At 58.0% G+C, this 47,445-nt stretch carries 38 protein-coding genes; 26 read left to right on the top strand and 12 right to left on the bottom strand.

Features of this window, described 5'->3' with window-relative positions:
• Nucleotides 1-157 precede the first annotated feature (157 nt).
• Both AD928_RS06595 and AD928_RS06590 read right to left on the bottom strand, forming a co-directional pair.
• Entirely contained in the window at nt 158-874 is a 717-nt protein-coding gene (locus AD928_RS06595) for a DUF3034 family protein (RefSeq protein ID WP_233419986.1), read from the bottom strand.
• Between the two features lie 47 nt (nt 875-921).
• Nucleotides 922-1,284 (bottom strand): hypothetical protein, encoded by a 363-nt coding sequence (locus AD928_RS06590; RefSeq protein WP_156470129.1) that lies wholly within the window; start codon nt 1,282-1,284, stop codon nt 922-924.
• Between the two features lie 531 nt (nt 1,285-1,815).
• Between AD928_RS06590 and polA the strand changes: the two genes are divergently transcribed.
• Genes polA through AD928_RS06570 form a run of 4 tightly spaced genes read left to right on the top strand, consistent with a single transcriptional unit; the run spans nt 1,816 to nt 7,382 of the window.
• Nucleotides 1,816-4,644, top strand: coding sequence for a DNA polymerase I (gene polA / locus AD928_RS06585; RefSeq protein ID WP_062249237.1), 2,829 nt, complete (start codon nt 1,816-1,818; stop codon nt 4,642-4,644).
• 3 nt (nt 4,645-4,647) lie between these two features.
• Nucleotides 4,648-5,262, top strand: a complete 615-nt coding sequence (locus AD928_RS06580) for an SCO family protein (RefSeq protein ID WP_062249235.1) — start codon at nt 4,648-4,650, stop codon at nt 5,260-5,262.
• A 29-nt stretch (nt 5,263-5,291) separates the two neighbouring features.
• Entirely contained in the window at nt 5,292-6,236 is a 945-nt protein-coding gene (locus AD928_RS06575) for a glycosyltransferase family 2 protein (RefSeq protein ID WP_062249232.1), read from the top strand.
• 12 nt (nt 6,237-6,248) lie between these two features.
• A complete protein-coding gene (locus AD928_RS06570; protein ID WP_062249230.1) occupies nt 6,249-7,382 on the top strand; it encodes an acyl-CoA dehydrogenase family protein in 1,134 nt (377 codons plus the stop codon).
• A 115-nt stretch (nt 7,383-7,497) separates the two neighbouring features.
• Here AD928_RS06570 and AD928_RS06565 read toward each other — a convergent pair whose 3' ends face one another.
• On the bottom strand, nt 7,498-10,116 hold the full coding sequence (locus AD928_RS06565) for a TonB-dependent receptor plug domain-containing protein (RefSeq protein WP_062249228.1): 2,619 nt from the start codon (nt 10,114-10,116) through the stop codon (nt 7,498-7,500).
• Nucleotides 10,117-10,324: 208 nt separating this feature from the next.
• Here AD928_RS06565 and AD928_RS06560 point away from each other — a divergent pair, with 208 nt between their 5' ends.
• The 10 genes from AD928_RS06560 (at nt 10,325) to AD928_RS06520 (ending at nt 23,095) form a co-directional block, all read left to right on the top strand.
• Nucleotides 10,325-11,434 carry a pyridoxal phosphate-dependent aminotransferase gene (locus AD928_RS06560; protein WP_062249226.1) on the top strand — a complete coding sequence of 370 codons (1,110 nt, stop codon included), beginning with the start codon at nt 10,325-10,327 and terminating at the stop codon, nt 11,432-11,434.
• Nucleotides 11,435-11,539: 105 nt separating this feature from the next.
• Nucleotides 11,540-12,067, top strand: a complete 528-nt coding sequence (locus AD928_RS15410) for an ABC transporter substrate-binding protein (RefSeq protein ID WP_233419984.1) — start codon at nt 11,540-11,542, stop codon at nt 12,065-12,067.
• Entirely contained in the window at nt 12,028-13,260 is a 1,233-nt protein-coding gene (locus AD928_RS06555) for an ABC transporter substrate-binding protein (RefSeq protein WP_457851277.1), read from the top strand. The genes AD928_RS15410 and AD928_RS06555 overlap by 40 nt, the downstream gene beginning before the upstream one ends.
• Nucleotides 13,257-14,258, top strand: a complete 1,002-nt coding sequence (locus AD928_RS06550; protein ID WP_062249224.1) for an ABC transporter permease — start codon at nt 13,257-13,259, stop codon at nt 14,256-14,258. Before AD928_RS06555 ends, AD928_RS06550 begins: the two co-directional genes overlap by 4 nt.
• Nucleotides 14,259-14,271: 13 nt before the next feature.
• Nucleotides 14,272-15,246, top strand: a complete 975-nt coding sequence (locus AD928_RS06545) for an ABC transporter permease (RefSeq protein ID WP_082779781.1) — start codon at nt 14,272-14,274, stop codon at nt 15,244-15,246.
• Complete coding sequence (locus AD928_RS06540) at nt 15,236-16,408, top strand: ABC transporter ATP-binding protein (protein WP_062249221.1); 1,173 nt, start codon at nt 15,236-15,238, stop codon at nt 16,406-16,408. Before AD928_RS06545 ends, AD928_RS06540 begins: the two co-directional genes overlap by 11 nt.
• Entirely contained in the window at nt 16,408-17,427 is a 1,020-nt protein-coding gene (locus AD928_RS06535; protein ID WP_062249220.1) for an ABC transporter ATP-binding protein, read from the top strand. Before AD928_RS06540 ends, AD928_RS06535 begins: the two co-directional genes overlap by 1 nt.
• 68 nt (nt 17,428-17,495) lie before the next feature.
• A complete protein-coding gene (locus AD928_RS06530; protein ID WP_062249218.1) occupies nt 17,496-18,263 on the top strand; it encodes a lysophospholipid acyltransferase family protein in 768 nt (255 codons plus the stop codon).
• 111 nt (nt 18,264-18,374) lie between these two features.
• Entirely contained in the window at nt 18,375-19,793 is a 1,419-nt protein-coding gene (locus AD928_RS06525) for an FAD-binding oxidoreductase (protein ID WP_062249216.1), read from the top strand.
• Between the two features lie 272 nt (nt 19,794-20,065).
• Nucleotides 20,066-23,095: a glycosyltransferase gene (locus AD928_RS06520; protein ID WP_062249214.1), complete on the top strand. Its 3,030-nt coding sequence runs from the start codon at nt 20,066-20,068 to the stop codon at nt 23,093-23,095.
• Between the two features lie 39 nt (nt 23,096-23,134).
• On the opposite strand, the gene AD928_RS06515 is transcribed toward AD928_RS06520, so the two are convergent.
• Nucleotides 23,135-23,737, bottom strand: a complete 603-nt coding sequence (locus AD928_RS06515; RefSeq protein ID WP_062249213.1) for a histidine phosphatase family protein — start codon at nt 23,735-23,737, stop codon at nt 23,135-23,137.
• A 5-nt stretch (nt 23,738-23,742) separates the two neighbouring features.
• Nucleotides 23,743-24,675 (bottom strand): ribose-phosphate pyrophosphokinase, encoded by a 933-nt coding sequence (locus tag AD928_RS06510; RefSeq protein WP_062142141.1) that lies wholly within the window; start codon nt 24,673-24,675, stop codon nt 23,743-23,745.
• A 217-nt stretch (nt 24,676-24,892) separates the two neighbouring features.
• On the opposite strand from AD928_RS06510, the gene AD928_RS06505 reads away from it, so the two are divergent.
• The 7 genes from AD928_RS06505 to AD928_RS06475 all read left to right on the top strand — a co-directional run bounded on the left by AD928_RS06505 (nt 24,893) and on the right by AD928_RS06475 (nt 31,310).
• Nucleotides 24,893-25,759, top strand: coding sequence for an ABC transporter permease (locus AD928_RS06505; protein WP_062249250.1), 867 nt, complete (start codon nt 24,893-24,895; stop codon nt 25,757-25,759).
• Nucleotides 25,760-25,762: 3 nt separating this feature from the next.
• Nucleotides 25,763-26,587, top strand: coding sequence for an ABC transporter ATP-binding protein (locus AD928_RS06500; RefSeq protein ID WP_062249210.1), 825 nt, complete (start codon nt 25,763-25,765; stop codon nt 26,585-26,587).
• A 152-nt stretch (nt 26,588-26,739) separates the two neighbouring features.
• Nucleotides 26,740-28,236: an MATE family efflux transporter gene (locus AD928_RS06495; protein ID WP_062249208.1), complete on the top strand. Its 1,497-nt coding sequence runs from the start codon at nt 26,740-26,742 to the stop codon at nt 28,234-28,236.
• Nucleotides 28,217-28,426 (top strand): hypothetical protein, encoded by a 210-nt coding sequence (locus tag AD928_RS06490; protein WP_043551466.1) that lies wholly within the window; start codon nt 28,217-28,219, stop codon nt 28,424-28,426. The genes AD928_RS06495 and AD928_RS06490 overlap by 20 nt, the downstream gene beginning before the upstream one ends.
• A gap of 97 nt (nt 28,427-28,523) precedes the next feature.
• Nucleotides 28,524-29,102, top strand: a complete 579-nt coding sequence (locus AD928_RS06485; RefSeq protein ID WP_062142137.1) for a YqaA family protein — start codon at nt 28,524-28,526, stop codon at nt 29,100-29,102.
• 114 nt (nt 29,103-29,216) lie between these two features.
• A complete protein-coding gene (locus AD928_RS06480; RefSeq protein ID WP_062249247.1) occupies nt 29,217-30,221 on the top strand; it encodes an SDR family oxidoreductase in 1,005 nt (334 codons plus the stop codon).
• A gap of 228 nt (nt 30,222-30,449) precedes the next feature.
• Nucleotides 30,450-31,310, top strand: a complete 861-nt coding sequence (locus tag AD928_RS06475; protein ID WP_062249207.1) for a YbaY family lipoprotein — start codon at nt 30,450-30,452, stop codon at nt 31,308-31,310.
• A gap of 66 nt (nt 31,311-31,376) precedes the next feature.
• Here the strand turns inward: AD928_RS06475 and AD928_RS06470 are convergent, their stop codons facing one another.
• The 3 genes from AD928_RS06470 to AD928_RS06460 form a co-directional block, all read right to left on the bottom strand.
• Nucleotides 31,377-31,733 (bottom strand): hypothetical protein, encoded by a 357-nt coding sequence (locus AD928_RS06470; RefSeq protein ID WP_156470128.1) that lies wholly within the window; start codon nt 31,731-31,733, stop codon nt 31,377-31,379.
• A 75-nt stretch (nt 31,734-31,808) separates the two neighbouring features.
• On the bottom strand, nt 31,809-32,696 hold the full coding sequence (locus AD928_RS06465) for a 4-(cytidine 5'-diphospho)-2-C-methyl-D-erythritol kinase (protein ID WP_062249244.1): 888 nt from the start codon (nt 32,694-32,696) through the stop codon (nt 31,809-31,811).
• A gap of 11 nt (nt 32,697-32,707) precedes the next feature.
• The gene (locus tag AD928_RS06460) at nt 32,708-34,576 is read right to left on the bottom strand and encodes a tetratricopeptide repeat protein (protein ID WP_062249246.1); all 1,869 of its coding nucleotides are present in this window, start codon (nt 34,574-34,576) and stop codon (nt 32,708-32,710) included.
• 143 nt (nt 34,577-34,719) lie between these two features.
• On the opposite strand from AD928_RS06460, the gene AD928_RS06455 reads away from it, so the two are divergent.
• Complete coding sequence (locus tag AD928_RS06455) at nt 34,720-35,616, top strand: uracil-DNA glycosylase (RefSeq protein WP_233419983.1); 897 nt, start codon at nt 34,720-34,722, stop codon at nt 35,614-35,616.
• A gap of 210 nt (nt 35,617-35,826) precedes the next feature.
• Nucleotides 35,827-37,773, top strand: a complete 1,947-nt coding sequence (locus AD928_RS06450) for a lytic transglycosylase domain-containing protein (RefSeq protein ID WP_062249202.1) — start codon at nt 35,827-35,829, stop codon at nt 37,771-37,773.
• A gap of 22 nt (nt 37,774-37,795) precedes the next feature.
• On the opposite strand, the gene AD928_RS06445 is transcribed toward AD928_RS06450, so the two are convergent.
• Nucleotides 37,796-38,881, bottom strand: a complete 1,086-nt coding sequence (locus AD928_RS06445; RefSeq protein WP_062142134.1) for a zinc-binding metallopeptidase family protein — start codon at nt 38,879-38,881, stop codon at nt 37,796-37,798.
• A gap of 50 nt (nt 38,882-38,931) precedes the next feature.
• On the bottom strand, nt 38,932-39,951 hold the full coding sequence (locus tag AD928_RS06440) for a transglutaminase family protein (protein ID WP_062249201.1): 1,020 nt from the start codon (nt 39,949-39,951) through the stop codon (nt 38,932-38,934).
• A gap of 293 nt (nt 39,952-40,244) precedes the next feature.
• Here AD928_RS06440 and AD928_RS06435 point away from each other — a divergent pair, with 293 nt between their 5' ends.
• Both AD928_RS06435 and AD928_RS06430 read left to right on the top strand, forming a co-directional pair.
• Nucleotides 40,245-41,717: a circularly permuted type 2 ATP-grasp protein gene (locus tag AD928_RS06435; RefSeq protein WP_062249198.1), complete on the top strand. Its 1,473-nt coding sequence runs from the start codon at nt 40,245-40,247 to the stop codon at nt 41,715-41,717.
• 26 nt (nt 41,718-41,743) lie between these two features.
• Nucleotides 41,744-42,745 (top strand): alpha-E domain-containing protein, encoded by a 1,002-nt coding sequence (locus tag AD928_RS06430; protein WP_062142154.1) that lies wholly within the window; start codon nt 41,744-41,746, stop codon nt 42,743-42,745.
• A gap of 90 nt (nt 42,746-42,835) precedes the next feature.
• Here the strand turns inward: AD928_RS06430 and AD928_RS06425 are convergent, their stop codons facing one another.
• Nucleotides 42,836-44,134 (bottom strand): hemolysin family protein, encoded by a 1,299-nt coding sequence (locus tag AD928_RS06425; RefSeq protein WP_062142131.1) that lies wholly within the window; start codon nt 44,132-44,134, stop codon nt 42,836-42,838.
• Nucleotides 44,135-44,399: 265 nt separating this feature from the next.
• Nucleotides 44,400-45,614 carry an adenosyl-hopene transferase HpnH gene (gene hpnH / locus AD928_RS06420; RefSeq protein ID WP_062142130.1) on the bottom strand — a complete coding sequence of 405 codons (1,215 nt, stop codon included), beginning with the start codon at nt 45,612-45,614 and terminating at the stop codon, nt 44,400-44,402.
• 407 nt (nt 45,615-46,021) lie between these two features.
• Between hpnH and dxs the strand changes: the two genes are divergently transcribed.
• Nucleotides 46,022-47,445: 1-deoxy-D-xylulose-5-phosphate synthase (gene dxs, locus AD928_RS06415; protein ID WP_062249196.1), on the top strand; the 1,424-nt coding region annotated here is incomplete at its 3' end.

Below are 47,445 nucleotides of genomic sequence, written 5' to 3'. Positions count from 1 at the left end.
CTGCTTCATCTTCCACCATCCCCAATCAACGCCGAAGAAATGGAATCACACAGAACAGCTCAGTGCCAAGGGGTTTTTCGAACCCTCCACCTACGCTTTACACATGTATCAAATATTTTTTCTAAACATCGAAAAGCCTAATATATATAAACGCTTTTTAAAAACCAGTTTGAAGAGAAACATAGGCCCCGGTCTGATTTCGGTAGGTCGCAATGGTTCCAAGAGAGACATACGCTGCTGTAATGTTCAGATGCTTATTCACAAAATAGCTGGCATACACATCAAACCAGTTACTTTCAGGCGTAAAATTCTGGTTACGTGGTTTGGTCCGATATTCCACCCCAACAACCAGCCCGGGAATGAAGGACGGCAAATAACCAAGTGAGCCTTCAAACTGCGGATAGTAATTGTCGTTCCGATCACCACCAAAGCCGAGGATACCCCACTGGTTGCCTTTGGTCAGGCGCATGGTGGTATCGACCAGCAGGCCGAGTTTGGGAAACAGTTTGGTGGCAGCAATATAAACGTCTGCGCCATCGGTATGTTTGGAGCCCACGGCATGAATGACCTTTGCATCCCCATCATGCTTGTACATAGCCCCCACAGCGACCTGCGGCAAAAGGGTTTTGTCCAGCACATGGCCAAACAGGCGGACCTTGATACCCCCCGTATCCAGATCGAACTGATAACCGTGGCCAATACCCAGCTTGCGCCCTGTCGAGCCAGTGCGGAAGAAGTTATGGGCGTAGGAAATTTCCACACGGTCATAAAATCCCATAACGGCGCCAACATTCTGGTCCGTATAGTTGGTCAGGCTGACATAGCTGTAATGGAAAGCCATCCCCATGCTTTTCTTGCTGCCATAACCCCCAATCGTGGCCCAACTGGCAATACCGCCGCCGCTTGAACCTTCCAGAGAACTCAGGCCACTGGTGCCCAGCGTGCGCTGACCGTCAAAAATCTTGTCAAACGTGAGTCCGGCATCCGGTTCATCTGGGGCTTCTCCAGACGCCCCTGCACTGCACGCGCGCTGGAAGATGTCGCCTGCGCAGTTCCCGGCGCGAGTGTAACACGCGGGGTGCTGCCCGGGGCTGCGCCCGCAGACGAGGCTGCGGAAGACCGCATTTGCGCTCCGGCATTCTGGGCAGACACAACAAGTGCTGAGGCGGCTAGTGCGGGGGCAAACACCTCACGCAAGGACTTCAGTCTGAGCAGAAATGCTGCGGCTCCTTTCTGCAGGATTGGCAGGAGCTGTGTGGCTCGTTGCATACGCTGAAAACCCATGTGACCAACCCTGTTTCTCAGCATAGTGCTCCCCTGAATGCTGCTGCCCTGACATCTCTGACCATCGAGACACTCCACACTGGTCTTGAAATGCCTTATGAAAATTTCAAATTTTTGCGATGATTTTCGAAAACCTTTTTTTGGGTCTGCTATTCCGTTCTTTACCGCCCCATACAGCAACGGACATGCTGGCTATGCATTTTCTGACAAACCCTAAAATCATCCCGCCTTTACAGGACGGTATCCCTGTCTATATTCGTGCGGATATAGATATGTAAACAGAACAAGGCCGCTCTTTTCGTGCTGATTTCAGACTATAAGTTATTCATACTCTGCATATTTCAGACGGGTCAGGTCTGATGACCGAGGCGCACAAGACTCGCCGGGATCAGACTAAAGAGGTGACACAACACGCCACTCGTCTTGCAGGCCCCTTCCCCACCCCTGTATGCTAGACAGACAGAGAAGGGGCGCATATGCCCAGACCTTCCATCCGTCTCACCTTTTCCGGCCCTGTCCTGCAAGAGTTTCATGACCAACACAGATACACCCCACCTGGTACTGGTAGATGGCAGCGGTTTTATTTTCCGCGCCTTTCATGCCCTGCCTCCCATGACCAGCCCGGACGGGGTGCCCGTGAACGCGGTTTACGGGTTTACAAACATGCTGGCCCGCCTGCTGCGCGAGCATGTGGGCACACATCTGGCAGTCATTTTTGATGCAGGACGGCAAACATTCCGGACGGAAATTTACCCACAATATAAAGCGCACCGGCCCGAACCGCCGGAAGATCTGCGCCCCCAGTTTTCTCTGATCCGCGATGCCACACGGGCCTTCAACGTGCCCGCCATTGAACTGGCCGGATGGGAAGCGGATGACCTGATTGCCTCCTACGCCACCGCCGTACGGAAGACGGGGGGCACCTGCACCATTGTCTCATCCGACAAGGATCTGATGCAGCTGATTGGCCCCGGCGTATGCATGCTGGAACCCATGAAGCAGACCGCCATCAGCACGCCGGAAGTGGAAGCCAAGTTTGGCGTCACACCTGATAAGGTGGTGGACGTGCAGGCGCTGATGGGCGACCCAACGGATAACGTACCCGGTGTGCCCGGCATTGGCCCCAAAACGGCCTCCGCCCTTGTGAAGGAATACGGCACGCTGGAAGCCGTGCTGGCTGCCGCGCCTGAAATGAAAAAATCCAAGCGCCGCGATATGCTGATTGAGCATGCAGACGCCGCGCGCATTTCCCGCCAACTGGTGGAACTGGCACGGGATGTGCCGCTGCCTGTGCCGGTCGAGGAACTGGGCGTTCGGGAGCTCGACAAGCTGGTGGTGGCCGACTGGCTGGAGAGCATGGGCTTCCGCTCCGTGTTAAGCCGTCTGGGCGTTGGTCATCCCTCTGGCGCGCATGCTCATCGCACCGCGCGCGCTGCCGCGCATGCGTCCGTTGCCGGAGCCACCGCTCCCACCGGAACAGAAACGCCCACCGCTGAGGCTGGTCAGTCCGCCGAAGCCGCGGCCTCCCTCACCGCCGAATACGGCCCGTATGAAACCGTACGCACGGCGGAAGAACTTCAGAAATGGATCAGTGCTGCTCAGGAAGCGGGCATTTGCGCTGTCGATACAGAAACCGACGGGCTGGACCCGCTGCATGCCAACATGGTCGGCATCTCTCTGTCCACCGCCCCCGGCAAGGCCTGCTACATCCCCCTGCGACATGAAGGCACGCTGGAAGAACCAGCCGGTGAGCAGCTCCAGCCTGCCGCAGCACTTGATATTCTGCGCCCCCTGCTGACAGACCCGGCAGTTCTGAAAATTTTCCAGAACGCCAAGTTTGATCTGCTGGTGTTTGACCATGCCGGGCTGGATTTCTCCACCATCGCGCCGGTTGATGACACCATGCTGATTTCCTACGCGCAGTCCGCCGGGCAGCATGGGCAGGGGATGGATGAACTCTCCGCCCTGCATCTGGGCCACACCCCCATCAGTTATGACAGTGTGACCGGCACCGGGCGCAACCGCATTCCGTTCACACACGTCCCGGTCGCCCGCGCCACACCGTATGCGGCAGAAGATGCCGATGTCACGCTGCGGTTGTGGTACGTGCTGCACCCCACTCTGCGCACCAATCAGGCGCTGGCGCTGTATGAACAGCTGGAGCGCCCGCTTTCCCCGGTTCTGGCTGGTATGGAAAAGGCTGGCATCGCGGTGGATCGCGCCGAACTGGGGCGTCTTTCTGAAGATTTTGCCAGCCGCATGGCCGTCATGGAAAAAGAAATTCATGCGGCTGCCGGACGCGACTTCAATGTCGGCTCCCCGCGCCAGCTTGGGGAAATCCTGTTTGATGAAATGGGCCTGAAGGGCGGCAAGCGCGGTAAGGCAGGCGCATGGAGCACGGATTCTTCCGTGTTGCAGGATCTGGCAGATCAGGGGCATGACCTCCCGGCCCGCGTGCTGGCATGGCGGCAGCTGGCCAAGCTGAAAAGTACCTACACGGATGCCCTGCTGCGTCAGGCCACGGTGGATGACCGGGTGCATACATCCTTCCAGATGGCCATCACTTCAACTGGCCGCCTATCCTCTAATGACCCGAATTTGCAGAACATCCCCATCCGCACGGAAGAAGGAGGCCGTATCCGGCAGACTTTTATTGCGCCACCCGGTAAAAAGCTGATTTCTGCTGACTATTCCCAGATTGAGCTGCGCCTGCTGGCCGATGTGGCCAATATTCCGGCCCTGCGGGAAGCGTTTGCTCTGGGGCAGGATATTCATGCCCGTACTGCCTCAGAAGTGTTCAATATCCCGCTGGAAGGGATGGACAGCCTGACCCGTCGCCGGGCCAAAGCCATCAACTTCGGGATTATTTACGGTATTTCCGCTTTTGGGCTGGGGCGACAGCTTGGCATTCCCGCAGGGGAAGCACGGGCTTATATCGACGCCTATTTTGCCCGCTACCCCGGTATCCGCGACTACATGGAGCGCATGCGTGAGCAGGCCAAAGCCAACGGCTATGTGCTCACGCCCTTCGGGCGGCGCTGCTATGTGCCGGGTATTCATGAAAAGAGCGCGGCGCGCAGACAGTATGCGGAACGGCAGGCCATTAACGCTCCCTTGCAGGGTGGGGCGGCTGACATCATCAAACGCGCCATGGTCAAGTTGCCACGCGCCCTGAAAGATGCGGGGCTTTCCGCCCGCATGCTGCTACAGGTGCATGATGAATTGCTGTTTGAAGCCGACGCTGCAGAGGCCGAGGCTGTCGCCGCTCTGGCGCGCAAGGTGATGGAAGCCGCGGCAACACTGTCCGTGCCGCTGGTGGTTGAGACAGGCATTGGCGGAAACTGGGCAGAGGCACATTAAGTCATGACACCAAGTGAAAAACGATTTGCATTGATTGCGGCTGGCGTTCTGGTTGTTGCCAGCGTGACCGGCTATGTGGGCACACGCGTTGCCCTGCGCTATGGTCCGACGCTGGATACGTATGGCAATGAGGTTGGCGGGTCCTTCCGCCTGATGGACGCAACCACCGGCACCATGACGGACCAGACCTTCCGGGGCCGCTGGATGATGGTGCTGTTTGGCGCGACCCATTGTGCTGACGATGCCTGCACTCCGGCACTGACCAACATGTCCGCAGCGCTGGACAAGACTGACCCCGGCAAGCGGAAGGCCGTGATTATTTTTGTCAGCCTTGACCCGGACCGTGATGATGCCGAACGCCTGCGCCTGTATGGTCAAAGCATCAGCCCGCGTGTGGTGGCTGGGACCGCCGCCCCGGGCCCGCTGGCGGATCTGGCCAAGGAATACCACACCACAGTTGAAAAACTGCCCGACCCGGAATGGACGTATGCCATGCGCATGTCCCCGCGCTTTGTGGTGATGGACCCCAACGCCCGCTATGTTGGCACGGTTGACGCCAATCTGAGCGCTGACGCCATGACGGATGCTGTGAAGAAACTCATGAACCCGGGCCAGTAATCTCCCCTCCCCCAAGAAAGACTGACACCATGAGTGACCATCCAGTTCTGACCGGCCTTCCTGATGACATGAGCGAACAGGCCGCTACAGCGTTCAACACCCTGCGGGGCGGTCCGGACTGGCAGATTTCCTCACACGTTACCGTACCAGCCCTGAGCAAGGCAGCACTTTTCATTCTGGTTAAAGACGAAGCCGATATGATCGGCCTGAATTTACGCCACCATTACCAGTTGGGTTTTCGCCGCTTTTTTATTCTCGACAATAACAGCACAGACGGCACAACAGACATCATCATACAGTTCCGGCAGGATCACCCGGATGCTGGTGTCTTCTGCGCGCTTGATTATCAGGTCGCCTATTATCAGGCATCAAAAATGAAGGCTCTGGAGCAGTTTATGCTGCTCTACCTTGAACATGATGAAATACCTGTTGAGTGGGTATTTTTTGTTGATGCGGATGAATTAATAACCTGCTGCACCCGGAATGCAGACCAGAGCGCTGAAACATTCAACGCCATGCTGGAAGACCCTACGATTTCCATGCTTGTTTTCCATTGGGCGCAGGCTGCGCTTGTGTCCCCAGCGGGCCAGCCTGTTCCGTTTGGTCCCACACTGAATGATACGCAGATCGCGGTTTGGCCGACAATGAAAGTGCGGGTCACCAAAGTTGCTTACCGGTTACGGCAAGGGTTAAGTCCGGTTACTGGCAACCACTTTGTGGAACAGTTCAATCAGCCTGCCTCTGCAATCCGCATCATGGTTGAAGCTGGCTTTTGTATTCTGCATTTTCCTATGCGGTCCAAAGAACAGATTCAGAAAAAAATTGTAAATGGCTTTAATGCTTTACAAGCCAGTAAACAGCCTGATTACGTTGGAGAACACTGGCGCACCTACCACTCCTGGTACAAGCAAGGCGGAGATAATGTCTTGATGGGCCTTCTCCGTGATCATATCCGATCCTGCATCCGCCCTTGAAACAGAGACAGCATGCCACAGTCCCTTTCCATCTTATCTGACCTTGTAAGTCGTTTTGCCAGTCGGGCTGCCGCCTCTGACCAATCTGGCGAGATTGCTACGGATAATCTGGCAGACTTACACAAAGCCGGGCTACTGGCACTGACAGTTTCCCCCCGTTATGGCGGCGGAGGGAAAGGACTGGGAGACATACTGCCCCTTATCGGCACACTGGCGCAGGGAGACCCATCCACCACCCTTATTCTGGCCATGCAGTGCCTGCACCATGCCAGCATTGCGGCAGACCCGCACTGGCCGGAAGAGGTGCGCCGCATGGTCTCGGAAGCTGCTGTGCAAGACGGCGCTCTTCTCAACGCCCTGCGCGTGGAGCCGGACCTTGGCACACCCTCGCGCGGCGGGATTCCGGCCACACGCGTCAGCCAGAAAGACGGGCAGTGGGTGCTGAATGGCTGTAAGATCTACTCCACAGGCTCCACGGCTCTGCGCTGGGGTATTGTGTGGGCCGCGACCGATGAGGAAACCCCGCGCACAGGCCATGTTCTGGTGCCACTGGATGCTCCGGGAGTGCGGATAGAGCGCACATGGGACCAGCTCGGCATGCGGGCTACGGGCAGCCACACCATTCATTTTGAGAATGTGGTGCTGCCGGAAGCGTTTCTTGTCGATTTACGGCAGCCGGAAGACTGGCGTGGTGCCGGACAGGACCTGACGCTCTGGCATGCGCTGCTGATTGCCGCCCTGTATGATGGTGTGGCGCGATCTGCACGGGACTGGCTTGTCACCTTCCTGCATGCTCGTGTACCAGCCAATCTGGGTAAGCCCCTTGCCTCCCTGCCCCGTTTTCAAATTCTGATGGGTGAGATTGAAGCCTTGCTGTTGTCCAACCGGGCTCTCCTGGCAGACGGGCTGGCACGGTATGAGCAGGGACAATGCAGCGCGACAGACGCCAATCTGATCAAACATGTGGTGACAGACAACGCCATTCGCAGTGTGGAAAAAGGCGTGGCTGCTATCGGTAATCCAGCTCTGAGCCGTTCCAATCCGCTGGAACGGCACTTACGCGATGTTCTCTGCGCCCGCATTCACACACCACAGGCTGATACCGCCTTGACTGCTGCCGGGCGAGCAAGGCTGGAACAGCCGTAAAAAGACTACGAACTCTGAAAAGACCGCAGGACCATCTCAAACAAAAACCTGCCATAGACAGATCGTTTATGGCAGGTTTTTTGAACTCTTTCTAATATGAATAAATCACTTCACCTTAGAAGTGCGCGTCAATACGTCCGTAATAATATCCGCCTGTCATTGGCACCTGAGCCGAGTTCGCATCATAGATACGCGCGCCATAGTTGTTGTTCAGCGGGTTTACCTTGCGGGGACGCACGTTGAAAATATTGTTAGCACCCACCGCAAAGTGCCAGTGCGGATTGACACTATATCCCACTTCAAGATCAGTCAGCCAACGCGGCGTATTTTTGAACTGAGCAAAGCAACTGTTGGAATAGCGAAGGGCTTTTCCATTATTTTGGCAAATTGCATTACCGGGCGTCCAGTCCTGATAGCCCAGCATGGTCGTGGTTTCACCATAACGCGTCTGACGCAGGTTTACGTCCCATTTTCCAACGGTCCAGAATGCATTCAGGATCAGTTTGCTGCGCGGATACGCCGTAGTGATGTAACTGGCAGTTGCCGCCGTGAGCAGAGACGTCGGAACACCGTTAACCATGGTCGAGGCCACATGGCTCAAACGCGTGCGGTTCAGGTCCAGCGACGCAGAGAGATTAAGATTGCCGTAGCGATTCATCCTCACCAGATAATCCGCTTTCAGGTCAAAACCCTGCGTACGGGTGCTGGCCCCATTGGCAAAATAGTAGGTGCTGACAGCATTAGGGTCCAGACCGGAAGGCAGCACAAAGCCAAGCTGTTGCAGTGCTGCAATCGCTGTTGTGCCATTGGTAGAGCCACCGGCAATAATACGGTCACGAATATTAATCTGATAGACATCTGCCTCAACATGCAGACCTTTCAAAGGTTCTACAACCAGACCACCACTGGCATTGGTGGAACGTTCCGGCTTAAGGGGCGCCGCCCCGAGCAGGCGGGCCGCGGAAGAACTGACAGGCAACAAACCCGCCACCGTCGTCGCCCCCACGTTAATCGAACTAAAATGCTGTTCTGCAAGCGTTGGTGCACGGAAACCGTTGCTGATGGTACCCCGGATTGCAATGCGTGGCGTAATTTCATACCGAGTGGAGACTTTTCCGTTTTCAGTGTTTCCAACGTCCGTATAATGCTCGAACCGGCCAGCAAAATCGACATCCCAGTTCTTCAGAGGATGGAAATCGCCATCCAGATATCCGGCCCAGATATCGCGGCTCCAGTTGCCGGCATTCTGTGGGCTAAGACCAACATAACCAGCCATACCCCCTGCCTCATAAGACGGTGGCGTGCCGGCCTTGATCTGATACGTTTCCAGACGATGCTCGGCTCCAAAGGCAATCGTGGTAGGCGTTGTAAACCCTGTCTTGAAATTCCTTCTGAAATCAATCGTGTTTGTCCACTGCGCCATACGATAGCTTTCCGCACGAGTGGTGGTAGGAGACCAGCCACATCCGTCTGTCGAGACATAAGCGCTGGTACTGGTGGGATTAGTGCTGCGCGGAATACATTTGCTGCTTAGCATACCGGCGTTAACACTGTTCTTATCCCCAATCGCATCTTCATCCGCGCCGTAGGTCGTGCTGAGATCCCACGCAAACCCAAAGAAATTATCCCCTTTCAGGCCCAGCGTTGCGGCATAGTCATTTTCCTCAATCGTTTCGAGCGGCGAAAATCCGGACGGATAAATCGTTGGCATCGTATTAGGGGTGCGATAGTTCTGATACGATTCCGCATGCCGGTGGACATAGGTAATCAATCCGTATCCCTGCACACCTTCTGTTAGCGTTTTACCAAAGGCAATGCTCAGGTTTTCACGGGTTTCTTCTGGCGTACTCATCACTTTATTGGAATTTTTTGGAACAGAAACCGGCCCGGTATAAAGCGCCGTCCCAGCCCCAGCGGGAGCAGACCCCATCAGACGGTGGTCTTCCGTATAGGGCACCATGTGGTCTGTGTGGTAAACCTGCCCGCTCAGGTGCAGATAACCATCACCGCCCAGAGACAGACCGCCATCGATGCTGGTCTGATACTGCCATCCATCGCCATTATACGCATTAGCTCCGGTCTGCGCACTCATGTTCAGACCATGGTTGGTTTTGCGCGTGATAATATTAACCACACCTGCAATCGCATCAGAACCGTAAAGAGCTGCGGCACCATCTTCCAGCACTTCAATATGGTCGATAGACGCAGCAGGAATCATGTTCAGATCTACTGGCGTGGCACCAAATGACGGACCGGCATCCGCATAAATATTGGCGGTCGTATGCCGACGCTTCCCATCTACCAGAACCAGAACCTGATTGGGATTGAGGCCACGCATGCGGATTGCCGAGGTCAGAGCTCCAGCATCATTCCCCATGGCGCTGACATTGATAGACGCATAGGTGCGTGTCAGCGCATCTGCCAGATTCATTTGCCCGGACCTGCGCAACGTTGCAGCGGACAGCACGCTGACGGGAGAGGTGCTCTGCCGTGCCTTCCGGTTGACCGCATGCGTCCCGGTTACAATCAGAGTTTCTCCGCTATTGGCCCCGGAAGCCTTTTCAGATGCTTGATGTTTCGCCGCTTTGGGTCGCTTTGCTGCAACTTTTTTCGCATGCTCGCTGCCCACTGGTTTCTGCTTATCAGCAGCCGTCGCGGCGTTGGAAACTGGCTCCTCAGCCATCAGACCAAACGTCAGAATAGTTGAAACCAGAAACGCTTTTCTGAGTGTCATGCGTGTATCCAGAACATTATCAAAATGGAAAAATCACGCGTCTGTTATCAAGAGCACCCACTCGAAAAAAGTGAAACTATTATGACATCATCAAACTTATATATTTTCTCTACTCATTTTAATTTATAGATATAAAAATATACGCTAAGAAATCTTACAAACAGCAAAACATTAAATGTAAATCATAATTCATTATTAAACGGTAACCATGTTCCATCTTCACAGACGCTCTCTGATACAGGCTGGCAGCCTTCTGGCACCAGCTCTCTGGGCTGGGCGCGCAAGTCCGCTTCTGGCTGCACAAACAGCCCCGGTAACCCGTGCGCGCCTGAACGTGACAGAAAACCCGTTTGGTCCCTCTCCTGCTGCGCGCAAAGCCATTATGGCCTGCGTACCAGAGGCTCCTTATTATGTGGAAGATGAACACACTCTCCGTGATAAAATTGGTCAGAATGAAAATCTTGAGAGGGAAAAAGTCGCTCTATCAAATGGCTCTCTGGATGCGCTCTCCCTTCTTTCCAGCGACATTGGCCGCAAAGGACACCTTCTGGCGCCGCAGCCAACCTATGCCACACATCTGAATTACGCTCAGCGCCGGGGTGTGACTGTGCGATATGTGCCTCTCGTCAATCATGCGATTGATCTGGACGCCCTCCGGCAGGCTATCACGCCCGAGACGGCAATGGTTTACCTGTGCAACCCCAACAATCCAACCGGGAACATGCTAGACCATGATAAACTTCTTTCATTTTGCAAAGATGTTTCCAAAAAAGTTCCAGTTGTTGTGGATGAGGCCTATTTTGAACTTTTGCCGTCTGCGGAGCTAATGACCGCCTCATCTCTGGTGCATTCGGGGCATGATGTGATTGTTGCCCGCACATTTTCCAAAGTTTATGGGCTGGCCGGGCTCAGAATTGGCTATATTCTGGCGCAACCCAACCGTGTGAAACAGCTTTACAGCCTTACGACAACGTCTCGTAATCAGGCTGGCTATGCCGCAGCCATGGCATCTCTCGGAGATAAGGCCTATCTGAACGGGGCCATCGCCTACCTCAAATCCTGCCGCAACATGATTTATGATATCTGCCAGAAAAATAGCTTATCTTTCCTGCAAAGTCATGGAACTTTTGTTTACGTCAATACACAGAGACCAGCAGAAAAAATGAAAACAGCTCTGGCACAACGAGGCGTCGATATCCGTGTGTTTGATGCCCCAGCCTATCAGACATGGATCCGTGTTGGGACGGCGACACCTGCAGAGCTGGAGCTGTTCGGACGTGCGCTACCAGCCGCCTTGCAGGATGTTTCCAAAGCCTGAGCGAACGGGCTGGTATAAATCAGCTTTTATAAGCCATTCGGCTTTCTGCATTGTGTGACACATCTCACCCTTTTAAGGTCTCTCCCCAGTGCGTGGGGGTGAAACATGGTGCAGAAGCGGTCCTTTTATACGGTGTGCGTGCTAGCTGCTCTGTGCGCAGCTTCTGGTTCGCCCTCATTTGCACAAGTCGCCCCCACCACAGCGCCGGAGCCGCACTCAGCCGCCCCACCCTCTAATGCCCACACAGGCGGCACCTTGCGGCTGGCGGCACAAAATTCCGGGGGCACGCTGGACCCGCAGGTCTCTTATATTTCTCTCATCAAGGAGCTCGAAACACCTGTTTATGATGGGCTTCTGACATTTCCAAAATTTGCAGGCTCCACAGCGCAACCCGTCATCGCCAATCTGGCAGAAGCGGTTCCACAGCCAGAAGATGGAGGGCGAACCTATCGGTTTACGCTTCGTCCCAATCTGCATTTTTCCAATGGGCAGGTTGTGAATGTGGAGGATGTTGCAGCGTCTTTCCGGCGTCTCTTCAAAGTCGGCAGCCCGACTGCCGGACCGTATTACAGTCATATCGTTGGGGCGGAGGCCTGCATGACCCCGCGCACTGCACACTGGCTGGCGGCATAGAGACTGATCCGGCGACGCGCACCATCATCTTCCATCTGACGCAACCGGATGCCGAATTTCTGGACCGTCTGGCCTGGTTTCATGCTGCCATTCTTCCGGCCAGCACACCGCCGCATGATACGGGGAACACAGCCCCTCCGGGCACCGGACCGTATCGGGTGACACGCTATGATCCTGCCACCGGCATGGTGCTGGAACGCAACCCGTATTTCCGGGAATGGGCGCATGATGCGCAGCCCGCTGGATATGTGGACGCCATACAGGTCACGTTCGGGCTGGACCCGGAAGGCGAAGTGACCGCCATTGAAAATGGCCAGTATGACTGGATGTATGAAGATGTGCCGCTGGACCGGCTGGGTGAAGTCGGTAGCCGCTATGCCGGACAAGTGCAGATTTATACGCTGCTGCTCTACTATTACGCCGCCCTGAATGTGCGGATACCGCCTTTCAATTCGCTCAAGGCACGGCAGGCGCTGAACTATGCTATCAACCGGCATGCCATGGTGATCTATCATGGGGGTGCTGCCGTTGCGACGCCCCTCTGCCAGCTTCTGCCACAAGGTGCGCCGGGTTATGAGCCGAGTTGCGCCTACACCAAAGGGGCCTCACCTGCGCATCCGCTCCCACAGTGGCAGGCACCCGACCTCGAGGAAGCCCGCAAACTGGTGCGTGAAAGCGGCACAGCCGGGCAGAAAGTCACGATCATCGCCCCACTGGAGGGACGTTATGCTGCCATGGCCATGGAACTACGCAGCACACTGGCCAGTCTGGGTTATGAGGCCTCTGTGCGCAGCATGACGCAGACTGTGCAATTTCCTTACGTGCAGAACAGTGACAACCATGTACAGCTTGCCCTGACAGGATGGAATGCAGATTACCCCTCCGCCTCCACGTTCCTGCAAACCCTGTTTGCGTGTGCCAGTTTCCGCCCGCATTCCGACAACTCCCCCAACATGTCGGCCTTTTGTAACCCGGACATAGATGCGCTGATGAACAAGGCTTCCGCCGCTGCCCTGACCAGCCCGACTGAGAGCATGCAGCGCTGGACTGAGGCTGACCGCGCCCTGATGGCACAGGCTCCCGCCGTGCCACTGGTGCAGATCAAACGCGTCAGCCTGTTGTCAAAACGCACGCGTAACGCCATCGTAACACTTAATGATGAAATCCTGCTTTCCCAGCTTCAGGTCCGATGACAGCTGAAGCGCCTCCCCCACCCGGCCCATGGCGGCAGGCGATGCGTGGCCTTGCACGCAACCGCGCGGCCATGGCGGCCCTTGCCGTTCTGGTGCTCATCACCCTGAGTTGCGTGCTGGCTCCCCTTTATGCGCGGGATATTGCTGGGACTGACCCATTCACCTCCAACGTCGCCGGCAGCATCACGCTGGACGGGCACGAGGTGGATATCATGCAGCCGAACGATAACCCGCTGCATCTCGGCCTCAGCCCCATCGGCCCGACCGGCCATGCAGCCTATCTGCTGGGTGCGGACAGTCAGGGGCGGGATGTTGCGGCCCGCATGCTGTATGGCGGGCGGAACTCGCTGCTGATTTCCTCCTGCGCCGCCGTGCTGTGCCTGATACTGGCCGCTGCCACTGGCATTGCTGCCGGTTTTTTTGGTGGGCTGGTGGATGCTGTTCTGTCCCGCCTGATGGATATCATGTGGGCCGTGCCGGTCTATCTGTTTGCAATCTCGCTCTCCATTGTCACGGTCAGTCAGGGGTTAAAGCTGGGGCCGTTTGTCGTGGAAGCGGATAGTCTGCTGATCCCGATTGTCATTATTGCGCTGGTTTATGTGCCGTATGCAGCACGGCCCATCCGGGGGCGGGTTCTGGCCTTGCGGCAGGCGGAGTTTGTTACCGCGGCCCGATGCCTTGGCGTGCCGCGCTGGCGCATTGTGCTGTTTGATATTCTGCCGAACGTAACCACCACGCTCGTGGTGCTGGGGCCGTTGCTCATGGCGCTTTCCCTGCTGGCGGAAAGTGCACTTTCTTTCCTCTCTATCGGCGTGCAGGCTCCGGCGGCATCATGGGGCACCATTATTCAGGATGGCGAGGGGCTGATTTACACGCGCCCCATGGTCGCCATTGCTCCCGGCCTCGCCATTGTGCTGGTCGTGCTGGCGCTGAACATTCTGGGCGACGGCCTGCGGGATGCGCTTGATGTGCGGGATGCCGCACGGCGGTCTTCATGAGGAGGGCTGACGCATGATGATGGCGCTCCTCCGCCGACTTGGGCAGACTGTGTTTGTTCTGTTCGGAATTTCTGCGCTGGTGTTTCTGGTGTTTTTCGCCACACCAGGGGCAGACCCCACAGCCCGTATTGCCGGACGCAACGCCTCCCCGCAAACCATGGAAAAAGTGCGGCAGGAATACGGGTTCGACCGCCCTCTGCCTGTGCAATACGCCACTATGATGAAGAAGCTGTTCATCACGCAGGACCTCGCCTCTTATGTGGACCGGGGTGAGCTTGTGGTGCCGGAAATTGCCCGTGCGGCTCCGGTTACGGTTTCTCTGGTATGTGGAGCGGCTCTTATCTGGGTGGTGCTGTCCATTGCCATGGGCACCATCGCTGCGGCCCTAAAAGGCACATGGATTGATCGTGGGCTGATGATGCTGGGGCTGATCGGTATTTCCATGCCGGTGTTCTGGCTGGGGCAGGTGGCCAATCTCATCACGCAAAGCCGGTATCATGACACATGGCTGTTCTCGTGGGTGCCGGGGCTGGGCTATGTGCCGCTGACGGAAAACCCGTGGGGATGGTTCAAGGCACTGGTCATTCCGTGGATTGTTCTGGCCGTCATGTTCATCGGCATTTACAGCCGCGTCTTAAGAGCGGATCTGGTGGCACTCTCCGGCGAGGACTTCATGCGCACGGCACGGGCCAAAGGGCTTTCCCCTACCCGTATTCTGCTGCGCCACGGCCTGCGCACCTCTATGGTGACCTTTGTCTCCCTGTTCGGGCTGGATTTTGCGCAGCTTGTGGGCGGCGGCGCTTTGCTGACGGAAGTGGTGTTCGGGCTGCCCGGTGTGGGGCGGCTAACCTATCAGGCGCTCACCAATCTGGACCTGCCGCTGATTATGGCCACCGTGATGTATTCCGCCGTATTTGTGGTGCTGGCCAATGCGGTGGTGGACATCCTCTACCTTTTTCTGGACCCGAGGGTGCGTGATGCCCGCTGAGATCGCCCCTCCTATGACCGCTCCGCTACTGGATGTGCGAGACCTGTGCGTCAGCTTTCCCTCCCGTGGGCGGATGATCCCGATTGTGGAGCATGTGTCCTTCACGCTGGGTGAGCGGGATATTCTCGGGCTGGTGGGGGAATCCGGCTCAGGCAAATCCGTCACCGCCATGGCGCTGATGGGGTTGATTGACAGTCCCGGCGTGCAGATTACCGGGTCTGCGCTGTTCCGGGGGCAGGAACTGGTCGGGATGCCGCAAAAACAGCTCCGTCGCCTGCGCGGGCGCGAGATTGCCATGATCTTTCAGGACCCGATGACGGCCTTTACGCCGGTTTACACAATCGGCTGGCAGATTGATGAGCAGATCCGCGCGCATGAGCGCCTCTCCCGCAAACAGGCCCGCGCCCGGACGGTTGAACTGTTGGCTGAGATGGGCGTGCCTGACCCGGCCCGCACGGCCGACCGCTACCCGCATCAGCTTTCCGGGGGCCTGCGGCAACGCGCCATGATTGCCATGGCGCTCTCCTGCAACCCGTCCCTGCTGATTGCCGATGAACCCACCACAGCGCTGGACGTAACGGTGCAGGCGCAAATTCTGGACCTGATCCGCTCCCTGCGCAGCACCTACGGTTCCTCCGTGCTGCTGATTACGCATGACATGGGCGTTGTGGCCGAAACCTGTGACACGACACTGGTGCTGTATTCAGGTCGGGTGGCGGAAACCGGCCCGACAGAGGTCCTGTTTGCCCACCCCGGCCATCCTTATACGGCTGCTCTTCTGGCCTCTATTCCACCACTGGATGGCCCGCGTCCGCACCGCCTGCCCGCCATTGCCGGAGCACCGCCAGCACCGCTGGAGCGCCCGGCTGGCTGTGCCTTCGCGCCGCGCTGCACCTATGTGCATGACACTTGCCTGCCCGCTCCACCGCCACCGCTGGTGCCGACGGGGTATGATCCCCTCGCTGCTCCGCAGGACGACGCAACCGCACAGGTCTCTGCGGCCGCCCCATCGACCCAACCTGTCCAGTTTGCCGCCTGTGTTCTCCCGGCAGAAGGCACACCTTTGCCTCCACGACTAACGTACAGCGAGCTTTCGGCAGGCGATGAGGCTGATGCGACAGGTTTTCCCCCTTCCTCATTTGCTGCCGGGGAACCTCATTAATGACCACGTCAGCCACTTTCTCCGCGACTAGCGCGCCCTCCAGCGCGAGTGCCAGACCGCTGCTGGAGGTCCGGGACGTGCGCAAGACCTATCACCTGCCGCGCGGGCAAACCCTGAAGGCTGTTGATGGAATTTCGCTCTCTGTCATGCCGGGAGAAGTGTTGGGGCTGGTTGGAGAATCCGGCTGTGGCAAGTCCACGCTGGGCCGGTGCCTGCTGCGTCTGACGGATGTTTCGTCCGGGCAGATCCTGTTTGAAGGACAGGATATCACCCATCTGAGTGAACGTGCTTTGCGCCCGGTCCGCCAGCGGATGCAGATGGTGTTTCAGGATTCCTATGCTTCGCTCAACCCGCGCCGTCGTATTGGGGATCTTCTGGCCGAACCGCTGAAGGTTCATCCCGGCCCGGACGGTCGGAAACGCTCGCGCGCGACCATCGCAGCCCGTCTGCACGAACTGATGGATCTGGTCAGTCTGCCCGCTGCGGCACTGGACCGTTATGCGCACGAATTTTCCGGCGGCCAGAGGCAGCGTATAAATATTGCCCGTGCGCTGGCGCTCTCGCCTCGGCTGGTGGTGGCGGATGAGCCCGTGTCCGCGCTGGATGTGTCCGTGCAGGCGCAGATTGTTAATCTGTTTGCAGACCTTCAGGCCCGGCTGGGGCTGACCTACGTGTTTGTGGCGCATGATCTCGCGGTGGTGCGACAGATTTCCACCCGCGTGGCCGTCATGTATCTTGGCGCCGTAGTGGAACTGGGCGAGACAGATGCCGTACTGCACCGCCCCGCGCACCCTTATTCTGCCGCGCTGACGGCTGCGGTGCCCCGCCCTGTGGTGGGCGCCATCCGGGCTGCGCCGCTGGGTGGCGATATTCCCAGCCCGGTGGCACGGCCTGCAGGCTGCCGCTTTCATACCCGCTGCCCGTTTGTGCAGGGCCGCTGCCGGGCGGAAGAGCCTGCCCTGCGCAGGATCGGGCCGAGCCATTCTGTCGCGTGTCATTTTCCACTGGCAGAAGGGTGAGCTGGCCAGTATGCAGAAAAGCCCTCACCTTGCAGGGCATCACTCTGACGGATAAAGCCTGAGCCCGCATGTTCCGCCTCTCTGCTTTAAGCGCCTGCGTGCGTTTTTATGCCTCCCTTTTGGGAATTGCCGTGATTTTTCTGGCACTGGATGCCGGAGCTTTTGTGCTGCGAAACCTGCTGCCAGAAGGACCTCGGCGGCGCAAACTGGGCCGCTTCTGGCTCTATCATGTCGCCCGTTTTTCCGTGCGCTTTCTCCACGCCATGGGCATTCTGGACTGTGACCTGCGTGAGCTTGCTGCCATCCGGCAGAAAAGCGGGCTGGTGCTGGTTGCCAACCACCCCTCCCGTCTGGACAGCCTCATTCTGGCTGCGGCCCTGCCCCGGCTGGTATGTGTGACCAAAGCGTCCATCTGGGAACGCCCCACCCTCGGTAGCACCCTCCGCACGGCAGGCTATATCCGGCATGATAGCTTGTTAAAGCTCATTGCCCCTGCAACGGACAGCCTGAAAGAAGGCTGTCAGCTTCTGCTATTTCCCGAAGGAACACGCTCCCGTGCAGGCGCAGAGCCGGGAGCGTTTCAGCCGGGCTTTGCCGCCATTGCGCAACGCACCCGCTCCGCGGTGCAACCCATTCTGATTGAAACGGACTCCCCCTATCTGTCTCAGGGCTGGCCCTTCCTGCGCCGGCCACCACTCCCCATGCGCTACAAGATCCGTCTTGCCCCACGCCTCCCCGCACCTGCCCGCGACGAAGCCAGTGGGCGCATACTAGTGGAAACAACAGAAACCCTGCTGAAACAGGGGCTAACGCAAACAACGTTACGAGAGACGTAACGACTTGCAGATCGAAAATCAGAGCACAGAAGCAGAAAATTTTACCAAACCACCTTTCTGCTTTATGAAAGTGGCCTCTGATAGCCTATTTTTCTTTCTGGATATTTCGTGATGCCTGAAAACGCCGCCTCCGCCGCAGAGCGCCTGCACGCTGTTCTGACCACACTGCGGACCACCATGGATACGCAGATCAGCACTGCGCCTTCCGTGCGGGAAGAGCATAGCCATGGCGAGGCGATGAATGCCTCCTGCCTGCCAGCAGCGGTGGTTTTTGCAGAAAGCACGGAGGATGTTTCCGCTGTTCTCCGTGCCTGCCACGCCCAGCGCGTGCCGGTGGTAGCGTTTGGGGCTGACACATCGGTTGAAGGACACGTAGTGCCGCCGGAACATGCGATCAGTCTCGACCTCTCCCGCATGACGGGCATTCTTGCAGTTAATGCGGAAGATCTGGATTGCCGCGTGCAGGCTGGCCTGACACGCCAGAGCCTGAACGCGCAGATCCGCGACACCGGATTGTTCTTTCCGGTAGACCCCGGTGGCGAGGCCACGTTGGGCGGTATGTGCGCAACCCGTGCTTCTGGCACCGCCGCCGTGCGTTACGGCACCATGAAGGAAAACGTGCTGGGTCTGACGGTCGTTCTGGCAACGGGTGAGATTATCCAGACAGGTGGACGTGTACGAAAATCTTCGACAGGGTATGACCTGACCTCTCTGTTTGTTGGGTCAGAGGGCACACTAGGCATTATCACGGAAGTCCAGCTGAAATTGCACGGACGCCCTGAAACATTATCAGCTGCAGTATGCCAGTTTGAAAATCTGCATGATGCTGTGCAGACCGCCATGGAAATCATTCAGTGCGGTATTCCCATCAACCGCGTGGAACTGATGGACCCTGTGCAGATGCAGGCCTCCATTCAATTTTCCAAGCTGGAAGGGTATCGTCCTCTCACCACGCTGTTTTTTGAATTTGCCGGTGCTCCCGCCGCAGTAGAAGAACAGGTGAGCGCAACGGAAGCCCTTGTGGAAGCCAATAATGGCCTGGGGTTTGCATGGGCTGAAAGTGCGGAAGATCGCTCCCGCCTCTGGAAAGCCCGGCATGATGCATTCTGGGCTGCCAAAGCGCTGGACCCGCAGGCACGCGTCATTTCTACCGACTGCATTGTGCCCATCTCCCGCCTCGGCACTCTGATTGATGGCGTGTATGAGGATATCAAAGCCTCTGGCCTGCGTGCCCCGTTGCTGGGGCATGTGGGGGATGGAAATTTCCATACCCTGATTATTACGGAAGACACGCCGGAAGGGCACGCTCAGGCATGGGAACTGGACAAAAAGATTGTTGCCCGTGCGCTGGCTTTGGAAGGCTCCTGCAGTGGGGAACATGGCGTTGGCATGGGCAAGCTCGATTTTCTGGAAACCGAGCATGGTGCCGGCGCACTAAGCGTAATGCGTGCTCTAAAAAACACTATGGATCCGCACCACATTCTCAATCCGGGCAAGCTCCTGCCCACAGGCCCAGTCTATCAGGGATAAGACGGTTCGCGGCCCGCATGGAGAGGAGTTGGAGTCACATAACGCCTCCCTTCTCTTCTCTGAGACCCGGCGAAATGCGTTCAAAATGGGACGATATTGCTCCATGCTTTAATCTGAGGAAGAGCCTATCCCCTGCGTTAACAAATGCAATTCCTGCAAAATATACGGAAAAATCTATTTTCATATAATTGGAAAAGTTCTACAAATCAGCACATATTAAGATCATATGTTCCTTTTACGATTTTGAAGATATTGAAAAATAAGGACGCCTAATGATTACAGAAAATACGATTTTTCGTAAATTCTTGATCAAAATCCTTTTGACTATCGAATATTCTCTCAAAAAAGAAAAATTCCCTTCTTTCGATTTTGCGTCTCTTCCGAAGCTTCTGGAAGACTGGGAATATTTACAAAGAGTTCAGCCAGATAATGGGCTGATTACAATAGGAATCGGGATCATACGCCTGCTTCTTGGCATTCCAACAGCCTCTGAACCCTTTGAATTCATCAAATCAAAATCACAGTCCCGGATCTGCCGTATTTTACTCATTGCAACCCCCCTGCGGTTTTCTCACTACCCTCTGGCCTATGAGGACTTTCAGTCTCTCCTCACCAGCTATACAGACCTTGATCTCCCCGCTTTTCAAGTGCTGGCCGATGCGGTGTGTTTTGCCACGAACAAGGCGGGATGGTGCACATTTTCAGGGTCAGGCAAGATCCATCTGACTTTTCGCAGGTCTGTTGATCTGGAAGATATCAGTGTTGTGATGGATGGCGTCAGTTATCCTGCCTCCTCCTTTGAAATTCTCTCAAATGATAAAAGAATTTCTATTCTTCTACTGGAAGACTGGAAGCTTTTAAAACAAATCCATGTCACTATTCGGCAAGATACCTTGTTGGGCGGTCTGTTTGAAATCCCACATTTTCTCAAAACAGAAGGATTTGTTTCCGCTGGTCCAGAGGGTCTTTCTGGCTGGGCCCGTTACCCAGCCAACCCGGAGGCGGCGGTAAAACTGGTCCTTACGCCCCATGACCCCATTCAGAAGCCCATCCACCTTTTTACCGATACGGTAAAATTCTTTACCCCAGCGAACATTGCCGGAGATGCAATCAAACATGCTTTTTCGATAAAAAAAGAAAAACTTGCATCAAAAGCAACTTTGGTCAGTGTTTGCTCTGAGCATGGGAAACCTTTGTATGGAAGCCCCCTCGCTCTTGATCCCTTTGCAGAAAGCGCCAGACAGTATGCGCTGGATATCTCTCGCCGCTTCCCGGCTACCTCCTTAGAAGAAGGCACCTTTCCTCCGATATCTTTATCAGAAAAACCAACAAAAAAACAAAAATTCCCTTCTGTTGCGATCATTATTCCGGTTTACGATGGTTTTCTAGCCACCAAAAATTGTATTACTCTGTGCCTGAAACACAAAGCACCTCATGCCCGGCTTATTATCGTGAATGATGCCTCTCCAAACCCAGATATTCTAAAATACCTTTCTCACATTAAGAATAAACCTGACGTTTTTATCCTCAACAATGAGAAAAACCTTGGCTTTCCAAAATCTGTTAACCGGGGGCTGCGTCAGAGAAGACCGTATGAAGATGTTGTTTTGCTCAACAGTGATACACTTGTATGTCGTAACTGGCTGACACAACTCCAGAGGGCTGCCTATGCGCAGACCGACATTGGCACAGCAACGCCTCTTTCAAATAACGCCACTATTTTCAGCTATCCTTCCGCAACCGGGGTCAATCCCATTCCTGACGCCAGAGCCTGTCAGGACCTTAGCGCGATTATGAGCAGGATGTGGCACGGAGAAACAGTTGATGTTCCGACAGCTCACGGATTTTGCATGTATGTCAAATCTGCCTGCCTGGAACAAACAGGTTTGCTACGAGAAGATATTTTTGCGCAAGGGTATGGGGAGGAAAATGATTTTTCTTGCCGCGCCACAGCATTAGGGTGGCGTCACGTCGCCTGTCTGGGAACGTTTGTGGGGCACGCAGAAAGCCAGTCTTTCAGTCCCGTCAAGTCGGATCTGATTGCCAGAAACCTCGACATTATGAATGGACTGCATCCGGGTTACGACCAGATTATAGCACGCTGGCAGGACCGAGACCCGCTCGCCCCTTACAAAAAGAAACTGGACCTCGCCCGGCTGCACCACAGCAGACCATTTTTGAAATCTGTTATCCTTATCATGCATGATCGGGAAGGCGGCATTCTGCGCCATGTCGGGCACCGTGCATCGTTTTATGAACAGGCCGGTATTGCTGCATTCGTCATGGTGCCTGAAATTCATCGTTCCGGCCGCCCGCTCTGGAGACTGAAATCCCTCCGGGACAAGGATTATCCAAACCTGACCATTCCCCGCAATGCCTTTAGTTTCAGAGCACTTTATAAAGACCTCAACTGTGAAAAATTTGAAATCCACAGCTATATTGGCAGCTCAATTGAAAAGATTTTCAGTCTTTCAGAGCTTGGCTTGCCGTATGACATTTATATTCATGATTATTCCTGGTTTTGCCCGCGTATCACGCTGGTGGCTGACGAAAACCATTATTGCGGCGAGCCCGACCTTCAAACCTGCCAGAACTGCGTAAATACCTTTGGTAGCCGGACTGACGATCCTGCGCCTTTACAAAAACTCCGATACTGGAGCCGAAGCCTTCTGGACAATGCACAGCACGTCATCTGCCCTTCCCAGGATGCGGCCAATCGTATCCAACGACAGTTCCCCACCATTCAGGCTGACGTTACGCCGTGGGAGCATATTCTGAATGTTGATACGCTTTTCTTTCCTCAAAAAGCACCCCATGAAAAACGCATTATCGGGATTCTGGGCGCAATCAGTATTGAAAAAGGCTATGATATTGTTCTTGATTTAGCGCAGTTCATCAAAACACATCATATTCCCATTCAGCTGGTTATTATTGGCTATAGCTGCAATGACGTGCCACTTCTGGAAACCGGCGTTGTCACCATGACCGGCCGTTATCAGGAATATGAAATACAGCCCCTGACCGAAAAATATGCGATCGACTGGTTTTTTCTACCGTCGCTCTGGCCCGAAACATGGTCGTATGTGTTGACGCATATCTGGACGAGTAACAGAGCCGCTATTGTGTATGATATTGGAGCACCGGCAGAAAGAATAAAGCAATCCGGGGGTGGGCTGGTGATCCCACTGCACACCTCCCTGCCTTCTCTTATTGCCATTCTCATGGCCCCATATGCCTATCTTGGTGCGTTCAGGACACAGGGAGATGCGCTTGCCGGCCTGTCGGATCCGATAGCTGGATGACTTCATAAAGCCGAATAAAACGATAGTGTGGAGAGGGACTCAGTCCGCCATCACGGTCAGTTGCCAGGCCGGGCTGATCTGTTCTTCCGGGGGCTGAATCCATAGCGGGGTGGCGTTAGGCAGCCGGACATTGGCTGGCAGGCTCATAGCGGAGCGGAGCGCCCGGAACAGCGCGCCGTGTGCGACAATCAGAGGGATACCACCAGCTTCGGTCGCCCGGTTGACCGCTGCCACAGCCCGCGCCCGCAGGTCTGCAAACGGTTCGGCACCTTTGGGGGTGTAATCTCCGGCAATCCAGCTATCGTACCAGTCGCCCATTGGCTGGCCTTCCTGCTCACCAAAGCAGACTTCTTCCAGCCCGATATCGGTCGTCAACGGCAGTGGGGCACATCCCTCCGCCACCAGTCCCTGTTGCACAATGGTGGCCGTTTTCAACGCCCGGTCGAGCGGGGAGCTGACAATGTGCGTGATGGGCGCATGGGTTTGAATACCATCCTGAAACAGCTTCGCCGCCGCATCGGCCTGCGCAATCCCCGTCGCGTTCAGGGGCACGTTGGTGCGCCCCTGAGACAGACCTTCACGGTTCCAGTCGGTCTGGCCGTGACGAAGATACCAGTAAGAGCGGGGGTGAAGCTGTGTCATGGATCTCAATCAAACAGGGAGGAGACGGAACTCTCATCAGCAACGGCCCGCATGGCCTGCGCCAGCAGGTTGGAAATGGTCACCTGCCGGATGTTGTGCGCTGCTGTCACACTTTCAGTGGCCATGATGCTATCCGTCAAGGTCAGCATTTCAATCGGGGAGTTCGCAACGCGTTCCACAGCCTGCCCGGTCAGCACACCATGCGTCACGTAAGCTCCGACAGACGCTGCACCGTTATTGGCAATGGCCCGTGCTGCGTTGCACAGAGAGCCACCACTATCGACAATATCGTCCACCAGCAGGCAATGACGGCCACGCACGTCACCAATCACGTTCATCACTTCAGACACACCAGCGCGTTCACGCCGTTTGTCGATGATGGCGAGGTCGGTATTCAGGCGCTGCGCCAGCTGACGCGCACGCACCACACCGCCCACGTCCGGGGAGACAATCATCAGGTCACGATCGCCGTAGCGGCTGAGGATGTCACGGGTAAACAGCGGGGCGGCATACAGGTTATCCACCGGAATGTCGAAGAAGCCCTGAATCTGCATGGCATGCAGGTCCAGCGTCAGCACGCGATTGGCGCCAGCTTCCACCAGCAGGTTGGCAACCAGCTTGGCGCTGATAGGCGTGCGGGGGCCGGATTTACGATCCTGCCGCGCATAACCAAAATACGGGATGACCGCGGTGATTCGCCGGGCTGACCCACGCCGCAGCGCGTCCAGCATAATCAGCAGTTCCATCAGGTTATCATTTGTCGGGGTGCAGGTGCTCTGGATGACGAACACATCCTCACCACGCACATTTTCATGAATTTCGACAAAGACTTCCATATCCGCAAAGCGGCGGACAGTCACATTACACAGAGGCAGGGACAGTTCCGCGGCAACGGCCTTGGCCAGCGGCAGATTGCTGTTACAGGCGACAATCTTCATGATAAGGAGGGTTCCCGGCTTTTCTACGTTAAGGTGAGACGGCTACAGCGGGGCCGGGTTTAGCAACCACAACGGCTGTTGTCATCCATGAGAGACGCTCGACAGGGCAGACACACACGCAGCGTGGCAAAAAAGCACAATCCAAACGCGCCCCTCTCACCCGTGCTCTTGCACACAGGCACTCTGTTCTCTATCGCCATGGAGTATCATGGACAGCATGCAGATCACCCCCGCAACCGGATATACGCCCGCCCCCAACACGCCGGAGCGGGTGCTTACTCTTCTGCCGGAAAAAGGCACGTCCTACCTTGGCCATGCCTGGCAGGATCTCCTCTCCGGCATGAAACTGGCGCGGCTGGGGGCTACGCTGGGCTGGCTGGATATCAAGCTGCGCTACCGTGGCTCCATCCTCGGTCCGTTCTGGCTGACAGCCTCAACCGCCGTCATGGTGGCGGCCATGGGGGTGCTGTATGCCTATCTGATGAACATGGATGTGCATAAATACCTGCCCTTCCTGACCCTCTCCCTTGTGCTCTGGGGGTTTGTGGGCAGCACCCTGCAGGATGGCTGCACCACGTTCACCTCTGCTGCGGGGCTGATCCATTCTGCCCGGATGCCCTACAGCCTGCATGTACTGCGCGCCACGGTGCGCAACCTGCTGACGCTGGCGCACAATATCCCCGTGGTTGTGGTGGTTTTCCTGTGGTTCCGGGTAGCCCCATCGTGGTCCTGGACCATGGGGGCTGCGTGTGCGCTGTGGATTTTTGACAGCTTCATGGCCACGCTGTTGCTTGGTATTCTGGGCGCGCGCTTCCGCGATGTGCCGCCGATTGTGGCGAGTACCCTGCAGATCCTGTTTTTTGTAACCCCTATTCTATGGGCCCCGGAGCTAATGAAAACCGGGCAGGACTGGCTACTGCTGGACCCGTTTTTTCCGCTGATGGAAATTGTGCGGACACCGTTTACCGGGGACATTGTCAACACGGCCATCTGGCCCGCAGCCCTTGCGTGGTCGGCGGGACTGACGGTGTTCACCTTCGCACTGTTTGCCCGCATGCGGGCCCGTCTGGCTTATTGGGTGTAACGCATGGTCGGTATTACGGTCCGGGATCTGGAAATCTCCTTTCCGCTTTATCACGGCAACGCCCGCAGCCTGAAAAAGACCATCCGCAACTCTCTGAGTGGCCGGTTTACGCATGATGAGCGCGACCGTGTGGTGGTGCAGGCCCTGCGGGATGTCAGCTTCACACTCAACCCTGGTGACAGGCTGGGGCTGGTTGGCGGCAATGGCGCCGGCAAGACCACGCTTTTGCGCGCACTGGCAGGCATTTATGAGCCTGTAAATGGCAGCGTGACCGTCAGCGGGCATATTGGCACGCTGCTGGACCCCTCACTGGGGATGAACATGGAACTGACGGGACGCGAGAATATCCGCCTGCGCGGCATGTTCGCGGGACTCTCCCCGTCAGACATCCGGGCGGTGGAAGAGGACGTGGAAGCCTTTGCCGGGCTTGGCTCCTTTCTGGACCTGCCGGTACAGACCTATAGCTCCGGTATGACCGTGCGGCTCTCCTTCGGTCTTGCCACCGCCATCATGCCCGATGTGCTGCTGATGGATGAATGGTTTATGGCGGGGGATGCCTCCTTCCGCCAGCGCGCCCGCAAGCGGCTGGAAACGCTGGTGTCCAAAGCGGATATTCTGGTGCTGTCCAGCCATATGGCGGACGTCATGGCCGACTGGTGCAACAGGCTGATCTGGATGGAGGAAGGCCGTGTCCGTATGGATGGCCCGACCCGCGAGGTTCTGGAAGCCTATCTGGGGCACCCGCTGGAAGATCTGGAGGAAAAGGAGGCGGTTCCTGACCCCATTCTTCCCGCAGAAAATGCTGCCGAGCCCCTCATCATCCCCTGAACCTCATACCCTCCTGCTTTCTGCCGTGGGCTCCCGGCAGACAGGACATTCAGCTTTCCCCATTCGCGCCGGGTAGCAGGCATGACATACTTCCCCGCATTGCGCCGGATTGACACGATACGGCACCCGCACGGTACCAGAACGGAGCATATATGACCCGGCAACCTCCGCCCGGCAGACAGAAGGCCTGTTTTACAACCGGCAGCATCATGCGGCACGTGATTGTCATGGCAGGCACCGGGGCCATTGGCCTGATGGCCGTTTTTGCGGTGGACATGCTCAACATGGTCTATATCGGCCATCTGAATGACCCGGCCCTGACAGCGGCCATCGGGTTTGCCGGTGCCGTGCTTGGCCTGCAGATTGCCGTCTCTATTGGCATGACCATTGGCCTGAGTGCCGCCACCGCGCGGGAGATTGGCGCGGGACGACATGAAGAAGCCCGGCATATTGCTTCTTCCTCCCTGATTGTCACGCTGGTCGTCGCGTTGCTGCTCGGGCTTATCACCTCGCTTGCTGCGCATCCTGTGCTGCATCTGTTTGGTGCACAGGGCGATGCACTGGAACATGCCACGGCCTATCTGCACGTTGTCAGCCCTTTTCTGCCGCTGATCTGCGTCGGCATGGCGGCATCCTCTCTGATGAGGGTCGTAGGCGACGCCAAAGGCTCCATGCACATTACGCTGCTGGGGGCCGTGGTTGCCGCGGTGCTGGACCCGCTGATGATTTTCGGGCTGCATGAAGGGCTGACCGGGGCAGCTATCAGCACCGTGCTGTCCCGCCTTGTGGTGGCGGCTGCCGGTCTGCGCGGGGCCTTGCGGCATGACATGATTGCCCGCCCTGACCTCTCCCGCATTCTGCCGGATGCCCGGCATGTGGCCGGTGTAGCAATGCCTGCCATTCTGACCAATCTGGCCACACCGGTTGCCGGAGCGTATGTGACCGGAGCCATGGCAAGCTTCGGGCTGGAAGCCGTGGGCGGACAGGCCTCCATCGAACGTATGGTGCCGGTGCTGTTCTCTCTGGTCTTTGCCCTGACAGGCTCGGTCGGCCCTATCATGGCGCAGAATCTGGGGGCCGGGCAGTATGACCGGGTGCGCGAGACGCTGACGGCAGCCCTCAAGCTCGTCATGCTCAGCGTTGGCTCTACATGGGTCCTGCTGGCGGCCTTGCAGGATTACGTGGTGGCCGGGTTCCATGCACAGGGCAATGCTGCTCTGCTCATTCATCTGTTCTGCTCATGGACTATTGGTGCCTTCCTGTTTGTCGGCATGTTGTTTGTAGCCAACGCGGCGTTCAATAATCTGGGCTTTCCGCTCTATTCCACCGCCTTCAACTGGGGGCGAGCTACACTGGGCACCGTTCCTTTTGTCTGGTTTGGCAGCCGTTTCGGTCCGGCCGGGGTACAGCTGGGGCACGCGGCAGGCGGTATTGTTTTTGGATCTCTTGCCGTGATTACCGCGTTCAGAGTCACGCGCACACTCAGCAGCCCATGCCCCGCCCATGTTCCGGCGGGACCGGGAGAAGTGCCGGTTTCAGACGTCCCGACCGTGAGTGCGGAAGCCGCCATGGCGGAACTGGACGAACTGGAAGCCCCGGCCTTTCGTGAGACGGACAGGAGTGAAGACCATGTCAAAACTGACCACTGAAGAACGTAATGCACTGCCGGACGATGCCTTTGCCCTCCCCGGCCGCCGCTACCCGATTCCAGATGCCACGCACGCGCGGGATGCGCTGGCACGCGCCAGCGAAATGCTGCACCGGGGCAGCCTGACGCAGGATGAATACGACACCATCCACACCAAAGCCGAAGAAGTTCTGCGCCGCGAGCGCATGTAGCTGCCACCTGGAGGCCAGAGATAGCCTCTGGCCTGAGACCCAAACGCATGGCATCAAGGCCGGATGACTTTCATTTTAGCATCCGGCCCGTCTTTTCATGCTTAATCGCCTGTATGCCCGCGTGTTACGGCACGCAGCCAGCCCTAATGCCCCCTGGTGGCTGGTGGCTCTGGCCTTTGCGGAAGCCAGCTTTTTCCCGCTCCCCCCGGAAACGCTTCTGGTACCCATGGTTCTTTCCCGCAGGGATAAGGCATGGGTTTATGCCGCCCTCTGCACGGTTGCGAGTGTGATCGGCGGCATTCTGGGCTGGGCAATCGGTGCTTTTCTGCTGGAGCATCTGGCTCTGCCGATTGTGCATTTTTACCATGCAGAACATACGCTGACAGCCTTGCAAGACAAATTCCGCCAGTGGGGTGTGTGGATTATCCTGCTCAAGGGGCTAACGCCTATTCCTTACAAATTTGTCACCATTGCCAGCGGCATGGCTCATTTTGCCCTGCTGCCTTTTATTGTGGCCAGTCTGGTGACGCGTGGCGTGCGGTTTTTTCTGGTCGCCGGACTTTTGTGGAAATTTGGCGCACCGATTCAGGATTTTCTGGAACGCCGCCTGCCTCTGGTAATGGGCGTTTTTGCCGTCCTGCTGGTAGGCGGACTGCTCGCGCTGCGGTATCTGTGACGCCAGATCTCTGCACGGCTGCCGCGCTGCCTCCTGCCTTGCAGGGCAGGCGGTTCCGGCGCAAGACAGCATAAAGAGCAACCTCTACAAACAGATTGCAGGGAGACGATGAGCATGCCAACGCAGATCGCTGTCATTACCGGTGCCGGAGCAGGCATTGGCCGGGCTGCCGCCCGTGCGCTGGGCCGTGCAGGCTTTGACATCGCCCTGCTGGGCCGGAATGAAGACCGGCTGAAAGACGCAGCGGAAGAACTGGCCGCCCATTCCATTCGCACGCTGGTGATCCCGGTAGATGTGGCGGACGCCGACGCAGTTGAGCAGGCCGCTATTCAGATTGAAGCTGAACTTGGTCCCATTACCGTCTGGGCCAACTGCGCCGGCGCAACGGTGGTTGGGCAAGTTGCCGTGCTGTCCGCCAAGGACATTCAGCGCGCAACGGAAGTCACCTATCTGGGCAGCGTAAACGGCACGCTGGCGGCTTTGAAGCACATGCGTCGCCGTGGGCATGGGGCCATTATCAATCTGGATCTGGCACCTTCTCTGCGGGGCCTGCCTTTGCAGGCCGCTGAGAATGGGGCCCGATCCGCCCTGCGTGGTTTTTGTGAAAGCCTGCGCCCGGAACTGCTGCATGATGCAGACCGGATTCGAGTTGTGATGGTGGACCTGCCCGCCATCAACACCCCCCGCTATGGCTGGACTCGTAACCTGACTGGCAAGCGCCTGAAGCCCGTTGGCCCGGTTTATGAACCGGAAGTCGCAGCAGAAGCCATTTGCCGGGCGGCTTTTACCACCAGCCGCTCCATCTCCATTGGCCCCAGCACAACACTGGCCGCTATCTGGCGCATCCTGGGTCCGGGCTGCCGGGAAGCCCGCATGGCGGAGCATGGCTATAAGGCCCAGCTAGAAAAAACCTGTGCGGACAAGAACGCTGCGGATGATCTGTTCAAATCCGCCCCCGGCGCATTTGCCGCGCATGGTGCGTTTGATGAAAAAGCGCGGCGCGTGGACAGCCCCCTGTCCTTCTTTGTGACGTCCAGCGTGCGAGCGGGCCTGTTTGGCGCGGCATTGGCTGCGGGGCTCACAGGCCTGATCACCCACATCCGTAACGGTCGCCGTTAAGGCGACCACGGAGCGCGAGACCTTAAAGGCACCGCGCTCCTGCGTCCTGCGAAGCTCCATAATGGCGCTCTCTCGCGCCAGCCATGCTGGTGCCACAAAATGCAGGACAATTCTTACTCGTAAAACGTGCAACCAGCTTTTCGGAGGCCCTGCTTCCAATCAATCTGGAGCCCGAAGGCTGGTTTTCGCATGACTCTTTTCTGGCCTTAAAACAGGAGGCTCCCTAGCGTGATCCCGTCTTTTCTGCGTCGCTCCCTGCTTGTTGCGACCATTTGCGGCGTAAGTGCTGCCGTTCTCTCACCGCTGTCCGCTGAGGCTGCGACCACCACTCTTCGGGGCAACGTGACGTATCGGGAACGGATGGCCCTTCCCCCGTCTGTTGTGGAAGTCCGCCTGCTGGATATTTCTTTAGCGGATGCGAAAGCCCCCGTTCTGGCCAGAACATCCCTGCGCGCCACGCAGCAGGTGCCTATTCCCTTCACGCTGAAGTTCAACCGCGCCCTGCTGAAAGCCGGCCACAGCTACGCGCTGGAAGCCACCATTTTTGTGGAAGGCCGACCGTGGTTTATCACCACCACACAAAATCCGGTGCGGGCAGGAAACACGTCTAACATCACGCTGGTTCTCAGCCGGGCATCCGCCAGTGCAACAGCCAGCCCGATCGGCGCATGGAAAGCCGAACGGCTGGGCGATGCGCCGGTGACGGAAAGCAGCAAAGCGCCCACGGTGAGCATTGCGGAAGACGGCACGGTATCGGGCTTTAGCGGCTGCAACCGGGTGCGCAGCAAAGCCACGCTGGATGGCGCAAATATCACCTTTGGCCCGATGCTGACAACGCGCATGGCGTGTCTGCCTCAAGCCATGGCGACGGAGCAACTTTTCCTGAAGAATATGGACGCCACGCGCGGCTGGCATCTGGCCCCAACCGGCGATGTGCTGGCGCTGGTCGATGCGCAGGACAAACCTACTATTGTATTCCGCCGCCAGTCTGATGACACAAGCGAGGGTGCCTCTAACACGGCAGCGCCGACTTCCGGCACTCCTGCGACCGACACACACCCTGCACAGGTCACCCCAACACCGCGCTAACGGCTGTTATCTGGCGTGGGCCAAAGCAGCCCACGCCAGACAGGCCGGTGAAAGTCTCAGATCATTTTAGTTGAGTTTGCCGCGGCTGGCCTTCTGGTCACGCCGCATCTGCTCATGCAGTTGCAGAGCTTTCCCCAGACGGTCCGCATCCTGCGGCGCCAGCACCAGCCCAACCGGACCGTACGCCGGATGCTGGAAAGCCCAGCGGGTGCGGGTTACGGGTGTAAAGGTTGCCCCTTCAATCGGCGGGATTTCATGGTCCGCCATCATGGTCTGACGCAACCGCCCCAGCACCGTAATCAGGCTGGTCACTTCATCCAGTGAAAGTGGCACTTCAACCGTCGGCTCGTCACCCTGCCCCGGCAGAGTCATCTGAACAGTGGTGTTGTCTTCAGAGAGAGTCAGGTCAATTTTAGAAGACATAAGGCCCCCCTTTATTATGGACTTCACTTTATCAGAGTTCTGAGCAAAGCGCTTACGGTTCTTTTTTGGCCAGATTTAGACCAGGCCACCACCCCAGACCCACCAGCCGGGTTCCGCCTGCGCCAGACGCGCTGCTGCTGCCTGTGCATTCTGCACGGAGGGGAACAGGCCAAAGCAGGTCGCGCCCGATCCACTCATGCGGGACAGCAGGCACTCAGGCAGTCCCTCAATAGCCGACAAAACGGTTTTGACTGGCGGACACACCACGCAGGCCGGGGCTTCAAGACTGTTATCCAGCCGGGTCAGATCCGCCACCATACTCGCGGCATCCGTCCAGCGGGCGGGCAACGGCGCACGCGGTAAGAACGCGCCATCACGCTTGCGGAACACATCCGGGGTGGAGACAGCCTGACCACAATTCACCAGCACCATGCCGCAGGCCGGCAGAACCGGGGCAGCACTCAATTCCTCGCCAATGCCTTCCATACGGGCACTCTGGCTGGCCAGACAGACCGGCACATCCGCGCCCAGCTTTTCCGCCAGCCGCAGCAGCGTGGCGTGATCCACCTGCGCATTCCATGCACGGTTCAGAAGGCGCAGTGCAGCAGCGGCATCCGCCGAACCACCGCCAATGCCGGACGCCACGGGCAGGTCTTTCTCCAGCACCAGACGACCGCCGCGCACCTGCGCATCAGGGCCGCACGCAGCTTCCAGCGCAGCAGCGGCTTTCATCACCAGATTATCCGGTCCTGCCGCATCGCTCAGTGCTGTCCCAAAGCGCCCCGCCAGCACAAGATGCAGGGCTTCCGGCCCCGGCTCATACCGCAGGCGGTCCCCGGCTCCGGCAAACACCACCAGACTGTCCAGCAGATGGTAGCCGTCAGACCGTTTGCCAGTGACATGTAGATAAAGGTTGATCTTGGCCGGCGCGGCTTCGGTCAGGGTTTTGGTGGTGGGGTCCATCGTGGCTGACGTCACGGCGTGTGCTTTCCTCCGCTTGTGGCAGGGCCGCTCTCTGCCGGAGGGGCGCTCTGCTGCTGTGTGGCTTTATTAATCCCGGCTGCCGAGGCACGTGCCAGTGCGGCCCGGATCAGGGCTTCATCCGTTGGTTCGGGGTGCAGACCAAGAGCGACGTTCCACTGGTCCACTGCCTCGCTTTGCCGCCCGGCGCGCCAGTAGGCCTCCCCCAGATGGTAATTAACCTCCGGGTCTTCCGGCGTCTGCTCGGCAGCGCGTTCCAGCAGAGCGGTGCCGCCCGCCAGATCCCCCTGCTCTACCTTAACCCACCCCAGACTGTCCCGAATGGCGGCATCCTGCGGGTCGAGATCAGCGGCCTTGCGCAGCAGGGCTTCGGCCTCACCCAGATTCTCTTTGCGCTCCACCATCGAATAGCCGAGGAAATTGAGCAGCAGCGGTTCATCCGGGGCCATTTTCAGGGCCTGTTGCAGGTCTGCCTTCGCGCGGGGCCAGTCACCTGCTTCATGATACGCTACGGCCCGCAGGAACAGGAGCGACCAGTCCAGCGTCTTGCTGGCTGTCGCCTGCGTCACGGCCTGATTATAGGCCGTAATGGCGCCCTTCCAGTCCTTCTGAGCAGACAAGGTATTGCCTAAGGCCCGCACGGCCAGTCCTTGCCCGCCCGTATCCTGCGCAAGGTGCGTCAGAATCGTGCGCGCTTCATCCAGATGCCCGGTCGAGCCATCCACCAGCGCCAGACGGAAAGCGGCAACGGGGTAGAGCGGGTCTGTTTGCGGGATACGCAGCAAGGTCTCACGCGCGGCAGTCTGATGGCCTTCATCATCCTGAATTTCCGCCAGCATCAGCCGGGCTTCCGCCAGATGTGGGTCCAGCCCCAACGCAAAACCCAGCATCAGGCGAGAGGCTTCATCAAACTGATGATCACTCGGACCGGGATGCTGGCTCCGCCCCTGCTGGCGGCCCTGCTGACGCAGGAGAAACGCCGTCAGAACATAAGCGCGGGCAATACCGCTCTGCGCGGACGTGACTGGGAAATGGCTGATAGTCGACTGCAACTGGGCTCCGGCCAGCGCCAGCACCGGGTCCGCCTCAATCATGCCCCGCATGAGCGTCCGCGCCTTGTCCTGCTGCCCCTGCGACCAGAGCCATGCGGCCTGAGACCGCGTGAGCAGAAGGTCATAACCCGGCATCATTTTGGCAGCCTGCGCAAACAGGTCTCCCGCACGGGCGGTCTGGCCAGCCGTCTGCGCGATCATAGCGGCGTGCAGCGTATAAAACGGCACCAGCACAGAACCCTGAATGTGAGTGAGAGACGCAATCGCCTCATCCGCATGATGCTGCGCCTGCTGACACCATGCCTGAAGCAGCGGCATAATAAGGTGCGCCATAGGGTCTGCGCCAGCCTGCTGGTAGAAACGGGCTGCTTCCGTCCAGTCACCCCGTGCTGTGGCATCGTTCCCCAGCACCAGCGAGGAAATGATGCTCTGCCCTTCCGGAAGCTTCGCTGTCACGCGCGCCAGCGGCACGGCCTCAGGGTCTCCGGCCAGCACGCTGCGGATAAAGGCCTGTTTCAGAAGGTCCTGATTGGTGGGGTCTGCGGCGGCTGCGGCCCGAAAGGCCCGGGCTGCGTCCAGATCATCCCCCTGATGCGTGGCCACCACGGCAGTGAGGAAAGCGCCCGAATCGATGTGACCGGCCGCTGGCTGGGCGTCGCTTTTGGTCTGAAGCGGTGTGCCCGGGGCTTTTTCCGGTGGGGCTGTCTGGCTGGTTTCTGCCCCTTTGGGAGCGGCAGCAGACGCGCAGGGGGTCAGAACCGAAGCCGATAGCAGCAGGAAAACCGTAGGCAGAAGGCGACAAAACAGCATAATGACCCTATCCAGGAGCGGCAGAGGCCCTAACAGGCCATTGGATACGCCCCGTTCCGTCAAAGACTGGGGAGACATGACATGAACGGCGGATACTTCTCTACCCTGCCCGCAGCCAACCGCCAAACCGGCCCCTCCTTTTTGTGGCAGTTTATCTGATGGACGCCGCTCTGTCTCTTCTGCGCCTGTACGGGGAATGGGGCGTGGATACCGTGGTGGGCGACTCCCCTGTGGACCAGCGCCTCGCCCGCTTAGGAAAAATGCGTTTCCCCGGTGAAGAGCCCGCGATGCGGCGCGCACCGGATGGTCGTCTGACCGGTGCTCCGGGTCGCGCTGCGCCGCCTGCCCCCTCCGTTTCTGGCCAGACACCCCCACCTTCCCCAGAGACCGCACGCCCTGGGGGTTCGGCGGCACAAAGTGGCCCGGCTCTGCTGGCGCAAACGCTGACGCAGGCGCGGGCTCTGGCAGCGGCAGCCACCACGCCGGAGGCCTTGCGCTCGGCTGTCGATGGCTTTTCCGCATGTGCGTTGCGCACAACTGCCATGCATACCCTCTTCCCAACCGGCCCCCTTCAGGCCCCGCTGATGATTATCGGTGAAGCCCCGGATGCGGATGAAGACCGGAGCGGTGCAGTCTTCTCCGGCCTGTGTGGTGACCTGCTGGCTCACATGCTCACCCCGCTGGGGATGGACCGCCAGACCTTGCTGCTGGCCACGGCCCTGCCCTGGCGGCCACCGGGCGGACGCGCCCCGACTGAAGCCGAACTGAAGCTGTGTCGTCCCTTCCTGGAACGGGCCATCGCCCTGTTTGCCCCCCAGCGTTTGCTCCTGTGCGGGCGGCTTCCGGCCCGGATGCTGCTGGACGCCAAAATGCCCCTGCCCCGCAAAAGCTGGGGGCCTGCGGCTATCCCCGGTCTGGCCTCGCCCCTCCCCACCCTTGTCATGCGTCACCCGCTCCAGCTGCGGGCCAGCGCCACCGCCCGCAAGGAAATCTGGCAGGACCTGATGCTTGTTGCACAAACGCTACGGAGCAACGGCTGAATCCACGCCAGAGCCTGATGAACATCCTGAAGTCATAACAATAAAGCCGACTCTATTCAGACGACAATTTCCTTATTAAACACAAGTAGTTCCTCTCCTATTCGCCAGCTATTCACACCTGCGTTTTCTCGTTTTCTCAAGCACTCCTCCTGAGTGCTTACAGAGAGTAAACTTGCTTTTTGGCGCAGAACCTCATAGACCCCGCCAGCCATGCGAGCGATAGGACAGATCCCTCATCAAATCGCGGCAAAGGCCTTTATGGCCGGAGCCGCCCTTTTGGCCGGTGCTTCCGTCGTAGCGACGAAAGCCTATGCCAAGCTCCCCGGGACGGGGCAGGACACGCACAGCGAAGAGCTTGCGATGGTCATGCCACGACAGGCGTTTCCGGAAGGGGATGACATTCCCCTGCCAAAGCCGCTCTCCCCGGAAGTCAGCACACAGATCAAGTCCATCTTCCGCCTCCAGCGACAGGGGGCCTTTGCAGAAGCCATCACCAGCACGACCCGGCTTACAGACGCCACGCTGCTGGGTGATATTGAGGCCGACCGCTATCTCAACCCCTCCTACCATCCCGGTGCGACGGAACTGCGGGCCTGGCTGAAGAAATATGTCTCCTACGCCGACGGTGCCGCCATCTGGGCCCGTCTGGCCGCCCTGCCCCAGCATGGGGGGCCGCTGCCGCCCGTGCCGGTCTCCACCCATCTGGCGCCAGACCATACCAGCATCCCCGCTGACCCGCTGACGCTGGACTTTACCCGTAACCCGCTGCTGGACCGCACCCTGCGTGAACGCACCGGCTGGGGCCTGAAGGGCGTGCACAGCGCCCTGCATCTGATTACCGCGACACCGGGCATGACGCCCGCCTACGCCGCCCAGCTTCAGGCAGAAACCGCTCAGGCGATGCTCAATGCCGGGGAAACGGATGTGGCGCTGGAGATCAGCCAGACCGCAGTTGAAGGCTCCCGGAACAAAAATGCTCTGGCAGGCTATGTGGCCGGACTGGCCCTGTGGCAGCAGGGGGATTATGAGCAGGCTGCACCTTTCTTTGAAAAAGCCTCTCACGCCGCAACCGCTACACCGGAAATGCGCGCCGCGTGTGCCTTCTGGGCCGCTCGCACGCACGAAAAGCTCGGGCAGGACCATGCCCGCCATACCTGGCTCCAGCATGCAGAAGCCTTTCCCACAACTTTCTACGGGCTTCTGGCTACCCGTATTCTGCATCATGCAAGCGCAAGCCATGAGCATGAGCACGACCATGTGCGGAAAGTCAGCTTCTCCCCGCTGGAACCCTCAGGCAAAGCACCCTCGGCACAGGTTCTGACGGAAATTGATATTGAAGCGGTGGGGGCGACCGATATCGGGCGGCGGGTGTTTGCTCTGCTGCAGGTCGGGGAGCAGGAACGGGCGGAAAACACCATCCGCCGGGCCTGGCCGGACCTGCATGACGTCACCCTTGCCCGGTCCTTCCAGCTGGTGGCGGATGCCGCAGGCCTGCATGACCTCTCTGCGGAGATGTCAGACGCCCTGCAGGCCCACTCCTCGGCGCAGGGGCCGGAGCAACAAAATCTGCCGCTCCCCCTGCTCAAGCCACGCCACGGCTTTATTATGGACCCGGCGCTGGTCTATGCGCTGACCCGGCTGGAATCGAACTTTGACCCGCAGGCCGTCTCCGGTGCCGGGGCGCATGGCCTGATGCAGATCCGCCCGTTGACGGCTGATTTTGTGACAAGCCCGCCCAATACACTGAACCACCGGTTTGAAAACGCGACCAGCGACCTGCATGACCCCAGCCTGAATCTGGAAATCGGGCAGCGTTATGTGCAGTATCTGGCGGACCTGACGCGCCATAACGCCCACACGCCTTTGCGTGGTGGCGATATGATCCGCCTTCTGGCCAGCTATAATGCTGGCCCCACGGCGCTGGCCCGGTGGGAAAAAGCGGCCTCCTCCTCAGATGATCCGCTGCTGTTCATGGAACTGATCCCCAACACGGAAACGCGGGACTACGTCCATCGGGCGCTCTCATACCTGTGGATCTATGCTGCCAAGCTGAAACTGCCGACGCCGTCCCTCACCGCACTGGCACGGAATGAATGGCCGGATTTTGCGGACGAGCAGGCTCTGGCCCACACCATTAATACGCGGGTTCTGCATTAGTCAGACAATGCAGGACTGGGGTTTAGCAGGACCGTAAAGCCTGTGTTTCCCGAATGAGGGTGTGGATAAATGAGAGTTTGTTCACCACACCCTGCGTCAGCACAAACGGGTAAAAATCAGGCAACCCCATGGAGCGGTTCAGGCTGTTGACGGCATAAGTCAGCGGCAGCCATGCCTGCATGATCTCATCAAAAGAGGCCTCGGTATAAGGGTCTCCATGCTGCGGAGACGATGAGGGCTGCGCCCCGGCCAGAGCCGGATTGATCGAGACTCCATAGGCCCATGCTGTCTCAAGAGTTGAGACAATATGCAAATAATGTGCCCATGTTTCCGCAAAATCTTCCCACGGGTGAGACGTAGCGTAAATGCTGACGTGATGCGTCTGCCAGTCCGTCGGGCGCGGGCTGTCATAATAGGTTTGCAAGGCCTGCTGATAATCAGCCCGGTCATCCCCAAACACCGCACGGCAGGCGTCCAGCCGCCCGGCGTCCCGCACCAGCACATTCCAGTAATAATGCCCGACTTCATGCCGGAAATGCCCCAGAAGCGTGCGGTAATATTCTCCCATTTCCACCCGCATTCGCTCACGGCAGGCGTCATCCGCCTCACGCAGAGCGATGGTGATCACACCGTTATTATGGCCGGTCATCACCGCAGAAGAGCCGTCTGGCGGGTCATCCAGAAAGTCAAACACCAGACCCCCCAATGGGTCTTCCAGCCGGGTTTTCATGGGCAGTTTCAGGCGCAACAGCGTGTAGAACAAACGATGCTTTGCGACTTCCAGCTTATGCCAGCGTTCCAGATTTTCCGGCTTATCCAGATTGGGGATGATGCGATTAAACCGGCAGGCAAAACAGAAAGACGGATGCCCGGATTCATTAGGCATCGTCATCCAGTTGCACACGTCATGCGCATGGTTGGCACAATAGGCCAGTTCCGCCTGACGGATGCGCGGCTCTAAGGGCCGCCACAGGCCGCCCTCAACAGGCTCCAGTGCAGACAACACGGAAAGTCCCGGCAGATACCCGAGCTGATGTTTGCAATGCTCACAGACTGTATTTTCAAAAAACAGAATCTGCTCACAGGACTGACAGGTAAAAAGCCTCATGCTGATCACTCTCTTGCGTCCCGGATCGTAACGCAAGGAAAACCAGTCAATCAGACGCTGTCTGGCATCACCAGACGATCAGTTTGCATGGAGACATCAAACGTGGCTTTACACTGGTCCAGCAGGCCCGTAACCGGAGCCGCCTGCTCCGGGGCGGGTGTGGCAGCCAGCGGCAGGTGGCCCTGTGCTGTCAGCAGGCCGGAAGTGGTATCAAACCCCACCCAGCCCGCACCGGGCAGAAAGGCTTCAGCCCATGCGTGCAGGTCACAGGTCAGGGCCTCTTCGCCCTCCGCCGTCTGGCTGGACTGAATCAGATACCCCGAGACAAACCGGGCGGCAAAGCCGAGATGCCGCAACAGGGCAATCATCAGCCAGGCACTGTCCCGGCAGGAGCCAACCCCACGGGCCAGCGTTTCTTCCGGGCTCCATACGCCAGGTTCAAGACGCAACTGATACCCAATGCGCGCGGCCAGAGCGCGATTGAGTGCCACCAGCATATCTAGCGTATCGCGCGGGGCTTTTTCCACCCAGTCCGTCAGAAACGCGTGCAGATGCGGGCCGGCGAGAGGTGTTGCGCGATACAGGGCCAGTTTGGCCTGTTCTTCCGGTGTGTAAAACTGGTGCGGGCAGGCGGGCAGATCTGTCTCAGCCTGCTGAGACCCCGCGATCGCACACGGCTGCTGCTGCTGTTGCATGGCTTGTTGCTGGTGCTGCGCTGGTGCGCTTTCTTCTCCCAAGGTCGTGGCAAAAACGACAGGCGGCGTCCAGCGACGCGCCGCAGGAGCAAGCGTGAAATCAAACGGGTTTCTGGGTGTCAGATCGGCTTCAAGCCGCACAGTGATATCAAAATGCGTCACGCGCTCCGCAAAGACCACTTCCGCAACATGATTGCCGAAGCCATCCTGATGCCAGCTCTGTTTGCTCGCGACCGGATCAACCCGCAAAGCATAGGACCGCACCGGTGTTCTGGCCGTGCCGGAAGGGCGAAGGCGGATGGTCTGTGGCCCCAGAAAAACAGGCCGGTCATACCGATACCGGGTCGTGTGGGTCAGCATGACGTGTGAACTCATGGTGGTACGGCCCTGAACACCCTGCTCATGCTGAAACGCCCTGTTCCTCTCCTGCCACAGGACGGGAGAAACCGCTTATGGCGTATGAATGCGTATACGGTATCAGCATTAATCCATGGCAGACCAGCCCCCTGCGCATGATATTCCGTTAAAAGAACAAATTTCTGTTTTGCGGCTTGGCAAACGCCGGAAATCCTGCTCGTCTTAAGTAATTAACCGTAACGAAACGGCATGCAGAGGCGCAGGTTTCCGGACCCGCCAGAAGTGTCGGACCTCATATCGGGAGTCAGGGTATGAATGACACGCCACTCCATGCACCCGTTCAGGCGGCTGGTATTTTTGCCGCTTATGATGTTCCGGATTTCTTCTGTGAACTTATGAACCGCAAGGATGGCATTCCCCCTGCTCTGCAGGCTGTAAAAAACCGTCTGGCCCATTTTACGCTGGCAGACCTGCGGCACCGCACAACCGCGGCGGAGGCACAGCTTTACCGGCTGGGCATTACCTTCACCGTCTATTCAGACCGCGAGGCGATAGACCGTGTGCTGCCGTTTGATGTCATTCCCCGCGTCATCACCGCCGCGGAATGGGACCATATTGAGCGCGGCGTGCAGCAGCGCGTTCAGGCCATTAATCTGTTCCTGCACGATATCTATCATGACCGTGCCATTCTGCGGGACGGGATTATCCCGGCAGACCTCGTGCTGAACAATCCGAATTACTGTGAGGCCATGGTCGGGCTGAACGTGCCCGGTGGCGTGTATGTGCATATTAACGGTACAGACTTAATCCGTGACCAGAACGGGCGTTTTCTGATTCTGGAAGATAATGCCCGTACCCCCTCCGGCGTCTCTTACGTTATTGAAAACCGGCATATGATGCTGCGGCTTATGCCGGATCTGGTCGCCGGTCTTCCGCTCCGCTCCGTAGATGAATATGGGCTGAAACTGCACCAGAGCCTGTGCGAAGTCTCGCCGGAAGGTGTGCTGGACCCGCAGGTCGTTCTGCTTTCTCCCGGTATTTATAATTCCGCTTATTTTGAGCATGTTTTTCTGGCGCGCGAGATGGGCGTGCCACTGGTGGAAGGTAAGGATCTGGTGGTGGAAAACCACCGTGTGTTCATGCGCACCGTAGCGGGACTGCGGCCTGTCCATGCTATTTATCGCCGCCTGAATGATGAATTTCTGGACCCTCTGGCTTTCAATCCGGACAGCATGCTGGGCGTGCCGGGGCTGGTCGAAGCCTATCGCCGCGGGAATGTCACCATTGCCAATGCGCTGGGCACAGGGGTCGCAGATGATAAAGCCGTTTATGCCTATATGCCGCGCATTATCCGCTATTATCTCGATCAGGACCCCATTCTGGACAGTGTCGATACCCATATCTGCGCAGAACCCGAGGGGCTGGCCTATACGCTGGCCAATATAGACAAGCTGGTGATCAAACCCGTTGGTGAGTCCGGTGGCTATGGCCTGCTGATTGGCCCGCATGCCACGCAGGACGAACTGGATGAGTTCCGCCGCAGGCTGAAAGAAAACCCCGGTAATTACATCAGCCAGCCGGTGGTCAATCTTTCCGTCTCCCCCACCCTTTGCCCCAACGGTGTGGAAGCACGCCATGTGGACCTACGCCCCTTTGCGCTGACGGGGCGCTCCACGTGGGTTCTGCCGGGAGGCCTTTCCCGCGTGGCGCTGCGGAAAGGCTCACTCGTCGTCAATTCGTCACAGGGGGGTGGCTCCAAAGATACGTGGGTGCTGGCATCATGAGTGAAATTTCCACAGGCCTTTTCCATATGCAGCCGGGGCTGAACAATCTGCTCTCGCGCTACGGCGAGTGCATGATGTGGCTGGCACGCTACATGGAGCGTATTGAAAATCTGGCCCGGCTTCTGGAAGTAACGGAAAGCTTTGTGCGCGGGCCGGATGGTCAGCCGGGGTGGGATACCATTCTGCAGATCCATTCTGATGAGGATTGTTTTTACGCCCGCCATCAGACTGTCACGGAACAGGATGTGATCGCCTTTTACGTGACGGAAAAGGAAAACCCTAACTCCATCAAGGCCATGGCGCATTCCGTGCGGGAAAATGCACGTGCTGTCCGTCCCTTGATTTCAACGGAGATGTGGATGCAGCTCAACGTCTTTACCCGCTGGGTGCTGGACCTGCAGCCCTCCGATATCCGGATGAACAGCCTTTCCGGCCTGTGCAACCGACTGAAACAGGAATGCCAGACCCATTTTGGCGTCACCGAAGGTACCTTGTATCGGGATCAGGCGTGGCTGTTCTATCTGCTGGGCAAACATCTGGAGCGTAGTGACCAGATTACCCGCCTGATTGATATCCGCTACCATACGCTTCTGCCGGGCCATGAGGCAGTCGGGTCTGAAATTGACATTACCCAATGGGCATCCATCCTTCGATCCGCTGCGGCGTATCATGCCTTCCGGCGTTTACAGCCTGTGATGACAACACCTGCCAATGTTGTTGGCTTCCTGCTGAAAAACGATGCCTTTCCGCGTTCTCTGACAACAAGCCTGCGTCTGCTGGACAGCACCCTCAGCACCCTTGCCGGGCATGGCAGCCTGCGCCGCCTCTGCTCTCCCATTCAGGAGCGCGTCGCGGAACTGCGCGTCACACTGGCAGACCAGACAGTGGACGACATCATCATCCGTGGGCTGCACGAATATATGCAGTGGATTCAAACCCAGATTTCAAAAATGCAGCAGGAAACCGCGCAGGCCTTCTGGCCTGTTACACCCCATTGCGGCACGCCCCCTGTGCAGGTTCAGCAATAGCCCTCTAAGGTCCGACCGCCGCGTGCTCCACATCAAAATGGCCTGACAGATCCCTCTGTTCAGGCCGTTTGTTCGATAGATTTTTGGTCCTCAGTTTTCGGCCAGAACCTGCCGGCTGGCCCGCACGCGGGAGACGCGGCGCCCTTCCATTTCCAGCACTTCAAACAGCCAGCCGGAATAGACCACCTTATCCCCAATGGCGGGCACGCGACGGAGCAGAGCCAGAATCAGGCCGCCCAGCGTGTGGTAGCTGCCTTCATCCGGCAGGCTCCGCAGGCCGAGGCGGTCTTTCACTTCATCAGCAGACTCCGTGCCGTCCATCAGCAGGACATCATCCTGTGTGGGCGCGTGATGGGCTGCGGTGGTCTGAGAGGCGTCATGACCGCCCTCACCCACAATAGCATCAAACAGATCAGACGCTGTCACGACCCCTTCAAACGAACCGTATTCGTCAAACACAAACGCCATGCCCAGAGAAATACTGCGCATCCGCTCCAGCATATCCAGCGCTGAAATGCTGTCCGGCACCACCACCATCTGCCGCAGGCCAGCTTCTATGGAGACAGGCATGCCATCCAGCATACGGTCCAGCATGTCCTTTGCCAGCACGACCCCGACCGGGTTATCCACGCCGCCTTCACACACCACCAGACGGGCATAGGTTGTCTGCTTGAGCGCCTTGATCAGCGCGTCACGCCCGGCATGGCGATCAATCCAGTACAGCTCATTACGCGGCGTCATGATGGCACGCACCGGCCTGTCTGCCAGACGTAGCAGGCGCTCGATCATGGTGCGCTCTTCATGCTCCAGTACACCGGAGCGAGCCCCTTCGGCGATATAGGCCTTGAGTTCTTCTTCCGTCAGCGTCTGGCTCACGGCATCGCCAGCCCCCATCAGCTTGAGCACGATGTTGGAAGACTGTCGCAGCACCCACACCACCGGGCGCGTGGCATGCGCCAGAATTTCCAGCGGCATAGCCAGACGGGCCGCCATTTTTTCGGGCTCACGCAACGCCAGCTGTTTGGGCACCAGTTCACCCAGTACCAGCATGAGAGCCGTAATGGCGATAACCACCAGCACCATGGAAACCTGAGCCGCCACAGGCCGGAGAAAATCGATCTTTTCCAGCAGGGGTGTGAGATGCGCTTCAACCTGCACCCCACCGAACGTCCCTTCCAGAATGGACACCAGCGTCATGCCGACCTGCACTGTGGGCAGGAAAATCTGCGGGTCTTCCGCCAGACGCATGGCGCGGTCTGCGCCCCGCATGCCCTGCTCCCGCAAAATGGCCAGACGCGGCATTCTGACCGAAATCAGAGCCAGCTCTCCCATGGCAAAAACGGCGTTCAGAATAACCAGTAAAAAAATGATAAGAATGGAAGCAGTCATGAAATGCGGTGGCCCTGCGTGACGACGGAAAATGCACGATAGGGGATGATGGCCCCCGAGGCCAGTACGCACTGACCATGCCTGTCAGCGCACATCCCTATGCGGAAAACGAGCTTACACCCCACCTCTTATGCAGGCAGCGTATGCCAGCCAGAGAGACAAATCAGGGGAAAAACAGCCTCAACACCTCGGAGCACCGTACAAAAAAAGAGCGGCCCCTGTGCGGGAGCCGCTCCTTTCATGGAGTCGCAAACTGAGGGAAGGCTCAGTCGGCGGCAGTTGCTTCCACCGGCGCTGCTTTGGCCGGAGCTGCGTCGGCATTGGCTGCATCTGTGCGGATCACCTTCACACGCGGTGCCTTGGCAGGCTTGCGGGCGGCGATTTCTTCCATCTGCTCTTCCACCTGCTTGGAGAAGACGTACTGAGCAGGCCGCTGGTTGGCGAGGGAAATTTCCGGAGCCATCGGCTTTTCGGTTTCCGGGCCAAACAGTGCGACTTTTGCAATGTGCCAGGGGCGGCGCACGGCATCCATCACAGCGGTAGATTCGTAACCGGAGTGCACCATGCAGTCAGCGCACTTTTCATAGTTACCGGTGCCGTAATCGTCCCACTTGGTGTCTTCCATCAGCTCATTGAAAGACTTGGCATAGCCTTCCCCCAGCAAATAGCACGGACGCTGCCAGCCAAAGACGTTACGCAGCGGCTTGCCCCAGGGGGTGCAGTGATACTGCTCATTGCCCGCCAGGAAGTTCAGGAACAGCGGAGACTGCGTAAACCGCCATTTCTTGCCCTTGCCCAGACGGAAGATGTCACGGAAGAGCTGCTTGGTTTTCTGACGGTTGAGGAAGTGTTCCTGGTCAGGCGCACGTTCATACGCATAACCCGGAGCCGTCATGATTCCGTCCACGCCCATCGCCATCACTTCATCAAAGAAGGATGCCACGCGCTTGGGGTCTGCCCCATCAAACAGGGTGCAGTTGATGGAGAGACGGAAGCCGCGTGCCTTGGCCTTTTTGATGGCCGCAACAGCGCGTTCATACACACCGTCCTGACAGACGGAGGAATCGTGCATGGACTTGTCGCCATCCAGATGCACGTCCCATGAGAAGAACGGAGAGGGTTCGTACTCATCCATCTTCTTTTCAAGCAGAAGGGCGTTCGTGCACAGATAGACGTATTTTTTCCGGGCGATCAGGCCACGGACAATCTCCGGCATCTCCTTGTGCAGCAGGGGTTCACCCCCGGCCACGGCGATGACGGGTGCACCTGCTTCCGCATCCGCATCCAGACATTCCTGCACGGTCATGCGCTGGTTGAGAATGGCTGCGGGATAATCGATCTTACCACACCCGGCACATGCCAGATTGCAGCGGAAAAGCGGTTCAAGCATCAGAACCAGCGGATAGCGCTTGCGCCCGGTGATGTGCTGTTTGACGACATAACTGCCGACCCTGACGGCCTGCATTATAGGTACGGCCATAAACCCCCGCTTTGGCGCATCTGAGACGCCTGCATCATAACTGAGTGAGACACTTCATAATCTGTCAAAACGTGACCATGCCGGGCAACCAGCCCCTGCATACCGTGTAACGGCCACCACAGGTGCTGCGCACATAATCACGTATGGAACTGTTCGCCTGCATATAGGTTGGCTCGTTTGTCAAGCTCAAGCCTTTTTCAAAACATGTGGCAAAAAAGACACAATATGCACTTACTTTTAATTGCAGGCTTGCGTTCAGGCCAGAAACATTAAACCAAAACGGCTGATATCGCGATGTGTGAAAATATTTCGCGCGACGTTAAGACACACTGACGGCAACGAAATCCCGCCCAGCCTCCCCGGACGGCATTCCGCTTCCTACAAGAAAAGAAGATGGAAACGATCGCATGGACAGTTCTCACGACAAAAATGCAAAGCCTCGGATTCCCACCCTTGGCCGTTTTCCTGCTCTGGACCGGGTGACCTACCCGTCTGACATGCGGAACCTTTCGGTCGAGCAGCTCAAGCAGATTGCGGACGAGCTGCGGGCCGAAACCATTGACGCCGTCTCCACCACCGGTGGCCATCTGGGCGCCTCTCTGGGCGTGGTGGAACTGACCGTGGCCCTGCATGCGGTGTTCGATACCCCGGCCGACAAGGTGATCTGGGATGTGGGGCATCAGGCCTACCCGCACAAGATCCTCACCGGTCGCCGTGACCGTATCCGCACCCTGCGCCAGCCGGGCGGCCTCTCCGGCTTCACCCGCCGGTCCGAGAGTGAGTATGACCCGTTCGGGGCCGCGCACTCCTCCACCTCCATTTCTGCCGGTCTGGGCATGGCCGTGGCGCACCATCTGCGCGCGGAAGAAGACCCGTCCTACCATGAGCGCAGCGTCATCGCCGTGATCGGGGATGGCTCCATCTCCGCCGGTATGGCCTATGAGGCCATGAACAACGCTGCCGTGGCTGGCCCGGGCGCTGAACGGCTGATCGTCATCCTCAACGATAACGAGATGTCCATCGCCCCGCCGGTTGGCGCGATGTCCAACTACCTCTCCCGCCTGATGTCCTCCCGCAAGTTCATGGGCCTGCGCGAACTGGCCGGGAAAGTCGTCAAGAAGCTCCCTGCCCCGGTCGAACGCACCGCCCGCAAGGCGGACGAGTATGCCCGCGGCATGATTACCGGCGGCACGCTGTTTGAAGAGCTGGGCTTCTATTACGTCGGCCCCGTGGATGGGCATGACCTGCCGCAGCTGGTCGCTATCCTGCGCAACCTGCGCGATACGGATAACGGCCCCATCCTGCTGCATGTGATGACCGAAAAAGGCCACGGCTATCAGCCCGCCGAGAAGGCGGGGGACAAGTATCACGCCGTCGCCAAGTTCAACGTCGTTACCGGTGAGCAGAAAAAAGGCCCTGCCGGACCGCCGTCCTACACCTCCGTGTTTGCTCGCGAACTGGTGCGCCGGGCTGCAACCGACAACAAGATTGCCGCCATCACCGCCGCCATGCCGTCCGGCACCGGGCTGGATGCGTTCGCGAAGAACTATCCTGACCGCTTCTTTGACGTTGGCATTGCCGAGCAGCATGCCGTGACCTTTGCCGCAGGTATGGCGACCGAAGGCCTTCGCCCGTTCTGCGCCATCTACTCCTCCTTCCTGCAGCGCGCCTATGATCAGGTGATGCATGACGTGGTGCTGCAGAAGCTGCCGGTCCGCTTTGCCATTGACCGTGCCGGTCTGGTCGGGGCCGACGGGGCGACCCATGCCGGCTCCTTCGACATCGCCTATCTGGGCTGCCTGCCCGGCATGAGCATCATGGCCCCGTCTGA

Origin of the sequence: Acetobacter cerevisiae (genome assembly GCF_001580535.1) — a bacterium.
GTDB lineage: Bacteria > Pseudomonadota > Alphaproteobacteria > Acetobacterales > Acetobacteraceae > Acetobacter > Acetobacter cerevisiae.
The sequence above is the reverse complement of the archived record's forward strand: the minus strand, read 5'-3'. Positions and strand labels throughout refer to the sequence as shown.

What these genes read in the sequence shown, in the direction of transcription:
- AD928_RS06535 (WP_062249220.1), top strand. Translation starts at nt 16,408, where the DNA reads ATGACCACGTCAGCCACTTTCTCCGCGACTAGCGCGCCCTCCAGCGCG.
- AD928_RS06465 (WP_062249244.1), bottom strand. Translation starts at nt 32,696, where the DNA reads ATGGACCCCACCACCAAAACCCTGACCGAAGCCGCGCCGGCCAAGATC.
- AD928_RS06565 (WP_062249228.1), bottom strand. Translation starts at nt 10,116, where the DNA reads ATGACACTCAGAAAAGCGTTTCTGGTTTCAACTATTCTGACGTTTGGT.
- AD928_RS06440 (WP_062249201.1), bottom strand. Translation starts at nt 39,951, where the DNA reads ATGAGTTCACACGTCATGCTGACCCACACGACCCGGTATCGGTATGAC.
- AD928_RS06540 (WP_062249221.1), top strand. Translation starts at nt 15,236, where the DNA reads ATGCCCGCTGAGATCGCCCCTCCTATGACCGCTCCGCTACTGGATGTG.
- AD928_RS06515 (WP_062249213.1), bottom strand. Translation starts at nt 23,737, where the DNA reads ATGACACAGCTTCACCCCCGCTCTTACTGGTATCTTCGTCACGGCCAG.
- AD928_RS06520 (WP_062249214.1), top strand. Translation starts at nt 20,066, where the DNA reads ATGATTACAGAAAATACGATTTTTCGTAAATTCTTGATCAAAATCCTT.
- AD928_RS06500 (WP_062249210.1), top strand. Translation starts at nt 25,763, where the DNA reads ATGGTCGGTATTACGGTCCGGGATCTGGAAATCTCCTTTCCGCTTTAT.
- AD928_RS06570 (WP_062249230.1), top strand. Translation starts at nt 6,249, where the DNA reads ATGCCACAGTCCCTTTCCATCTTATCTGACCTTGTAAGTCGTTTTGCC.
- AD928_RS06485 (WP_062142137.1), top strand. Translation starts at nt 28,524, where the DNA reads ATGCTTAATCGCCTGTATGCCCGCGTGTTACGGCACGCAGCCAGCCCT.
- AD928_RS06435 (WP_062249198.1), top strand. Translation starts at nt 40,245, where the DNA reads ATGAATGACACGCCACTCCATGCACCCGTTCAGGCGGCTGGTATTTTT.
- AD928_RS06430 (WP_062142154.1), top strand. Translation starts at nt 41,744, where the DNA reads ATGCAGCCGGGGCTGAACAATCTGCTCTCGCGCTACGGCGAGTGCATG.
- AD928_RS06490 (WP_043551466.1), top strand. Translation starts at nt 28,217, where the DNA reads ATGTCAAAACTGACCACTGAAGAACGTAATGCACTGCCGGACGATGCC.
- AD928_RS06445 (WP_062142134.1), bottom strand. Translation starts at nt 38,881, where the DNA reads ATGAGGCTTTTTACCTGTCAGTCCTGTGAGCAGATTCTGTTTTTTGAA.
- hpnH (WP_062142130.1), bottom strand. Translation starts at nt 45,614, where the DNA reads ATGGCCGTACCTATAATGCAGGCCGTCAGGGTCGGCAGTTATGTCGTC.
- AD928_RS06450 (WP_062249202.1), top strand. Translation starts at nt 35,827, where the DNA reads ATGCGAGCGATAGGACAGATCCCTCATCAAATCGCGGCAAAGGCCTTT.
- AD928_RS06480 (WP_062249247.1), top strand. Translation starts at nt 29,217, where the DNA reads ATGCCAACGCAGATCGCTGTCATTACCGGTGCCGGAGCAGGCATTGGC.
- AD928_RS06550 (WP_062249224.1), top strand. Translation starts at nt 13,257, where the DNA reads ATGACAGCTGAAGCGCCTCCCCCACCCGGCCCATGGCGGCAGGCGATG.
- AD928_RS06460 (WP_062249246.1), bottom strand. Translation starts at nt 34,576, where the DNA reads ATGCTGTTTTGTCGCCTTCTGCCTACGGTTTTCCTGCTGCTATCGGCT.
- AD928_RS15410 (WP_233419984.1), top strand. Translation starts at nt 11,540, where the DNA reads ATGGTGCAGAAGCGGTCCTTTTATACGGTGTGCGTGCTAGCTGCTCTG.
- AD928_RS06530 (WP_062249218.1), top strand. Translation starts at nt 17,496, where the DNA reads ATGTTCCGCCTCTCTGCTTTAAGCGCCTGCGTGCGTTTTTATGCCTCC.
- AD928_RS06560 (WP_062249226.1), top strand. Translation starts at nt 10,325, where the DNA reads ATGTTCCATCTTCACAGACGCTCTCTGATACAGGCTGGCAGCCTTCTG.
- AD928_RS06495 (WP_062249208.1), top strand. Translation starts at nt 26,740, where the DNA reads ATGACCCGGCAACCTCCGCCCGGCAGACAGAAGGCCTGTTTTACAACC.
- AD928_RS06545 (WP_082779781.1), top strand. Translation starts at nt 14,272, where the DNA reads ATGATGATGGCGCTCCTCCGCCGACTTGGGCAGACTGTGTTTGTTCTG.
- AD928_RS06505 (WP_062249250.1), top strand. Translation starts at nt 24,893, where the DNA reads ATGCAGATCACCCCCGCAACCGGATATACGCCCGCCCCCAACACGCCG.
- polA (WP_062249237.1), top strand. Translation starts at nt 1,816, where the DNA reads ATGACCAACACAGATACACCCCACCTGGTACTGGTAGATGGCAGCGGT.
- AD928_RS06580 (WP_062249235.1), top strand. Translation starts at nt 4,648, where the DNA reads ATGACACCAAGTGAAAAACGATTTGCATTGATTGCGGCTGGCGTTCTG.
- AD928_RS06470 (WP_156470128.1), bottom strand. Translation starts at nt 31,733, where the DNA reads ATGTCTTCTAAAATTGACCTGACTCTCTCTGAAGACAACACCACTGTT.
- AD928_RS06590 (WP_156470129.1), bottom strand. Translation starts at nt 1,284, where the DNA reads ATGGGTTTTCAGCGTATGCAACGAGCCACACAGCTCCTGCCAATCCTG.
- AD928_RS06425 (WP_062142131.1), bottom strand. Translation starts at nt 44,134, where the DNA reads ATGACTGCTTCCATTCTTATCATTTTTTTACTGGTTATTCTGAACGCC.
- AD928_RS06525 (WP_062249216.1), top strand. Translation starts at nt 18,375, where the DNA reads ATGCCTGAAAACGCCGCCTCCGCCGCAGAGCGCCTGCACGCTGTTCTG.
- AD928_RS06575 (WP_062249232.1), top strand. Translation starts at nt 5,292, where the DNA reads ATGAGTGACCATCCAGTTCTGACCGGCCTTCCTGATGACATGAGCGAA.
- AD928_RS06510 (WP_062142141.1), bottom strand. Translation starts at nt 24,675, where the DNA reads ATGAAGATTGTCGCCTGTAACAGCAATCTGCCGCTGGCCAAGGCCGTT.